Here is a 41,581-nt window from a genome sequence, read left to right on the forward strand (position 1 = left end):
TCCGGGATCCTGCACCCCGGCGTGGAATGCCTGATCGGCAACGGGGTGGTTCTCGAGCCCGAGGCTTTCCTGGAGGAAGTGGACCGTCTGGAGCAGGCCGGGCAGTCGGTCAAGGGGCGCCTGTTCATCTCCAACGCCTGCCCGCTAATCCTTCCCCACCACCACCTGCTGGACCATGCCCGGGAACGGGCCCGAGGCAGCCAGAAGATCGGCACCACCGGCCGGGGTATCGGGCCCGCCTACGAGGACAAGGTGGCCCGGCGCGCCATCCGGGTGGCGGATCTGTTCCACCGCGAGGTTCTGGCCGCCAAGCTGGGCGAGGCCCTGGACTACTACAATTTCATCCTTGAGCACTATTTCCGCGCGCAGTCGGTGGATTTCCAGGAAACCCTCGACCGGCTGGTGGCGCTCGCCGAGCGCTTAGCACCCTTCGTCGATGATACTGTGGAACGGTTGAACGGCCACCGCGGCGCCGGAAAGCGGATCCTGTTCGAGGGCGCCCAGGGAACCTGGCTCGACGTCGACCATGGCACTTATCCTTACGTGACGTCGTCCAATACGGTGGCCGGCGGCGCCAGCCCCGGGGCGGGGGTGGGGCCGAGCGCGCTTGGGACCGTGGTGGGGGTGACCAAGGCCTATACCACGCGCGTGGGCTCCGGACCCTTCCCCACCGAGCTGGACGACGAGGACGCCGAGCACATGGCCTCCCGCGGCGGGGAGTTCGGCGCCACCACCGGCCGGGCGCGCCGTTGCGGCTGGTTCGACGCCGTGGCCCTGCGCCGTTCGGTCGTGGTCAATGGCGTCCATCAGCTGTGTGTGACCAAACTGGATGTACTGGACGGGCTGGACCGGATCCGCGTCTGCACCGGTTACCGGTGGAACGGCAAGGTGAGCTTGACCCCGCCGGTGGGCGCGGAGGCCCTGTCCGAATGCGAGCCGGTTTACGAGGACCTGCCTGGCTGGAGCGAATCCACCTCCGGGGTATGTTCCCGCGAGGCGCTTCCCCAGGCGGCTACCGACTACCTTGACCGCCTTGCCGAGCTGACCGGTGTGCCGATCGTGATGATCTCCACCGGTCCGGAGCGGGACGAGACCATCGTGCTGGAAGACCCATTCGGTGGCTGACCTGAAGGGCATGAACGAAAAAGCCCCGCGTTTCCGCGGGGCTTCATGCTTTCGGTCTGGTGCCGAGGGCCGGAGTCGAACCGGCACGGGGGAAAACCCCACTAGATCCTGAATCTAGCGCGTCTACCAGTTCCGCCACCTCGGCGAGAGGCGGCTAATTAAACAACACCGCACAAGGTTGGGTCAATGGCCAATTTCGAAGACGATCCCCAGCGAGATCGGGAAGCGGAGCGCTACGAGCGGCCGATCCCGAGCCGCGAATTCATACTCGATTTCCTCCGGGAGCATACTAATGCCCCGGTGGACGAGGAGTTCGTCGCCAACGGCCTGGAGATGGAGGACGAGGAGCAGCGGACCGCCTTGAACCGCCGTCTGCGGGCCATGGAGCGCGACGGGCAGCTAATCCGCACCCGCCGCAATCTGTACGGCCTCCCGGAGCGCATGGATCTGGTGCGCGGGAAGGTGACCGCCCATCCGGACGGCTTCGGCTTCCTGGTTCCCGAGGACCGGGACCAGAAGGATCTCTTTTTGTCCCCGCGGGAAATGCGCCAGGTCATGCACGGCGACCGGGTGGTGGCCCGCCTGGTGGGCTTCGACAAGCGCGGCCGGCCCGAGGGGGCCGTGGTACGCATCGTGGAGCGGGGCCAGGAGCGTGTTGTGGGGCGCCTCGACGAAGAGGACGGCATTCACTTCGTGGTGCCGGATGAGAAGCGCCTGACCCAGAATATCCTCGTTCCCCCCGGGGAGGACGGCGGCGCCAAGCTGGGCGAGATCGTCAGCCTGGAGATCATCCATTATCCCACCCCCAAGAAGCAGCCCACCGGAAGGGTGATCGAGATCGTCGGCGAGCACCTGACACCGGAGGTGGAGGTGGAGATCGTCATGCGCAAGCATGGCATTCCCCACACCTGGCCGGACGAGGTGCTGACCGAGGCGGAAAAGGTTCCCCAGAGTGTTTCCCCCGAGGATATCGGTGACCGGGAGGACCTGCGGGCCCTGCCCCTGGTGACCATCGACGGTGCCGATGCGCGGGACTTCGACGATGCCGTATTCGCCGAGCGTGCGGGGGACGGATTCCGCCTGATCGTGGCCATCGCCGACGTCTCCAGCTATGTGAAGCCGAACGCGTCGCTGGACAAGGAGGGCTACCACCGGGGCAACTCCACCTACTTCCCGCAGCGGGTGGTGCCCATGCTGCCCGAGGCGCTATCCAACGGCATCTGCTCCCTGAACCCCGGCGTCGACCGGCTGACGCTCGCCTGCGAGATGCACGTCACCAGCGACGGCGAGGTGGATCAGTACCGGTTCTTCGAGGCGGTCATGCACTCCCATGCGCGACTCACCTATTCCCAGGTGGCGGCCATGATGGAGGACGGCGACGAGGCGGTTCGCGAGGAGTATTCCCACCTGCTGCCGCAGCTTGAGACTCTCTACGAGCTCTACCGGACCCTGCACAAGGCGCGGGTCGAGCGCGGCGCCATCGAGTTCGAGGGCCTGGAGACGCAGATCGTCTTCGGCGAGAACAACCAGATCGAGATGATCGTCCCCTATGAGCGGCGCGATGCCCACCGGCTCATCGAGGAATGCATGCTGGCGGCCAACGAGAGCGCCGCGCGCCTGTTCGCCGACAAAAAGGAACCGGCGCTTTTCCGGGTCCACGAGCCGCCCGCCGAAGAGAAGCTGGAGAACCTGCGCGACTTTCTGAAGACCATCGGTCTGGACCTGGGGCCGGAGGACCCGCCAACGCCCAAGTCCTTCGGACGCGTGCTGGAGGAAGCCCGCGGCCGCAGGGACGGCCACCTGATCGAGACCGTCATGCTGCGCTCCATGCAGCAGGCCCAGTACCGGCCCGACAATCAGGGCCACTTCGGACTCTCCTATGATCATTACACCCACTTCACCTCGCCCATCCGCCGGTATCCCGATCTGGTGGTGCACCGGCGCATCAAGGACATCCTCGCCGGACGCCGGGTCAAGGAGGGCAAGAAGGAGGCCTTCAAGGCCAATCTGGCCGAGATCGGCGAGCACACCTCCGCCACCGAGCGTCGCTCCGAGCTGGCGGAGCGGGAGACCGTGGACTGGCTCAAGTGCCAGTACATGCAGGAGCACCTGGGCGAGGAGTACGACGCGGTGATCGCCGGCGTCACCGGCTTCGGCGTCTTCGCCGAGCTGACCGGGGTCTACGTGGAGGGGCTGGTACACATCACCAACCTCGAGGACGACTACTACCACTTCGACCCTGTCCATCATCTGCTGCGCGGTGAGCGCACCGGTCGCATCTACCAGCTCGGCGATCCCCTCCGGGTCAAGGTTGCCCGGGTGGACGTGGACGATCTGAAGATCGATCTGGGGCTGGTGAAGAGTCCCGCGGAGATGGGTGCCCACCAGGAGGAGGCCGAGCCCTCCACCGCGGACGACTAGCAGGCCGCCGAAAGGGTAGGGCCCATGTGGGATTGGATGGGCTACGGTTTCCGGGCCGAGCTGTATGCCATTGTCGGGCATGTGCTGACCGGAGTCTTCATCCTCCTCATCCTGTCCTCCCGGGAGGAGACCCAGTCCCCGTTCGGCTGGCTTCTGGCCGTGGTGTTCGTGCCCTGGGTGGCGGGCCCGGCCTATCTGATTTTCGGGGGCTACCGCGTCCGCCGGGTGGCCGGCCGGCGGGTGCAGCGGGACCGACAGTTCATGCGAACCCTGCCGCCCCAGCTCGGCGGGATGTCCGAAGAGGCGGCGGAATCCACTCTTGGCTCCGATTCCCGCCGCTCCGTGCTGCAGGACTATCCCAATTCCACTGGCAACGAGGTGGAGGTCTTCGGGCACGGCGAGGAGAAATACGCCCGCCTGGAGGCCGATATACGCGCCGCCCGCGACCACATCCATCTGGCCTATTACTTGTGGGCCAACGACAGCACCGGGATGTGGCTGCGGGACCTCCTGACGGAAAAGGTCGAGGAGGGCGTGGAGGTTCGGGTCCTATATGACGCCTGGGGGGCTCCCACGGCCGGCTGGCTGCTCCGTCCCCTGCGCCGCGCGGGCGGCTGGGTACGTGCTTTCGCGCCCTTGCTGTCGCCTTCCACCATCCTCGGCGCGAATCTCCGTAACCACCGGAAGATCGTGGTGCTGGACGGCAAGGTGGCCTACACCGGCGGCATCAATATCGGCGACGATTACCGGGGCCGGGAGGGACCGCGGCTGTGGAAGGATCTCCATCTGCGGGCCGATGGGCCCGTCACCCGGCAGATCGCTTCCATTTTCGCCAAGGACTGGCATTACGTGACGGGATCCGCGCTGGTGGCACCGCGCTTCTATCCCCGTATGCAGGCGGACGGGCCTAGCGTGGCGCGCGTTCTCCCGTCGGGACCGGGCCAGTACTGGCGGGCCTTTCACGAGACCATATTCAACGCCATCACCTCCGCCCAGGACTGGATTCAGGTGGTCACCCCTTACTACGTCCCCGACCAGAGCATGCAGATGGCGCTAGGCAGCGCCGCCCGACGGGGCGTCCGGGTGCGGATGCTGGTGCCGCGCCACAACAACCACCCCATGGTGGCCGCGGCCAGCAACTCCTTCTACGAGGAGCTGCTCGAAGCCGGCGTGGAGATCTACCGCAGCCAGCAGGGAATGGTGCACGGCAAGCAGGTGACCGTGGACGGCCGTTGGGCCACGGTGGGCTCCGCCAACCTGGACGCCCGTTCCTTCTATCTTAATTACGAGCTCAACGTGATCCTGAAGGATCAGGGCCCCATCAACCACCTCTCCATGCTCTTCGAGGACGAGCTGCACACGGCGGGGCGCGTCACCCTGGAGGACTATCGCCACCGGCCCGCCTGGAAGAGCAGTCTCGAGGGCCTGGCCCGCACCTTGAGCCCCATGCTATGAGCGATCCCGAGGACCATCTCTTCGGCATTCACAGTGTCATGGCGGCCCTGGAGGCGGGGACCGCCCTGGCTGAGGTGCGCATCGCAAGGGATTTCCACGGCAAGCGTCTTGCCCGGGTGGAGGGCGAGGCCAGGAAGCGGGGTATCCGGGTACGTCATGTCCCGCGCGAGGACCTGGACCGGCGCGCCGGGGGCGGGCGGCACCAGGGGGTGGTGGGGCGCGTGGAGCCGGTGGCCCTGTGGGGCGAGCGGGACCTGCACGACCACCTGGAGACGCTCACCGAAGCGCCTCTGCTCCTGCTCCTGGACGGGGTCACCGATCCCCGCAATCTTGGTGCCTGCCTGCGCACCGCCGATGCCGCCGGGGTTCATGCCGTGGTGGCGCCCCGGGACCGCTGCGCGCCGGTGAACGCTACCGCCCGCAAGGTGGCCACCGGCGCGGCGGAGACCGTGCCGGTGGCCGTGGTACCCAACCTGGCGCGCGCCATGGACGCCCTCAAGGAGCGGGGCATCTTCCTTCTCGGCACCTCGGATCGGGCCGCGGAGCCCTGGTACAGCGCGGAGTGTACCGGGGCCATCGGGTGGGTGCTGGGCGCGGAGGGGGAGGGCATGCGCGACCTCACCGCCAAGAAGTGCGACGCCCTCTACGCCATACCCATGGCCGGCCAGGTAACCAGCCTGAATGTCTCGGTGGCCACGGGAATCGTTTTGTTCGAGGCGGTACGACAGCGGGATTAAAGGGGCGCAAGCCCGGCGGGTCGAGCCGGGAAGCGCGCAATATCCCTTCCACGCAAATCGCCTTCGCGTTATAAGCCCTGGTCGGGTCGGAGATGGCTTCCAATACAAGGGGGGATAGCTCATGTCCCATAGGCCGGATTCCCGGCGGGCCTACGCGCGAACCTGTACCAACTGCGGAAAACGGCGCAAGGCCACCGACCCCAGTCCGCCCTGGATGTGTCCGGGCTGCGGCCGTGATCTGCCGCCGCGCGATGACGGCGGGGCGCTGCGCCTGCGGATCGCCGCCACGCTCCTGCCGGAGGAGGAAGCTCCCGATGGATTGATTCTCGCAGGCCGGGCGGCTGTCTGGATCGCCCTTGCAGTCTGGGGGCTCCATTTCATCACCCTGGACCCGGCGACGAACGCCATCGGCCGCTCCTTCATGCATCAGATCAACCTGCCTTTCCATGAGGCCGGCCATGTCCTGTTCCGGCCCTTGGGCCGCTTCATGACCATCCTCGGCGGCTCTTTGTTCCAGGTCCTGGTGCCGCTCATCGTCGCCGCCGCCTTCCTGGTGCGGCTGCATCCCTTCGGCGTGGCCGTGGGGCTTTGGTGGGCCGGGCAGAGCCTCATGGACGTTGGTCCCTATATCCACGATGCGCGCAGGATGTCCCTGCCCTTGATCGGCGGGGGAACCGGCCAGGACCGCCCCTGGCTCCACGATTGGCATAACCTCTTGAGCCGGTTGGATCTGCTTTCCTGGGACCAGGCACTGGCCGGGGTGGCCCATGCCCTCGGCGCTGCATTCCTGTTATCGGGCTTGGGGTGGGGGGCGATTGCCCTGTACAGGAGCTGGATGGCCATGCGGGAGGGGTCCGCAAGGGGCCCGGGGCGCTAGACCGGCGGGGCGCTCCGTCGTCGGCGCGGCGATTCCCGGGCCGTCCCATGGATCCGGGGAACGCCTAACCGGGATGATGATATGACGCCCGTGCCGAATCAGGAATGCGGCTTCAAGCGGCCAGGCAAGAACCCGGTTGTAGCCGGGACTTGGCGGATGCGCCGCTAGGGCCTACAATAACGCGTTTTCCATCCTTGCTCTGCCGGGGTCGGTAGGGCTTTATCCGTAAGGAGAGGAAGTCGTGACCCATTACGAGATCCTGTTCATCGTCCATCCTGACCAGAGCGATCAGGTCCCGCCCCTCGTCGAGAAGTACAAGGGCATGCTCACCCAGAACGGGGGGACCGTCCACCGCGAGGAGGACTGGGGCCGGCGCAAGCTCGCCTATCCCATCAACAAGGTGCACAAGGGCCACTACGTCCTGCTGAACGTCGAGTGCGACACGGCGGAAGTGGACGAGATGGCCGAGGCCTTCCGCTTCAACGACGCCATTCTCCGGCACATGGTGGTGCGCAAGGACCGGGCCGAGACCGAGTCCACCCCCATCTACAAGTCGCTGAAGGAGAAGGACAAGGGGTCCGGCGGCGGGGAGCGTGGCCAGTCCGAGCGTCCGCAGCCCAGTGAGGAGCAGCCCGAAGCGGAGCCCGAGTCTCCGGAATCCGCCGAGGTTTCCGAGTAATACCGGGGCGTGGCGGCGGGATGTCCGAGCCCGAAAACCGGATCTGCCTGGAGGGCACAGTGCTGCCCGGGGCGGAGACGCGCTGGACACCCGCGGGCCTGCCGCTGACCCGCTTCGAGCTGGAGCACAGCTCCCGGGTCGTCATCGCCGAGATGAAGCGGGTCGTGCAATGCCGGATAACCGTGGTTGCCCTCGGGGAGGCCCTGAGCGGCCAGGCCAAGGGGCTGGCCGCCGGAGGCGCCTGCCGCGTGGAAGGGGTTCTGGGACAGCGTGTCCGTCGGTGGCGTGGCGAGGAGCCCATGTACGGGCGCTTCGAGCTGCATGCCACGACCCTGAGCCCCCTGAACGGGCCTCCCAACGAACCCGAATGAATGATTGTCAGGAATAGGAGCATAGGAAATGCGCCCGAGCTTTCGTCGTCGTAAGGTCTGCCGGTTCTGCGTGGACGGTGTGAACGAGATCGACTACAAGGACGTTCGTACCCTGGAGAACAATATTACCGACCAGGGCAAGATCGTGCCGAGCCGTATTACGGGAACCTGCAGCCGCCATCAGCGCATGCTGGCCAAGGCCATCAAGCGCGCCCGCGCCATCGCTCTGATCCCGTTTACTGTCCGCTAAGGGCGTGACCAAGCTCGCCCAGCTCATCCTCGGGGGTCGGCTGCCGGCGGCGGTGATTACCGCCGGCCTTTTCCTGGTGGCGACCCTGCTCCCCCTGCTGGGGGGATTGATCGGGCTCGTGGCCGCGGTCCCGGCCGTGGTCATCGGCTGGCACGTGGGCGGGCGCGGCGTGCTGGAAGTGGGCCTGCTCGCCGGGGCCCTGGTGGGTCTGGCCACGCAGAGCCTGCTGCTGCCGCTTTTCTGGCTGGCCGCCTTCTGGCTCCCCGTGGGCATCGCCGCTGTGATGCTGCGTCGGGGCCCCGTGTTCGCCCAGGTGGGGCTTGTCCAGACGCTCCTGGTCCTTTCGGGGCTCGGCATCTGGGTCCTCGCCGTCGAGGGGAGCCCCCAGGCACTGGTGGCGGACTGGGTTACCGGGGTACTCGAGAACTGGGTCGATTCCCGCGGCCTGCCCGAGGATCAGGCCCAGCGAGTCATGGGTGAGCTGCACGCCAATGTGATCCCGGTCCTGGGGCGCTTCCTGCCGGGGGTGATCGGGGCCGGGGTCCTGATCACTTGGTGGGCGAATCTTCTGGGCGGTCTCGCCCTGGCCGCCCGCATCGGCGAGAACCCGGATGTGGCCGATAGCCTGCGCGCCTTCCGTCTTCCGGACGCCTCGGTCTGGCCGATGATCGCCCTGGGCGTTGTCGCCTGGCTGGGCGCGGGTGGCGCCATCGGCTACTGGGCGGCGAACGGTCTGCTCGCGGTGGCCATGCTGTTCCTCGGCCAGGGGCTGGCGGTGGTGCACAGCGCCCGCTTGGCTTTCGGCTGGGGGCAGGGCTGGCTGGTGGTGTTCTATATCTTGGTGGGCCTGTTCGTGCAATTGACGCTGGCCGTCGCCCTGCTTGGGCTGGCGGACGTATGGGCCGATTTCCGAAACAAGCTCAAGGGTGCCGGGTCCGCCTGACCCGGGATCCTGGACTTCCGAATAAGGAGGATATGATGGAGGTCATCCTGCTGGAGAAGGTGGAGAATCTGGGAGGCCTTGGCGAAGTGGTCAAGGTGGCTCCGGGCTATGCCCGGAACTATCTGGTCCCCAAGGAGAAGGCCCTGCCGGCCACCGAAGCGAACAAGAAGCGCTTCGAGGCCCAGCGCAAGGCATTCGAGGCACGTCAGGCGGAGCTGCTGCATCACTACCGAACCATGGGGAATCAGATCGAAGGCACCACCATCCAGCTGGATCGGCGGGTGGCCGAGGCCGGGCGGCTCTTCGGCTCCGTGTCCAATGCCGACATCGCCGATGCCCTCAAGGAGCAGGGGTTCGATGTGGAGCGAGGCATGATTCTGCTTCCGCAAGGGCCCATGAAGGAGGTCGGGGACCACGAGGTGCACGTGCGGCTGCATCCGGATGTTACTGTTACCATCACGGTCTCCATAGCCGGCATCTGAAGTCGGCGCATCCTCTCCCTCGCCAGGGGCCTTCAGGCTCCGGCAGGGAGCGCGGAAACGGGGTATTTCGGGTGTGCTGAATACCGATGAGCTGAAAGTCCCGCCCCATTCCGTGGAGGCGGAGCAGTCGGTCCTGGGCGGTTTGCTGCTCGACGAGAATGCCTGGGACCGGGTGGCGGACGTACTCAGCACCGATGCCTTCTATCGCCACGATCACCAGCTTATATTCGATGCCGTGGGCCAGCTGGTGGACCAGAACCGGCCCGCGGACATCGTCACCGTGGCGGAGGTTCTGGAGCGGCAGGGCAAGCTGGAGGAGTCCGGCGGTACCGCCTATCTGGCGACACTGGCCAACAACACCCCCACCACCGCCAACATCATCCATTACGCGAATGCCGTCCGCGAACGGGCGGTGCTTCGCTCCCTGATCCAGGTGGCGGGAGATATATCCGAGAGCGCCTTCCATCCCGGCGACCACTCCGTCGCCGAGATCCTGGATACCGCCGAACAGCGCATCTTCCGCATTGCGGACCAGTCCAATCAGCGCCGCGGGGGCTTCTCCCCCCTCCGGGAGCTGCTGCGCGAGAGCGTCGAGCGGCTGGACGAGCTGTTCCAGCGCGATGACCCCATAACCGGCCTCACCACCGGCTTCGACGATCTCGACGACAAGACCTCCGGACTCCAGGCTTCGGACCTCATCATCATCGCCGGCCGCCCCAGCATGGGGAAGACCTCCTTCGTCATGAACATGGCCGAATCCGTCTGCGTGCGCGGCGATGCCCCGGTGGCCATCTTCAGCCTGGAGATGCCGCGCGAGCAGCTCACCATGCGGCTGCTTTCCTCCCGAGCCCGCATCGATGCCCACAAGATGCGCAACGGCAACCTCCACGACGACGACTGGCCCAAGCTCACCAAGGCCGTGGGCGAGCTCTCCGAGGCCCCCCTGTTCATCGACGATACGCCCGGACTCGGCCCCATGGAGATGCGGGCCCGCTGCCGCCGGCTGAAGCGGGAGCACGGTCTCGGCCTGGTCATCGTCGATTACCTGCAGCTCATGCAGGGCTCCTCGGACGCCGAGAACCGAGCCACGGAGATCTCGCAGATCTCCCGGTCCCTCAAGGCCCTGGCCCGGGAGCTGGACGTCCCGGTGATCGCGCTCTCCCAGCTTAATCGCGGCCTGGAGCAGCGCCAGGACAAGCGGCCCATGATGTCCGACCTCCGCGAATCCGGCGCCATCGAGCAGGATGCGGATGTCATCATGTTCATCTACCGGGATGAGGTCTATCATCCCGACAATCCGGAAACAAAGGGGATTGCCGAGCTGATTATCGGCAAGCAGCGGAACGGGCCCACCGGCAAGGTCCGGCTCACCTTCCTTAATGAATACACCCGCTTCGAGAATTACGCGGGGCCTGAGCTCGCCGAGGACCTGTGACGTGGGCAGGCCTTCCCGGGTCCGGGTTTCCGCCCGCGCACTCGCCCACAACCTGAAGGTGGCCCAGCGGCAGGCGTCCGACTCCCGGATCATGACCATCGTCAAGGCGGACGCGTACGGACACGGCCTGGAATGGGCCGCCGGTGTCCTGGAGGAAAGCGGCGCCCACGCCTTCGGAGTGGCCTGTATCGAGGAGGGCATCCGGCTCCGGGAGGCGGGTATCCGGTGCCCGGTTTTCATTTTGGAGGGCTTCTTCCATCCCGATGAGCTGCGGGCGGTCCAGGCGCTCGACCTGGGCCTGGTGCTTCACCATCCGGAGCAGATCGAAGCGGTGCTGGAAGAGGGCACCGAGGCGGCGCCCATCCCCTGTTTCCTCAAGGTGGATAGCGGCATGCATCGGCTCGGCGTCTCACCGCGGGAGGCGCCCCTGCACGCCGAACGGCTCGCCCGCTCGCCCGGAGTGGCCTGGTACGGGCTGCTGAGCCACATGGCCCGCGCGGACACCCCCGATGATCCCTATAATGCTGGGCAGATCGACTGTCTGCGACGGGTGGCCGCGATGCTGCCGGATGGGTGCCCCCTTTCCCTGGCCAATTCCGCCGCCCTTCTGGCCCTGCCGCATTCCCACATGGACTGGGTACGTCCGGGGCTGATGCTGTTCGGCGCATCGCCGCTGGAAGGTCGGAGCGGTGCGGAGCTCGGCCTGGAGCCGGTTCTGCACCTGGAATCCCGTGTCATCGCCGTGCGCCATCTCGAGCCCGGGCAGTGGCTGGGGTACGGCACCGGGTTCCAGGCGGAGGAGCCCGTGCGGGTGGGCGTGGTGCCCCTCGGGTATGGCGATGGCTATCCGCGCCATCTGGAGACCGGCACTCCGGTGCGCGTGGGGGACAAGCCCACCCGGACCCTGGGGCGCGTCTGTATGGACATGACCTTCGTCGATCTCAGTTCCCTGCCGGAGGAAGGAGAGGATTCCCTCGTGGAGCTTCTGGGCCCCGGTGTACCGGCGGAAATCCTGGCCCGCGGGGCGGGCACCATTCCCTACGAGATCCTGTGCGGCCTGCGCAACCGGTTGCGGCGGGTTACCCAGTGATCTCGGCGGTCCTGGGCAAGATCGGTGGGTGGGCCCTGTTCTACCTGGGCCGCTGGGGGGAAGCGGTCCTGCTCTTCGTCCGCACCCTGCTGTTCACCTTCAGCCGGCCCCTGTATCTGCGCAATCTGATCTACCAGCTGGAGTTCATCGGCATCAACTCGCTGCCGGTGGTGCTACTAACCTCCGCCTTCACGGGCATGGTTCTGGCCCTGCAGATATTCAGCGGGTTCGCCCGCTTCGGTGCCGAGAGTATGACGGGAACGGTAGTGGGCTACTCCATCGTGCGTGAGCTGGGGCCGGTGCTGGTGGGCCTCATGGTGGCGGGGCGCGCCGGCGCGGCCATGGCCGCCGAGCTGGGCACCATGCGCGTCACGCAGCAGATCGACGCCCTGTACGCGCTGTCCGCCGACCCGGTCCGCTATCTGATCGTGCCCCGCTTCTGGGCCGGGGTGATCGCGCTGCCCCTTTTGGTGACCATCGGCGACTTCGTGGGCATGTGGGCGAGCTATGCCCTGAGCGTGGGCGTGCTCGGCGCCAATCCCGTGGTGTATTGGGACAGCATGTTCGATTTCATGGAGCTCTGGGACTTTTACTCGGGCCTTATCAAGGCCACGGTGTTCGGTGGGATCATCGCTTTCGTGGCCAGCTATGAAGGCTTCACCACCAAGGGCGGCGCGCGCGGCGTGGGCGGTGCCACCACGCGCGCCGTGGTCAGTGCCGCTACCCTGATCCTGGCCGCAAACTACTTCATCACCTATCTGGTGGTCTGAACATGACGGAGCCGATCCTCGAGATCCGCGGTATGCGCAAGGCCTTCGGCGACTTCGTGGTCTGGGAGGGCGGCGACCTCGTTCTGCAGGAGGGGGAGACCCATGCCGTCATCGGCGGCAGCGGCACCGGGAAGTCGGTGCTGCTGAAAACCGTGCTGGGTTTGCTGGAGCCGGATGCCGGCTCGGTGCGCTTCCGTGGTCGGGAGGTGGTGGGAGCGAACGGGGACGTGCGCTCCAAGATCGTCCGCGAGATCGGCATGCTGTTCCAGGACGCCGCCCTGTTCGACAGCATGAATGTGGGAGAGAACGTGGCCTTCGAGCTGGAGCAGCTCAAGCTCATGAAGCGCAAGGCGATCCGCGAACGGGTGGCGGAGGTGCTGGAGTGGGTGGGCCTTCCCGGCATCGAGAAGCGGGATCCGGCACAGCTGTCCGGGGGCATGCGCAAGCGGGTGGGATTGGCCCGCGCCCTGGCCAGCGGGCCCAAGCTCATGCTGTATGATGAGCCCACCACCGGGCTGGACCCCATCACCAGCGACGTCATCAACGAGCTGATCATCTACCTTCGCGAGAAGACGCACACTTCCGGGCTGGTCATTACCCATGACATGCCCAGCGCCTACAAGATCGCCGACCGCATCAGCATGCTCTACAAGGGGCGCCTGATCTTCACCGGAACCCCAGAGGAAGTCCGTACAACCGATCACCCCGTGGTGTCCCAATTCGTGCATGGCCGGGCCCACGGTCCCATCACCAACGGGGCGTAAGGAAAACGCATGTTCGGAACCGAGCAAAAGGTCGGTCTCTTCATCGTCGCCACCCTGGTCCTGTTGGGGCTCGGGACGTTTCTCATCGGCGATATGCAGCCAATCGGCGCTCCGGAACGGCAGCACTTCACGGCCACCTTCTCCGATGTGCAGGGCCTCAAGGAGCAGGCGCCGGTGCGCATGGCGGGTGTGGAGATCGGCGAGGTGGGGGAGATCCGCCTGGCCAACGGCAAGGCCAAGGTGGAGCTGCTGCTCCGCCCGGACGTCCGCCTGCCCAAGGGCACCCGGGCGCTTATCGGCGGTTCCGGACTGGTGGGGGACAAGTACGTGATCCTCACCTATCCCGAGGAAGAACGGGACGAATCCGGTCCCGGAAAAGAGGGGAAGGGCAAAGAGGGGGCCCGGTCCGGGAACGGGATGACCACGGTGGCGCAGAGTGGGGAGCGGGGCCGGGAGTATCTGCCCGAGGGCGCCGATATCCCCGAGGAGTCGCGGGCCCGGGACCTGGATGACCTGATGCGTACCTTCGGGGCCGTGGGCGAGGACGTGAAAGAGGTCACGGAAACCCTCCGGAATGTATTCGGCAACGACGAAGGCGAGCAGAAGCTGCAGGGAATCCTGGACAACGTCAATCAGCTCGCAGCCGATCTGCGCGGGATGGCCGCGGAGAACCGGGAGGACATCCGCAAGGTGGTGGCCAACGTACGCGGTATCACCAAGACCCTCAAGCAGGATCTGCCGCCCATGGTGGCCGATTTCCGGAGCACGGCGAAGAATGCCAACCGCATCCTGGAAAATAACAGGGAGGACCTGCGCAAGCTGGTGGCCAAGCTCAGCGAGAGCGCCGACAACCTGGCGGAGATAACGGGCAATATCCGTCAAGGAGAGGGAACCATCGGCAAGCTCTACAAGGAGGACAAGGTCTACGCCGACCTTTCGGAGATCAGCGGGAACCTCGAGGAGATCACCACCAAGATCAACGAGGGCGAAGGAGCGCTCGGCAAGCTTGTCAGCGACAAGGAGGTGGGCAGACAGCTGGAATCGGCGGTGGCCGGGCTCGGCGAATACAGCCAGCGGGTGCAGCGCCTCCAGACCTCCATCTCTCTGGACACCCGTTACCTCACCGAGCAGGAGACCTCCAAGTCCGATTTCAATGTGCGGCTGCAGACCCGGCCCACGCGCTACTACCTGGCCGGCGTAACCTCCGACGGCCTGGCGGCGGACGCCGATGACGCCGAACCCGGCGATCCTCTGTTCGGCCAGAAGAAAGAATTCGGCAGCGATTTCAAGTTTACCTTCATGTTCGGCAAGACCTGGCCCGAATACGGCCTCTCCGGCCGGATCGGGCTTTTCCAGTCCACCGGCGGTCTCGGCATGAGCTATTATCCGGCCCGGTCCCTGGAGCTTTCCGCCGATTTTTGGGACTTCGGCGGCGACAACAGCGGTACCGAGTTCGAGGGGCCCCAGTCGCGGTTCATGGCCCGTTACGCCTTCCTGGACGATCACCTCCTGCTGGAGGGCGGGATCCACAACGCTTTCTCCGAAGAGTACAGATCGCCCTTCATCGGCCTGGGCCTGCGCTTCTTCGATGAGGACCTCAAGTACCTCGCGGGCAGCGTCCCCACCGGCGGATTATAGGCCGGGGGCGAGGCCGCCGGCCCCGGAGGGTAATGCCCCGCTAACAAGGAGACGGCCAGTCCATGGCCAAGCGACCCAAGACCGTCTTCGCCTGCACGGAATGCGGTGCCCAGCACGCCAAGTGGTTCGGCAAGTGCCCGGAGTGCGGTGCCTGGGATGCCCTGACCGAGGAGGCCCCTGCGCTTCAGGGTGAGGAGAAACCGCTGGGAAGCGGCCTGCACGGCGGTCGGCCCACCCCGCTTCCGGAGGTACGGCCCGGCGGCGAGGCCCGTCTGCCCACCGGAATCGGCGAGCTGGACCGGGCGCTTGGCGGGGGGCTGGTGCCCGGCGCGGTGATCCTCATCGGTGGCGAGCCCGGGGTGGGTAAATCTACCCTGCAGCTCCAGATGGCTTCCGCCCTCGCGTCGGGACATCGCGTACTCTATGTCACCGGCGAGGAATCCTCCGCCCAGGTGGCGCAGCGGGCTGATCGCCTCGGGGTGATGGACAGTCCCTTGCAGCTGCTCGCGGAAACCGACCTGGACACCATCCTCGGGCGCCTCCAGGAACAGGAGGCCGAGCTGGCCATCGTTGATTCGGTGCAGACGGTGGCGGACGCGGGCCTTCAATCCGCACCCGGCTCCGTGGCCCAGGTGCGGGAGTGCGCGGCGCGCTTGGTGCGCTACGCCAAGCAAACCGGAACGATCCTCTGCCTGGTGGGCCACGTGACCAAGGAGGGCGCCCTGGCGGGGCCGCGGGTGCTGGAGCACATGGTCGACACGGTGCTTTACTTCGAGGGGGAGCAGGGCGGTCAGTACCGGCTGGTTCGGGCCATGAAGAACCGCTTCGGCTCGGTGAATGAGCTGGGGGTTTTCCGTATGACCGGCGGTGGACTGGAGCCGGTGACCAATCCTTCCGCGCTTTTCCTCTCCGAGCATGAGGAGCCGGTTCCCGGCGCCGCCGTGGTAGCGAGCCAGGAGGGCACACGGCCACTACTGGTGGAGCTCCAGGCGCTGGTGGCGGAAAGCCCGCTCACCCAGCCGCGGCGCGTGGCCATCGGCGTGGAGCGCGACCGGCTCTCGCTGCTGCTGGCGGTGCTCTACCGCCACGCGGGGGTGGCCCTGTTCGATCAGGACGTGTTCATCAACGTCGTCGGCGGAGTGGATCTGTCCGAGCCGGCCGCGGACCTGGCCGTTGCGGCGGCGCTGGTTTCCAGCTTGCGTTCCCGGGCCCTGCCGGAGCGGACCATCATCCTGGGGGAGGTGGGCTTGGCCGGCGAGGTGCGCGCGGTGGGGCGCATCGAAGACCGGTTGAAGGAAGCCGCCAAGCTCGGCTTCAAGCGGGCGGTGATCCCCGCCGGAAGCGCCGAGGACCTGGACAATCCGGGCCTGGAGCTGCAGCCAGTGCGCCGGATTGAGCAGGCCCTGGAGCTTCTGCTGGAGGGATAAGCGGGGGCCCTCAGGGAGTGATCGCCACCTTGAGCACGCCCTCCCGCTGGTGGCCGAACAGGTCGTAGGCGGTCTCGATTTCATCGAGGCTGTAGCGGTGGGTCACCAGGGGCTTCAGGTCCACGCGGTCGCCCTCGATGACATTCATCAGCCGGCGCATGCGCTCCTTGCCGCCGGGGCACAGGGAGGTGACGATCTTGTGGTCGCCGAGGCCCGCATGGAAGGCGTCCAGGGGCACCTTCAGGTCCCCGGAGTATACGCCGAGGCTTGACAGCGTACCTCCCGGCTTGAGCGCCCGGAGCGCCGCCTCGAAGGTCTCCTGAAGGCCCAATGCCTCGATGGCGGCATCCACGCCCCGGCCCTCGGTGATGCGATGGATCTCGTCGACGGGATCCACTTGGCTGAAGTCCACCACGTGGTCCGCCCCCATACGGAGGGCCATTTCCTTGCGCTCCGGAACGGTCTCCACCGCAATGATATTGGTCGCTCCCCGTAGCTTGGCGCCGGCGGTGGCGCACAGGCCGATAGGGCCCTGGGCGAACACCGCAACCGTGTCACCGATCCGGAGGTTGGCGCTCTCGGCCCCCGCGAAGCCCGTGGACATGATGTCCGGGCACATAAGAACCTGCTCGTCGGAAAGCCCCTCGGGGACCGGCGCCAGATTGGCCAGAGCGTCGGGGACCCGCACGTATTCGGCCTGGCAGCCGTCGATGGTGTTTCCGAAGCGCCATCCGCCCAGCGGTTTCAGGCCGTGGGCGCAGGTTCCGCCGTCCTGGGCGTGGAGCCCGTCCAGGGAGGCATAGGACCAGCCGGTAGGGCAGATGGCCCCGGCGATCACCCGCTGACCGGGCTCGTAGCCCGCCACGTTGCTCCCCACCGCCTCGATGATGCCCACCGGCTCGTGGCCGATGGTCAGGCCCTGATCGACCGGATATTCGCCCTTCAGGATGTGGATATCCGTGCCGCAGATGGTCGTGGTGGTGATGCGGAGGAGGGCATCATTGGGCCCGATCTCCGGGACCGGTTTCTCGTCGAGCACGATGCGTCCGGGCTCTACGAATACGGCGGCCTTCATTTTCTCCGGCATTAGGGTTCCTCCCGGGATGGAAGGCCCGCTAAACCCTGGGGGCCGTTAATGTGAATAACCGTTCATGCGCTTTTGCTTCCCGCCGGTCCAGTGGGGCTCGGGCGGGGATGCTTGCCTCGGAAGCGCCTGCCAGAAGCAGGTCGCCTACCATTTCAGGATAGGGTCGGCGCCTGGATATTTTCAATTCCCTTCATGCCTTTCCGAGCAGCCGCTCCAACACCCCCTCGTAGATCTCCGCTAGCCGTTCCAAATCTGCCATGGCCACCCGCTCGTCCACCTGGTGGATGGTGTCGTTGAGCGGGCCGAATTCCGCCACCTGCACACCGTGCGGGGCGATGAATCGGCCATCACTGGTGCCGCCGGCGGTGGAAAGGTGGGTATCGAGCCCCGTCACCGTGCGGATGCTCTCGGTGAGCGCGTTCACCAGCGGGCCGGGCTCGGTGAGAAAGGGATCGCCGTTCTCGTGCCAGTGCAGGTCGTAGCGCAGACCGTGGCGGTCCAGGATCTCCTGGATTTGGGCCTTGAGGTCATCCCTGGTGCGCTCCGTGGAATAACGGAAGTTGAACTGCACGTCCAGGGTTCCGGGAATGACGTTGTGGGCGCCGGTCCCGGCGCGGATATTGGGGATCTGGAAGCTGGTGGGCGGGAAATAGGCGTTGCCGGCGTCCCACTCCGTGTCAACAAGCTCCTGCAGGGCAGGGAGAGCGCGGTGCACGGGGTTCTCCGCCTTGTGCGGGTAAGCCACGTGGCCCTGGACGCCCAGAATCACCAGCTCTCCGGTCAGGGATCCACGGCGACCATTTTTCACCGTGTCGCCGAGCCGCTCATTGCAAGAGGGCTCTCCCACCAGACAATAATCGGGCATCTCTCCGCGCTCGGCCAAGCGGCGCACCATGACCGGGGTACCGTGGGTTGCGGGCCCTTCCTCGTCCCCGGTGATCAGCAGCGCGATGGAGCCATTGGGCTCCGGATGACGGTCCAGGAAACGCTCCACGGCCACGGTGAAGGCCGCCAGGGAGCCCTTCATGTCCGCGGCCCCGCGCCCGTATAAATAGGTTCCCGAGGCGGTGGGAGAGAAGGGAGCATGGCTCCAGGCCGTTTCGTCCCCTGTGGGGACCACGTCCGTGTGGCCGGCGAAGGCCACCACCGGCCCCTGGTCACCGAATCGGGCGTAGAGATTGGCGACATCGCCTTCACCCATGTTCTCCAGGCGGAAGCCGAGCGGCCGGAGCCGCTCCCGTAAGGGCGCCTGCCCGTCCCCTCCGTCCGGGGTGACGGAGGGGACGGCGATCAGCTCCCGGGTGAGCCGTGTAGCCGCTCCAGTCACCTCAGACGTCCCGCAGCAGCTCGTTTACGGAGGTCTTGGCCCGGGTGCCCGCATCCACCTGCTTGACGATCACTGCGCAGTACAGGCTGTGGGTACCGTCGGAAGCGGGCAGGGTTCCGGGGACCACCACGGAGTTGGCCGGAACGCGGCCCTTGATGACCTCGCCGGTCTCGCGGTTGAGGATGCGGGTGGACTGGCCGAGGTAGACGCCCATGGACAGCACGGAGCCCTCCTCTACGATGACGCCCTCGGCCACCTCGGAGCGGGCGCCGATGAATACCTCGTCCTCGATGATCACCGGATTGGCCTGCAGGGGCTCGAGGACGCCGCCGATGCCGGCGCCGCCGGAGATGTGCACGTTCTTGCCGATCTGCGCGCAGGAGCCCACCGTGGCCCAGGTGTCCACCATGGTGCCCTCGTCCACGTAGGCGCCGATGTTGCAATAAGAGGGCATGAGCACGGCGGAGGGTGCGATGAAGGTGCCCCGGCGCACGGCGGCGGGCGGCACCACGCGGGCGCCCTGGGACTCGAAGTCGCTCTGACCGTATTCGGCGTACTTCAGCGGCACCTTGTCGTAATAATGGGTCTCGCCGCCGCGCATGACGCGGTTGCCATGGATACGGAAGGACACCAGCACGGCCTTCTTGAGCCACTCATTGACCACCCATTCGCCGTCCCGCTTTTCGGCGACGCGGGCCTCACCGCTGTCGAGCAGGCCCAGGGCTTCCTCCACGGCCTTGAAGGTTTCGGGGTCCACGTTATCGGGGGTGATCTCCGCGCGGCGCTCGAATGCCCCCTCGATGGTCTGCTTCAGATTTTCCATGGTCGGCTCCTGAAAGAAGAAAAATAAAAGCGGGTTAACCGCCAGGGACGCCAAGAGCGCCAGGGGCGGAAAACCACGTAACGGGATAGAATGTGGCCATTTTCCGCCACAGGAATTTGCGCTTTTACCGCCGTTTTCACTTGCCGTGCTTGGCGCCCTTGGCGGTTAGAAATCCTATTATTGTAGGGCCTCCGCCACCCGCCGGATTCGCCACGCCGCATCCTCGCAGCGCTCCAGCCCGTCAACCAGGGCGATGCGTACATGGTCCGTCCCGGGGTTCTGCCCTTCCACCTCCCGACCCAGGTAGGCACCGGGGAGCACCGTGATACCTTCCCGGGCATAGAGCTCCTTGGCGAACTGTTCGCCCCCGCCCGGGACGCGCGGCCAAAGATAGAACCCGCCCGCCGGGGCTTCAACGTCCAGGGCTGGTCCCAGAATCTCCAGCACCCGGGCGAACCGTTCGCGGTAGGCCGCCCGGTTCTCACGAACATGCGCCTCGTCACTCCAGGCGGCAACGGCAGCCTCCTGCAAGGGGGGAGGCGTGGCATTGCCGAGGTAGGTACGGAGCTTGAGGAAGGCTTCGATGACCGCCGCGTCGCCGGCCACGAATCCCGAGCGCAGGCCGGGGAGGTTGGAGCGCTTCGACAGGCTGTGAAAGGCCAGGCACCGCCGGAAGTCCGAGCGTCCCTCGGCCGCCGCCACTTCCAGCAGCCCCACCGGGGGATCCGTCTCATCGGGGTAGATCTCGGAATAGCACTCGTCGGCGGCGATCAGGAAGTCGTGCTGATCGGCCAGTCGCAAGAGCTCCCGGTACTGGTCATGTCCTACCACCGCCCCGGTGGGATTGCCCGGGGAGCAGATGTAGAGCAGCTCCGTGCGATCGAGAACCGACGCCGGTAAGCCCGCGAAATCGGGAAGGCCACTGGAGGATCCGGCGGCCACGTAAACGGGCTCGGCCCCCGCGAACAGAGCGGCGCCTTCGTAAATCTGGTACAGCGGGTTGGGCATGGCCACCACGGGCCGCTCCTTGGCACCCACCACCGCCTGGGCGACCCCGAACAAGGCCTCCCGGGTACCGTTTACCGGTATCACGTTGCGGCCGGGCTCCAGCCCCCCTCCGGGCAGGTGGAAGCGCGCTTCCGCCCAGCGGGCGCATGCCTCTTGCAGGCCGCGCGTGCCCCCCGTGGTGGGGTACCGGGCGAATCCGGCCCGCTCCCTGTGAATGGTCTCCAGGACGAAGTCCGGCGGGGCCTGCTTCGGCTCGCCGATTCCCAGGTTGATCGGTTCCCGGTCCGAGGGGGGCCGGACATCCTCGAACAGGGCGCGAAGGCGCTCGAAAGGATAAGGGTTGAGGGCGGCCAGGCGCGGGTTCATGGGCTATTCGTCCTCGGCCTTGACGGCATGGCCCAGGTAATTCACCGCCACGTCCCTGCCGAGCCGGAAGGAATTATCCAAGGGGTTGAAGATCATGCCCTGGATTTCCCGGGGGATCATACCCGCGGCGCGGAGATGGGCCTCCATTTCGCCGGGGCGGATGAATTTCTCCCAGTGGTGGGTACCCCGCGGCAGCCAGCCGAGAATGTACTCCGCGCCGATGATGGCCATGAGGTAGGAGCGGGCGGTGCGGTTCAGGGTGGCGAAAAAGAGGGTACCGCCGGGCCTGAGCAGGCGCGCGCACTCGTCCACCAAGGCGGCCGGGTCCGGAACGTGCTCGAGCACTTCCATGCAGGTGATCACGTCGAAAGGGCCGGCCCCCTCCGCGAGCAGATCCGCGACCTCGCCCTGGCGGTAGCTCACGGAAAGCCCGCTCACCTGCAAGTGCGCGCGGGCGGCTCCGATGGCGGCCTCCCCGGGCTCCAACCCGGTTGTATCGGCACCGGACGCCGCCAGCCCCTCTGTCAGAAGGCCGCCGCCGCAGCCCACGTCCAGGACCCGTTTTCCCTCGAGGGCAACCACTTGGCGGATGTAGTCGAGACGCAGAGGCTGGATCCGATGCAGGGGCTTGAACTCCCCTTCCGGATCCCACCAACGTGCGGCGAGCTGCTCGAATTTGTTGATCTCCGCCTGGTCGACGGACGACATGGCGCTTCCTCCTGCTCGGGGAACGGGCTTTGGTGAAGGGGCTGTAATGGGGGCCATAAAATAGCCCCTCGGGCCGCAATAGAAAAGCCCGGCCGGGGCCGCGGCGGCCCCGGCCGTCGGGAGCCGTGGGATGGCCGTCAGGCCTGCTTCCGGCCCTGCCCCCCGCAGGTGCTGGTGCCTAACAGGGCGTAGGCGGGGCAGCGCCTGAAAACCCCGGTGACCAGGGGGACGAGCCCGATCCAGCCCCACCAGTTCCCCGCCGGGTCGGCTGCGGCGAACGCAAGCAGAGCCGCACCGATGACGATGCGCAGCACCATGTCGGCGATGCCAACATTTTCCTTCATGGCCCAACCTCCCTCTGGGTCGCGTGTGCTCGCAAGGAATTTTACGCCTGTTCGAAAGAGGCGCAAAATGTGGCTCCAGCCCCAGGACTGCGCGAAGGTTAGCATGGAAAAGTGCGGAAAATATCCGGGAATCGGATATTTTCTCCGGAAGCCCTAAAAAAAGTGACACCCACGGCGACAATTTGACCCTAGGATTTCCGGGGGTTATGCTATATTTTTTTAGACTACAGTATCGGGAGACCGGGAGCTCATGGCCGAATTCGCCAAGGAAATGATGCCCGTCAACCTCGAAGAGGAGATGCGTCAATCCTACCTCGATTATGCCATGAGCGTGATCGTCGGGCGGGCCCTCCCCGATGTGCGGGATGGACTCAAGCCGGTGCATCGGCGTGTTCTTTACGCCATGCACACCCTGAATAACGACTGGAACAAACCTTATAAGAAGTCCGCCCGCGTGGTGGGTGACGTGATCGGTAAGTACCATCCGCACGGGGATGCGGCTGTCTACGACACCATCGTCCGACTCGCCCAGGACTTCACCATGCGCTACCCCATGGTGGACGGGCAGGGCAATTTCGGCTCCATCGACGGCGACAACGCCGCGGCCATGCGCTACACCGAGGTGCGCATGGCGCGCCTCGCCCACGAGCTGCTTACCGACATCGACCGGGAAACGGTGGATTTCGTGCCGAACTACGACGGCGCGGAAACCGAGCCCGCCGTGCTCCCGTCCCGGGTACCCAACCTCCTGGTCAACGGCGCCGCGGGCATTGCCGTGGGCATGGCCACCAATATCCCCCCGCACAACCTGCGGGAGGTGATCGACGGCTGCGTGGCGCTCATCGACAATCCCGAGCACAGCGTCGACGACCTCATCGGCATCATCACCGGCCCCGACTTCCCCACAGCAGGCATCATCAACGGCCGTGAAGGCATCCTTTCCGCGTACCGCACCGGGCGGGGCTCCATCCGGATTCGTGGGCGGGTGCGCACGGAAGAGGACAAGAAGGGCCGCCAGCGGCTGGTGGTCCACGAGCTGCCCTACATGGTCAACAAGGCCCGGCTCGTGGAAAAGATCGCCGACCTGGTGAAGGACCGCAAGATCGAGGGTATCAGCGACCTCCGGGATGAATCGGACAAGGACGGCATCCGGGTGGTCATCGAGCTCAAGCGGGACGAAGAGCCCGAGATCATCCTCAACAACCTGTACAAGCAGACCCAGCTGGAATCCGTATTCGGAATCACCCTGCTGGCCCTGGACCAGGGGCAGCCCCGCACGCTGAACCTCAAGGAGGTGCTGGAGGCCTTCGTCCAGCACCGTCGCGAGGTAGTAACCCGGCGTACGCTCTACGACCTCCGCCAGGCCCGAAAGCGGGCCCACACCTTGGAAGGCTTGGCCGTCGCCCTGGCCAATCTGGATCCGGTAATCAATCTGATTCGGCAGTCCCCGGACCCGGCCACTGCCAAGGAACGGCTGACCACCGAGGTCTGGGAGCCGGGCGGGGTGGAGTATCTGGTGCAACGGGCCGCCCAGTCCGGCGGCATCCGCAACGAGGAGGGCCTCGGGCTGGTGGACGGCGGCTACAAGCTCTCTCCCGAGCAGGCCCAGGCCATCCTCGACATGCGCCTGCACCGCCTTACCGGCCTGGAGCGCGACAAGGTCATCGGCGAGTTCGAGGAGATTCTCGACAAGATCGATGATCTGCTGGATATCCTGCGCTCCGAGGCCCGTCTCATGGGCGTGATCCGCGACGAGCTTGTGGATATCAAGGAGCGCTTCGGCGATGAGCGGTGCACCGAGATTCAGGAGGCCGCCAGCGAGCTGACGCTGGAGGACCTGGTGGCCGAGGAGGACATGGTGGTGACCATGACCCGGGCGGGCTACATCAAGCGCCAGCCCCTCTCCGGCTACAGGGCCCAGCGCCGCGGCGGCAAGGGCAAGGCGGCCACCGCTACCCGGGATGCCGAGGATTTCGTGGAGCGATTGTTCGTGGCCTCCACCCACCAGTACATCCTGTGCTTTTCAAATTCCGGCAAAGTGTACTGGCTAAAGGTGTACGAGCTGCCAGAAGCGGGCCGTACTGCCCGGGGCAAGGCCATCGTCAATCTCCTGCCGCTGGAGAAGGACGAGCGGATCACCACCGTGCTGCCGGTGGACGCCTTCGAGGAAGGGCGGTACGTGGTAATGGCCACGTCGCGCGGGGTGGTGAAGCGCGTGGACCTCATGGAGTTTTCCCGGCCGCGCAAGGCGGGAATCATCGCCATAAAGCTCGGGGAGGGGGAATCCTTGGTGGGCGCCCGGATAACCTCGGGCGACGACGAGCTGCTCATGGCCACCAACCGCGGCAAGGCCATCCGCTTCCCGGAGCAGGAGGTCCGGGCCATGGGCCGGACCGCCCACGGGGTCCGCGGTATCGAGATGGGTGAGGAGGACCGTCTAATCGCCCTGCAGGTGGTACGGCCCGGCTGGGAGGTGCTGACGGTTACCGAGAACGGCTTCGGCAAGCGCACGGCCCTGGAGGAGTATCGAGTCCAGGGGCGCGGCGGGCAGGGTATCCTGACCATCAAGGAATCCGACAGGAACGGCGAAGCGGTGAGCGTGCGGCTCGTGCATCCGGATAATGAAGCGATGCTGGTTACCTCCCAGGGCACGCTCATCCGCACACCGCTGGACGGAATCTCCCGTCTTGGCCGCAATACGCAAGGCGTTCGCCTGATCGACCTGGGTGAAGGGGAGCATGTGGTGGGCGCGGAGCGCGTGGAAGAGTCGGCGGAACAGGAAGATGTTGAGCCGGATGACAACGGTATAGAGTAGTAAGCGGGGCCTCGATTTAATTAATAGCTATCACTGTGTTAGAATATAGAGTTCCATTCATTTTTCGGAGAGGTTCATGAGCCGAGTATTCAACTTCAGTGCAGGCCCGGCTGCGTTGCCGGAAGATGTTCTGCGCAAAGCGGGGAACGAGATCCTGGACTGGCATGGCTCCGGGATGTCCGTGATGGAGATGAGCCATCGCGGCAAGGAGTTCACCGCCATCATCGAGAAGGCGGAAGCCGATCTTCGCGAGCTTTTGCAAATTCCCGACGATTACTCGGTTCTTTTCCTCCAGGGCGGCGCCAGCAGCCAGTTCGCCATGGTTCCGCTCAACCTACTGCGCGGCAAAGGCAAGGCGGACTACATCAATACCGGGAGCTGGTCCAAGAAGGCAATCGCCGAAGGGAAGCGCTATTGCGAGGTGAACGTTCCCGCCTCCGCAGCCGACGAGAACTTCACCTGGATCCCCAAGCAGGATCAGCTGGATCTCGATCCCGGGGCCGCCTACTGCCACATCACCAGCAACAACACCATCTTCGGCACGGAATACCACTATTTCCCCGAAACGGGTGATGTCCCGCTGGTCGCCGATATGTCCTCGGATATCCTTTCCCGGCCCATCGACGTCAGCAAGTTCGGCCTGATCTACGCCGGCGCCCAGAAGAATATCGGTCCGAGCGGGCTGACCATCGCCATTGTCCGCAACGATCTGGTGGGACACGCCGTGGATTGGTGCCCGACCATGTTCGACTACAAGACGCATGTCGATGCCAAATCCCTCTACAACACCCCGCCTACCTATGGTGTCTACATCGCCGGCCTGGTCTTCGAATGGCTCAAGGAGCAGGGTGGCCTGAAGGCCATGGAAGAATTCAATCGCCGGAAGGCCGGAAAGCTCTATTCGGCCATCGACGGCAGCGATTTCTACGCCTCTCCGGTCGAGCCGGAAGACCGCAGCCTCATGAATGTTCCCTTTACTCTTTCCAATCCCGATCTCGATGCCTCGTTCCTCGAAGAAGCCGGCGAACGGGGTCTGGTGGCACTGAAGGGCCATCGCTCCGTGGGTGGCATGCGCGCTTCCATCTATAACGCCATGCCGGAGTCTGGCGTGGATGCACTCATAGATTTCATGCGCGATTTCGAGCAGCGCAACGCTTGAATTGCCCGGGCGGATCGCCGGGAGCGAAATCGCCGGTTCAGCGAGCCGGTAAAGCCTTGGCGGGGGTTCGTAGCGCATAAGCGGGGAGGCCTGATCGGAGCCCCTTTGACGGTTCCGGTCGGGCCGTTCCAGGTCGGACGCAGCATTGTCGCCTGTGGAGCATCCGACACCATCTAGCATTCATGCGACGGATGCAGCGCCGGGAACCGGGCAGCACCGTTTCTGCGGTCCGTCCACCCGGACCATCTCCCGCCCAAACCAGATACGAGGTTCTTTTTACATGCCCAAGGTTTTAATCAGCGACAAGATGTCGCCGAAGGCGGAGTCCGTGTTTGCCGAGCACGGCATCGAGGTGGACGTGCAGACCGGGCTGAGCCCCGAGGAGCTGGCCGGGGTGATCGGCGCCTACGACGGGCTGGCGATCCGCTCGGCGAGCAAGGTCACGGCGGAGATCCTGGACGCGGCGCCCAACCTCAAGGTGGTGGGTCGGGCGGGGATCGGGGTGGACAACGTGGACATCCCGGCGGCCTCGCAGAGGGGCATCATCGTCATGAACACGCCCTTCGGCAACACGGTGACCACCGCCGAGCACGCCATTGCGCTGATGGTCTCGGCGGCGCGCAACGTGCCGCAGGCCACGGCGTCCATGAAGGCGGAGCGCTGGGAGAAGAGCAAGTGGGGCGGGGTGGAGCTCTACCAGAAGACCCTGGGCGTGATCGGCACCGGCAACATCGGCTCCCTGGTGATCCAGCGGGCGCACGGGCTCAAGATGCGGGTCATCGCCTACGACCCCTACATCTCCCAGGAGCGCGCCGACGACCTCGGGGTGGAGCTTGTGGAGCTCGAAGAGCTCTACCGGCGGGCGGACTTTATGACCATCCACACGCCGCTCACCAGCGCCACCCGGCACCTGATCAGCGACGCCGCCTTTGACGCCATGAAGGACGGGGCGATCCTGGTGAACGCCGCGCGCGGCGGGGTGGTGGACGAGCAGGCGCTCGACCGGGCGCTCGAGGCGGGCAAGATCCGGGGCGCGGCGCTCGACGTGTTCGAGGAGGAGCCCGTGGAGGGCCATTCCCTGCTGCGCCACGACAACTTCATCTGCACCCCGCACCTGGGCGCCTCCACCGAGGAGGCGCAGGTGAACGTGGCGGTGCAGGTGGCGGAGCAGATCAGCGACTACCTGACGCGGGGCATCATCCAGAACGCGGTGAACATCCCCTCCGTGGAGGAGGAGGAGATGCCGCTGCTGCAGCCCTACCTGAACCTCGGCGAGCGGCTCGGCTCCATCCTCGGCCAGCTGGCGCAGGGCGGGCTGAAGCGGGTGGAGATCGAGTACGCCGGGGAGGTCTCGGCGCTCAACCAGCAGCCGATCACCACCACCATCCTGAAGGGGCTGCTCGACCCGATCCTGCCGGACTCGGTGAACCTGGTGAACGCGCCGCTGCTCGCCGAGGAGCGCGAGGTGAAGGTGAGCGAGACGCGCAAGAAGCAGGCGGACGAGTTCACCAGCCGCATCCGGGTGACGCTGGTCACCGAGAAGCGCACCTGGACCATCGACGGCACGCTGGTGCACGGCACGCCGCGGGTGGTGGAGCTCGACGGCGTGGAGCTGGAGCTGGTGCCGGACGGCCGCCTGCTGTACATGGCCAACCGCGACGAGCCGGGGCTCATCGGCCGCATCGGAACGGTGCTCGGCGAGTCGGGGGTCAACATCGCCGGCTTCATGCTGGGTCGCGAGGCGCCGCAGCAGCAGGCGATCTCCTTCATCAGCGTGGACCAGCCGGTGTCCGAGGAGGTCATGAAGCGGATCTCCTCCGAGGAGAATGTTCTGGAGGTGCGGGAGATCAACCTGTAGCTCCCCGGGTACCTTGAGCCCGATATAACGGGTAGGATTAGCGGGCCGGACCGGTAGGGTCCGGCCCCATTTTTTCAGTGCGTCCCATGGACGCGGCAAACCAGTTCCAGCAGGTCGAGGGCGGAAGGAACCGTGAGCCAAGAAGGTCCCCCCGAAAACGGCGGAACGGACGCGCGACAGGAATCGCTGCGCCAGGAAATCGATCGCATCGATGGCGAGGTCCAGCGGCTGGTGAACCAGCGTGCCGCGCATGTACTGGAAATCGCCCGGATCAAGGAAGCCAATGGCGGAGCCTTTTACCGTCCGGAGCGGGAGGCCCAGATTCTGGCCCGGGTGGCGGAGCGGAACGAGGGGCCTTTCCCGGATCAGGACATGGTGCGAATTTTCCGCGAGATCATGTCCTCCTGTCTGGCCCTGGAGCGCCGGCTCCGGATCGCCTTCCTGGGACCGGAAGCCTCCTTTACCCACGCCGCCGTGCAGGTGCATTTCGGGCATGCGGTTGAGGAGCACCCCGTGCGCACCATCGCCGAAGTATTCCGGGAGGTGGAAGCCGGAACCGCGGATTACGGCGTGGTGCCGGTGGAGAACTCCACCGAGGGGGCCGTGAATGCCAGCCTCGATCAGCTCATGGGGACCAATCTGCAGGTCTGCGGGGAGGTGGCACTTCGTATCGAGCACCACCTGATGAGTCACGCCCCGGACATGCAGTCCATCCGCCGCCTCTATCTCCACCCGCAGACGCAGGCCCAGTGCCGCGAATGGCTCCAGGATCACATGGGCGGGTTGGAATGGGTGGAAGTCACCAGCAACGCCGAGGCCGCGCGCCGCGCCACCGCGGAGCCCGACAGCGCGGCGGTTGCCGGCGCCTCGGCGGCAGAATTCTACGGGCTGCCCGTGCTCGCCGCGGGCGTGGAGGACGACCCGGAAAACACCACCCGCTTCGTGGTGGTGGGCGCCCAGTGGGTGGGTCCTTCCGGCAACGACAAGACCTCCATCCTGGTCTCGGCCCCCAACCGACCGGGGAGCCTGTTCCATGTGCTCCAGCCCTTTTCCCTGGCCGGGGTGAACTTGACCAAGATCGTCTCCCGACCCGCGCGCTCTTCTCTCTGGGACTATGTCTTTTTCCTGGATCTGGACGGCCACCAGGAGGATGCGGCGGTTCAGGAGGCCCTCGAGGGCGTGGAGGCGGGAGGGGCCGCCGTCAAAGTGCTTGGCTCCTACCCGCGGGCTCGGTAGCCATGCCTTTCCGGCGCATTACCATCATCGGGCTCGGCCTGATCGGAGGCTCCCTGGGTCTGGCCCTGCGTCGTTCCGGCGCAGTGGAGGAGGTGGTGGGCGTTGATCAGTCCGCCGCAGTCCTGGAGCGGGCACGGGAAAGAGGCTTGATCGATAGGGGGACCACCGATCCCGCCGCGGGAGTTCGGGACGCCGAACTGGTGGTGGCGGCCGTGCCCGTGGGGTGCTTCCGCGGGGTCCTCGAGGCAGCGCGGGGCGGCCTGGAAAGAGATACCGTGGTCACGGACGTGGGTAGCGTGAAGGGGCCCGTTCACGCCGAAGCCGAGGCCGTTCTGGGTGCGGATGCCCTATTCGTGGGCGGCCACCCCCTGGCGGGTACCGAGGATTCGGGAGTGGAAGCGGCCCTTGACCGGCTGTTCGACGGGGCCCTTTGTATTCTCACACCTGCTTCCGATACTCCGGCCCGGGACCGAGTCAAGGCCCTGTGGGAGCTCGTGGGCTGCCAGGTGGTCACCATGGATGCCGAAGCGCATGATCGGATCCTGGCGGCCACCAGTCATCTCCCCCATATGCTCGCCTTCAGCCTGATCCGCACCTTCGGCGAGCTGGATGATTCCGATCGGCTCGCGCAGTTCGCAGCCGGCGGGTTCCGCGATCTGACGCGCATCGCGGGCAGCGATCCGGTGATGTGGCGGGATATCGCCCTGGCCAATTCCGGGCCGCTTCTGGAGATGATCGACCGTTTCGAGGACCGGCTTTCCGAGCTACGCAGGGCCATAGCGGCCGGGGACGGCCCCGCCCTCCAGGCCTTTTTCGGCGAGGCCCGCACCCTCCGTCGCGGCCTGCCGCCCCGGGCCCATGAAGACGAGGACAACGATGACGACTGATAAGCGGGATGACCGCCTCACCGCCCGGGGCGGAAGCGTGCAGGGCACGGTGCAGGTGGCCGGGGACAAGTCCATTTCCCACCGGGCGATCATGATCGGGGCGCTTGCGGACGGTGTGACCCGGGTGGAAGGGTTCCTGGCGGGCGAGGATTGCCTGGCCACCCTTGCCGCTTTTCGCTCCATGGGCGTCCGCATCGAGGGACCGGACGCGGGCCGGGTAACCATTCACGGGGTGGGCAGAGAGGGTCTGAGGGCGCCCGAAGCGCCGCTCGACATGGGGAACTCCGGAACCTCCATGCGCCTGCTCGCTGGCTTGCTCGCCGCCCAGCCGTTCCCGTCCGAGCTGACCGGGGATGAAAGCCTCCGCAGGCGACCCATGGGACGGGTGGTATCCCCGCTGACCAGCATGGGGGGGCAGGTCGCCGCGCTCGGGGAGGAGGGCCGGCCGCCCCTGCGTATCTCCCCGGTCGGATCTCTGAAGGGGATCAACTACGAGCTGCCGGTGGCCTCCGCCCAGGTGAAATCGGCGATCCTGCTGGCGGGGCTCTATGCCGACGGGGAAACCTGCGTGACCGAACCGGCGCCCACCCGTGACCATACCGAGCGCATGCTCTCCGCCTTCGGTTACCCGGTTCGCCGGGAAGGATCCCGGGCATGTCTGCAGGGGGGCGCGCGCGTGCAAGCCGCGGACCTGAGCATTCCCGGGGACCTCTCCTCGGCCGCCTTTTTCCTGGTGGCGGCCGCGATGGTCCCCGGATCGGACCTTCTGCTGGAGGGGGTCGGCATCAACCCAACCCGACGCGGGGCCCTCGACATCCTCCTGGCCATGGGGGCCCACATCGAGCTCCAGAACGAGCGCACTCACGGCGGGGAACCGGTGGCGGACCTCCGGGTCCGAGGTGGAGAGCTGCGGGGCATAGAGATCCCTTCCCACCTTGTGCCGCTGGCCATCGACGAATTCCCGGCGATCTTCGTGGCCGCTGCCGCGGCCGAAGGGCGCACTGTCCTGCGGGACGCCGCCGAACTGCGCGTCAAGGAAAGCGACCGGATCCAGACCATGGCCGACGGTCTGCAAGCCTTGGGCATTGCCGCCGTGCCCCTGGAGGACGGGCTGGTGATCGACGGCGGGCCCATCAGCGGCGGCCGGGTGGATGCCCATGGGGATCACCGCGTGGCCATGGCCTTTGCCGTGGCCTCCATCGCCGCATCCGGACCCATTTCCATTTCCGGGGCCGCCGCCATCCGCACCTCCTTCCCGGACTTCCTCGAGGTTGCCCGAGCGGTGGGCCTGCGCATCGAAGCCGAAAACGAATGAGGGAGTCTATGGCAGCCCAATCGGAAGAACTCGCCCCGGTGGTGACCATCGACGGTCCGAGCGGCACGGGGAAGGGTACCCTGGCCAACCTGCTGGCCCGAAAGCTGGACTGGCACTACCTGGACAGCGGAGCCCTTTACCGGGCGGTAGCCTGGACCGCCCTGCGGGACGGACTGGCCCTGGAGGAGCGCGAGGAGGAATCCCTGGGCGAGCTGGCCCGGACCCTGAATATCCGGTTCGAGCCCGCCGCGGAAGGTCCCGTTCGGGTCTATATCGACGGCCAGGAGGTAACCCAGGAGCTGCGAAGCGGACCCATAAGCGAGGGCGCCTCGGTGGTTGCGGCCATGCAACCGGTTCGCGACGGGCTGCTGGAGCTCCAGCGGTCCTTTCGTCGCCCGCCGGGCCTCGTGGCCGACGGACGGGACATGGGTACGGTAGTATTCCCCGAGGCGCCGGCGAAGATCTTCCTGACCGCCACCGCCGAGGAGCGGGCCCGGAGGCGATATGAGCAGTTGAGGGCCCATGAAACTGATGTTACGCTGGAACGAATTACGCAGGAACTGCGTCAAAGGGACGAACGGGATGCCCATCGGAACGTTGCGCCGTTACGCGCTTCCGAGGGGGCATATATTATTGATACTACGAACATTTCCATTGATGCGGTGCTTGCCGAAGCCCTGGAGCGGGTTCGGCGCTGTATCCCCGGGAAGTTCGCGGATGGCTGAGGAGTCGGGACCCCGAGGGCCCCGGAAATTTTCACCAGGAGTGGCAACCTTTTATGCCTGAGACCAACACCCAAACCCCTACCACCCAGCACCCCCCCGCCGGCGAACCCGATTTCGCCACCCTCCTCGAGGAGAGTCTGAACGAGGAGGAGATCCAGTCCGGCGAGATCATCTCCGGAGAAGTCGTGGCCATGGATGATAAGGAAGTTATCGTCCATGCAGGCCTCAAGTCCGAAGGCCTCGTTTCCATCCAGGAGTTCATGGACGAGAACGGCGAGATGGCCGTGGGGGTTGGGGACCAGGTCGAGGTCTGCGTGGAGGCCGTGGATGACGGCTTCGGCGAGACCCGGCTTTCCCGGGTGAAGGCTCTTCGGGCGCGCGCCTGGGGCGAGCTGGAGCAGGCCTACAACAATGATGAGGTCGTCCAGGGCGTCCTTACCGGCAAGGTCAAGGGCGGTTTCGTCGTGGACATCAACGGCATCCGCACCTTCCTGCCGGGCTCGCTGGTGGATGTGCGCCCCGTGCGCGACGCCACCTACCTCGAGGGCAAGAAGCTCGACTTCAAGGTCATCAAGCTGGATCGCCGGCGCAACAACGCCGTGGTCTCCCGCCGGGCCGTGGTCGAGGAAGAGCGCAGCGCCGAGCGTAAGGCCCTCATGGATCGGCTCGAGGAAGGCCAGACCGTCAAGGGCATCGTCAAGAACCTCACCGACTACGGTGCCTTCATCGATCTCGGCGGCCTCGACGGCCTGCTGCACATCACCGATATGGCCTGGAAGCGGGTCAACCATCCCTCCGAGATGGTCAACGTCGGCGACGAGATCGAGGTGAAGATCCTCAAGTTCGACAAGGAGCGCGAGCGCATCAGCCTGGGCCTCAAGCAGCTCACCGAGGATCCCTGGGCCGACCTGCCGCGCCGCTATCCCGAGAACAGCCGGGTTTGGGGCAAGGTCACCAACATCACCGACTACGGCGCCTTCGTGGAGCTGGAGGAAGGCGTTGAGGGTCTGGTGCACGTCTCCGAGATGGACTGGACCAACAAGAACGTCCATCCGTCCAAGGTGGTGCAGCCCAGCGACGAGGTGGAGGTGATGATCCTCGACATCGACGAGGAGCGCCGCCGCATTTCCCTGGGCATGAAGCAGTGCCAGTCCAATCCCTGGGACGAGTTCGCCCAGACCCACGCCAAGGGCGACCGGGTGCAGGGCGTCATCAAGTCCATCACCGACTTCGGCATCTTCGTCGGGCTGCCCGGCGGCATCGACGGTCTCGTGCACCTCTCGGACCTGTCCTGGAGCGAGGCGGGCGAGGAAGCCGTGCGCCAGTACCAGAAGGGCGAGGAAGTGGAGGCCGTGGTGCTCTCCGTGGACCCCGAGCGGGAGCGGATCAGCCTGGGCATCAAACAGCTTTCCGATGATCCCTTCAGCAACTGGGTGGCCGAGCACGACAAGGGCACCCTGGTGGAAGGCGAGGTCATCGAGGTGGAGCCCAAGGGCGCCCGCGTTCATCTGGCTTCCGACGTGGAAGGCTTCATCCGCGTGGCCGACATCTCCCAGGACCATGTGGAAGACGCACGCTCCGCCCTCGTGGCCGGCCAGCAGGTGGAGGCTCAGGTGAGCGGCGTGGATCGCCGCAATCGCCTCATCAACCTCTCCATCAAGGACAAGGACAAGGTTGAGGAGAAGGAGGCCGTCCGGGACTACCAGTCCAAGGCCGCCGCTTCCGGTACCACGAGTCTCGGGGATCTTCTGAAAGAACAGATGATGAAGAAAGATGAGGAGAATGACGGCTGACCATCGTTCCCGTCGTCGCTCCAAGGACAGCAAGGCCGCCTGGTTAACAGGCGGCCTTCTGTTTCTTATCGCTAGCGGCTTGCTGGGTATCTTCTCGGGCGGTGACTCCATCTCCTCCCGGCCCCATCTTGCGCAGGTGGCCGTGGAAGGCCCCATCATGAACGCCGAGCCGACCGTGAGCTTGCTCGAAAAGGCACGCGAGGCATCCCATATCCGCGGCGTGCTCCTGCGTGTGAACAGTCCCGGGGGTAGCGTGGGGGCCTCGGAGGCCATCTACCAGGCGGTGGCCCGACTATCGGAGAAAAAGCCCGTTGCGGTCTCCATGGGCGGGCTCGCGGCCTCCGGCGGCTACATGGTGGCGCTTGGCGGGGACCGGATCTTCGCCCTGGATTCCACCCTCACCGGGTCCATCGGCGTGATCATGATGAGTACGGGCGTATTCCCGCTGCTGGACAAAATCGGTGTGGTGCCGCGTATTATAAAGTCAGGCAGGTTCAAAGACGCGGGATCTCCTCTGCGGGAAATGAGTGAGGCCGACCGCGCCTATCTGCAGTCCATGGTGGACGAATTGCACAAGCAATTCGTGCAATTGGTGGCGAAGGAGCGGGGGATGGATGTCCAGGAAGCTCGTCCCCTGGCCAACGGCCGGGTGTTTTCCGGACAGCAAGCCCAATCCGAGGGCCTGATCGACGCGCTCGGCGGCGAGCAGACCGCGGAAGCCTGGCTTCGCGCACAGGCCGAGCTGGGTCCGGACGCTCCACTCGAAGAGCTGCAGCCCCCGGAGGATTGGATTCAGGAATTGATGCCGGCCGGCCTTATCGGTTGGCTGCAGATGCGCTTATCCCCCGAGCCCCGTTATCTTTACATGGGAGGATGAGGGTAGAGATCTCTCATGAGCGCAAAAGCGGATACCAAGGTGGCCCCGATGACCAAATCTGAATTGATCGACCGTGTTTGTGAACAGCTGGACTACTTGACCCGGAAAGACGCCGAAGTGGCGGTGAACACGCTTTTTGACTATCTTGGGGAGCAAATCGCCAGCGGCCGCCGAATTGAATTGCGTGGCTTCGGCAGCTTCGGTACAAAGAGTCGGGCGGCCCGGCGGGGCCGGAATCCGAAGACCGGGGAGACCGTGGAGGTCCCTCCCAAGCAGGTACCGTTCTTCAGAGCGGGCAAGAGCCTACGAGAGCAAGTGGACCAGGGCTGAAAACCGACGTGGCAATCCGCGGGCGTCCCCCTCAGCTTCTTCGTGCGCCATGGCGTTCCTCTTACGTACGCGGGGAAACCACGGAGCGTCATGCGGAGACCTGCGGCCTTTGCGCCCTGGCTGGTGCGGACCCCTCGGAGTTCCGGGCTTACGGTCTGCTCGGAATCGGTGAGCACAGCCTGGTGGCTCTGAATCGCTATCCCTATCAGGCCGGACATCTGCTGATTCTGCCTCGGGGCCATATCGGACGCATCCAGGATCTGCCTGAGGCCTGCCGTAAGGAGATGGACGGCTGGATGGTGAAGGCCATGAATGCCCTCGAGGATGGTATGGGGAGTCAGGGCATCAATATCGGCCTCAACCAGGGGAAAGCAGCGGGGGCCGGCATCGCCGAGCATCTCCACTGGCATCTGGTGCCCAGATGGGAGGGAGATCACAATTTTATGCCCGTCCTCGGAGAGACCTTCGTTCTCCCCGAGGACCCCATGCATACCTTCGATTGCCTGATCCAGTGGTTCCTGCCGGAAGAGGAGGATTCGTGAAACGAACCTTGAGCGCCTTGCTTTTCCTGGTGGTTTTTCTGATCGGGGTGAGCTTTGCCCTGAAGAACCCCCAAGGGGTCCAGATTCACTACTATTTCGGAATCGATCTGGGGCCGTTCCCGGTTAGCTTGGTGGTGATCGTGGTCCTTTTGATGGGCGTCCTGCTGGGCGGGCTGGTGGCCAGCTTTCCCCTGATGAGCCGGCATCGCGAAGTTCGGCGGATCAGGCGCCGTATGGAGGATATGGAACAGGAGCTGGGCCGGCTGCGAAAGCTGCCGCTCAAGGACGAGCCCTAAGATGCCCGAATATTGGACCGGCGGCCTGCTGCTCCTGGCCGTCGGAATCGGTTATGTCTGGGGCCGGTGGCGGACGGTGGACCCCTCCCCGGAAGACCGTTCGGACGGAAGCTCCCCGTCCTATTTCCAGGGGCTGTACCACCTGCTCAACGAGCAGCCCGACCAAGCCATCGAGGCTTTCCTCGACGTAGCCCGGGTCGAGCCCGAGACGGTGGATGCCCATTTGGCGCTCGGCAACCTGTTCCGGCGGCGAGGCGAGGTGGATCGCGCTCTGCGGATTCACCAGAACCTGATCGCCCGGCCCAATCTCGGCCGGGATCAGCGCGATCACGCCATGTACCAGCTGGGTCTCGATTACCAGAAGGCGGGACTTCTGGATCGGGCGCGCCAGGTGTTCACCGAGCTTGTGGAGCGCAACCGACAATACGCGCCGGCCGTCCAGTCCATGGTGGAGATCACCGAGCAGGAGCGAGAATGGACGGAGGCCCTGGAATGGCGCAAGCAGCTGGCCCGGATCCATGGTCAGGGCGACCCCGTCGCCGAGAGCCTCATCCATTGCGAAATGGCGGCGGAGGCGCTGGCGCGCAACGATCTGTCCCGGGCCCAGCAGTCCATCCGGCGTGCCTATTCCGTGGACAATACCTGCGTGCGCGTCAGCACCCTTGCCGGGCAGCTTCACACGCTGAAGGGCAATGACCGCAAAGCGGTGCGCGAGTGGGAGCGTATCGTTCGTCAGCAGCCGCAGCACTTGGTGCTGGTGCTCGATGAGCTGGTTGCCGCCTATCACCGCCTCGGCGAGGCGGAAGCCCTGAAGGGATTCCTGCGCGAGACCCTCCAGGCCGCCGAACATCCCTCCCTGTTCGCGGCGCTGACCATCCATCTGGCCCGGGAGGTGGGCGCCGAAGAGGCCTTGCGCTACGTATCCGAGGGTCTCACGCGGCATCCCAATAGTGCCGAGCTGGTCAATTCCTTCGTGGGCATGTGGAAGGACCAGCACGAAGCGGAGGCCGAATGTGACGAGATCCTGGAAGTGATCCAGCCCTACCTGGAGCAGGCCCGTGCCCGGCAGTCCCGTTTCGTCTGCACCAACTGTGGCTTCAAGAGTGCCTATATGCAGTGGAAATGCCCGCAATGCCGCCAGTGGGGAACCCTGGAGCTGCAGGCCGCCTGAAAGGTGGATAGCGCGGCTTGATGCCCCATCCGGGGTGGAAGTACCAACAGGCTGACGTGGCGGGGCCCTGAAAGGGCCCCGTCTTCCGTCGGAGCCGGGCTTGATCGGCCCAGGCGAGAGACCATTTTTCCGGAGGGGTGGGGAAGGGAATGACGGAAGCGCGGAGCGAACGGGTAATCACGGCCCTGGATGCCGAGGATTGGGCCTCGGCCAGCACCCTGCTGGAACGTCTACCGATGGAGAATCATCGGGTCAAGGTGGGCAAACAGCTATTCACCCGCTCGGGCCCTTGCGTGGTGGAGGAGCTGCACGCCCGGGGCAGCGAGGTCTTCCTGGATCTGAAATTCCACGATATTCCGAATACGGTTGCGGGTGCCGTGCAGGCTGCCGCGGAGCTCGGCGTATGGATGGTCAATGTCCACGCCAGCGGCGGACCCCGGATGATGGAAGCGGCACGCCGGGCCGTGGAAGGCGGCGGCTCGCGGCCCTGGCTCATCGCGGTTACAGTGCTGACTAGCATGGATGCCCGGGAGCTGCATTCGGTGGGCGTGGCGGCGGAGCCGGAAGAGCAGGTTTTGCGGCTGGCCCGTCTGGCCAGGGAATCCGGAATGGATGGGGTCGTCGCCAGTCCAGCCGAGGTGCCGCTGCTGCGCAGGGAGCTCGGCCCGGATTTCCTGCTGGTTACTCCGGGAGTGCGTCCCGCCGGCTCCGGCACCGACGACCAGCGTCGTTCTGCCACACCCGGTCAGGCCGTCGCCGATGGCTCCGATTACCTGGTAATCGGGCGGCCCCTGACCCGGGCCGAAGACCCCCGGTCGGCCTGGGAAGCGATAATCCGGGAAATGTCCATGGCCGATGATTCCGCCTGACCAGAGAACCACCCCGAGGAGACCCAGACACACCATGGCCCCCGAATCGCAAGAAGCGTATCTGGATTTGTACCGCGACAGCGGCGCGCTGCTGGAAGGACACTTCCTGCTTTCCTCCGGACTGCACAGCAACCGGTATCTGCAGTCCGCGCTGGTGCTGCAGGATCCGGAGAAGGCCGAGCGCCTTTGCCGGGCCCTGGCGCAGCAATTGCCGGACGGGATCGAATATGTGGTGGGTCCCGCTCTGGGCGGTGTGGTGGTCGCCTATGAGCTAGCCCGAGCCCTGGGCGCCCTGGCGCAGTTCACCGAGCGCAAGGAGGAGGCCATGACCCTGCGCCGGGGGTTCCAGCTCCCCCAAGGAGCGCGGGTTTTCATCATGGACGACATCCTCACTACCGGCACCTCCATTCGGGAGTGCTACGAGGCCCTCCGCGACAAGGATATCGACCTGGTGGGCTGCGGCTGCCTGGTGGACCGCTCGGACGGCAAGGCCGACGTGGCGGGTCTGCCTCTGCATGCCCTGGTGGGTCTGGAGGTGCAGGCCTGGGAGCCAGCGGACTGCCCAATGTGCGCTGAGGGAATGCCCGTGGAAAAGCCCGGTAGTCGCGGCGCCTGAGCGCACTTTTCCCTCCGGCGGGGAGGTGCCGCGCCTCCCCCGCCTCATGGCTCTTCAATCAGGGCTGCCACCACTTCCGACCATGCCTCGCCGAGATTCTTTCGGTCGTATCCGCCGCCGCCGAGGGCAAGCAGTCCCCCTCGACAGTCCTTGCTACGCTCCAGGAGCCTGCTCGCCGCCCAGCGGTGCGTTTCCGGGGTGAATGCCAGGCCGGCCAGCGGATCGCCGGCCATGCTGTCCGCCCCGCACTGCAGGATGATGAATTCGGGCCGCGCCCGGTCCAGGTGTGCCTCCACGCGCTCCCAGGCCGAGTAGAAGGCCGTTGTATCGGCTCCGGGGGGCTGGGGCAGATTCAACTTGGTGCCCACGGCCTCTCCCTGGCCTTCTTCCGATGCATCCCCCGTCCCCGGAAACAGGCTTCGGCCGTCCTGATGAATATCCGCGATCCATACGGCGGGATCCGCCTCGAATGCGTAATACACCCCGTCCCCGTGGTGTGCATCGATGTCCACGTAGGCGATGCGCGTGCAGCCATGAACCGTTTTCAGGGTTTCAATGACCACCCCGCAGTCATTGAGGACGCAGAAACCGGACGCCCGGTGCCGTCGGGCGTGGTGGAGACCTCCGATGGGAACGAGGGCGGAGGGGCAGTCCCCGGCCAGGAGCCGTTCCGCCGCATCCACCGCCGTTCCCACCACCACTGAAGCGGCCTCGAAAATCCCGGGCTCCGCCGGGGTGTCCCCGAAATCCAAGGTACCCCGGCCCCTTTCCGAAAGGGCACGGACCTGATCCACATATTCGGCTGTGTGGAAGCGTTCAATAAGGGTCTGGTCACCCCGTACCGGCGTACATATACGGACCCGGGCATCGAGCCCCTTTTCATTCAATCGTTTTTGGAATGCCTCCATGCGGTCCGGCCCGAAGGGATGTCCGCCGCTGAAGCCATAGGCGCCCAGGGTGGGACCGAGGTACAGGCACGGGGCATGGGATTCGGCAGTGGGGCCCATCATGGGTGCTACCTCTAAAGTGCTAGGGGGTCTTCTGCATAGAGAGCAGCTCAGTGAGCCCCGTGGCACCGGGGCTACAAATCAGGAAAAGTAAAAATTTAAATCTATAAACAAATTTTAAAATAGTATTGTTGTAATATTGCCCCTCTTTTTCATTTGACAGGATTTGTTTTCAGTGGCGAACTGCCTTTATGGAATGACCTTGATCTCAGTCAAGGCTATGGGAAGGAGGCTCTGTCGTGAAGCTAAAACAAATCCTCAATGTTCCTGGGGTAGTAGGGGTTTTGACCTTTTCTCCGAAAGGGGAGCTGAATGATTACCGGGGGAACATTACGGCGGATCAGGCCCGAATGGCGGCTCACATGTGCTACTCCAACTCTTCGCTAATGCAGATGCAGGGTCGGTTGTTCTCGGATTACTCTCGCCAGCCCGAATGGAAGAATTTCGAGAGCTGGGCGATGTTCGGACCCGAGCTGGGAATCTATGTATCCGGGGATACCGCGTGCTTCCTGAACCGGAGCGAAGCCTCTTTCAATCAGGTCTCTCAGGTCGTGAACAGTCTGGCGCATCCTTTGGAGAAATAGGCTTGCCCGGCTTTGGACCAAGTTCGGTGTAAGAAAGGGATCACGAGATGGCAAATTTGGATCAATTGATGGAGCTGCCCGGCGCCATCGCCTCCATCGAATTCAATAGCGACGGTGAGCTGAAGGATTTTCGGGGGGACCTGACGGATGATCTGGCCGCCATGGCGGCCCAGATGTGCGCCGCCAACATGGGCATTTTCCGCATGCAGGCGGACGGCTGGGGGCGCTTGACAGGCCAGACAGGCTTCCTCCCGGAAAAGGGGTTTGCCTTCATGGGCCTCGACTACGCCGTCGCCTCCTATGAGAATCAGGCGGTCTTCCTCCGGAAAAACGATGCCGATTACGACCGGGCCTTCCAGGTAATGGCTGACTGATTTCCCGGACGGTGATGCCGAAACGGAAGGAGACCCGGCAATGGCACGACTCGATGATATCTTGCAGGTTCCGGGGACGGTCGCCGCTATCCGTTTCCTGGATGACGGCTCCCTCGCCGAGCAGGTCGGGGATATCTCCGCGGCCCACGCGGATCTGGCCTCGGATATGTGCGATGCCACAAACCACATGATGCAGCAGGAGGCCGACCTGTTCTCCGCCTATTCCGGCATGCGCGGCTGGACGCCCCCGGAAGGCTGGGTGATGTATGGCCAGGAATACAGTATCTGGGCCCTGGGCAAGATCGCCTGTATCGTGAGAACCACTGAAGTATCCCATAACGATCTTTACCGGGCACTGGCCCGTTTGGCCCATTTCTGATGCCGAATACCGGGCGGATACCCTGGACAGCGTCCTTAGAAGGAAGCGCTTTACCGATGGCATGGCGCTATTCGGTTCCGGTTGTTTCCGCCCGGTAACGTCCCGCGGAGAACAGATGGCCGATGCGCTCAGCCACGGGGTAGGTGGTAAGGTCCCAGGGCGGCAGCGGTATGTCCGTATGGGCCTGCTCGGTCCACTCCAGCCGACGCTCCAAGAGCATCTTCCCCCGCGAATCTTCTAGCCGTATGTCCAGGACCAGGGTGAGGTAGTAGGTAATATCGGGATCGGTGGGGCCCACGTCCCATTGGTGACTATCGAGCCGGCAATGCCGCACGATCACCTCCAGGGTGCCGGTCCCCGGCCGTTCCGTGCCATCCCGCGGAGGCAGGAGGCCGACGGCTCCGAGGCGTTCCTGTAGCACCTGCCGCAAATGCTCTTGGAGATCACCGGGCACCTCCCGGCAATAGGCGCGCGCGTCGCCCCCATCGGCCGCCGTTCCCTGGGAGAGGGACAGTAATCGGAGGCGGTCAAAGGGTAGGGTGGTCTGAAGTGGACCCCAAAAACTGGACAGGGGTAGAAGTAAACGGCTGAGGGGGTATGCTCAGGCTCAGAAAGGAGCCT

The 41,581-nt window shown here is 65.3% G+C and carries 42 protein-coding genes and 1 tRNA gene (1 of these 43 only partly in view); 34 read left to right on the plus strand and 9 right to left on the minus strand.

Annotated elements, in window-relative coordinates:
- Nucleotides 1–1,125, plus strand: the 3' portion of a protein-coding gene (locus tag ACERLL_RS15960; protein WP_373657101.1) for an adenylosuccinate synthase. The gene continues 171 nt to the left of window position 1, outside the view; 1,125 of the gene's 1,296 nt are visible here — the last part of the coding sequence; its start codon lies beyond the left edge, outside the window; its stop codon occupies nt 1,123–1,125.
- 57 nt (nt 1,126–1,182) lie between these two features.
- On the opposite strand, the gene ACERLL_RS15965 is transcribed toward ACERLL_RS15960, so the two are convergent.
- Nucleotides 1,183–1,270: transfer RNA gene (locus ACERLL_RS15965), tRNA-Leu, on the minus strand.
- Between the two features lie 41 nt (nt 1,271–1,311).
- Here ACERLL_RS15965 and rnr point away from each other — a divergent pair.
- The 15 genes from rnr to radA all read left to right on the plus strand — a co-directional run bounded on the left by rnr (nt 1,312) and on the right by radA (nt 16,464).
- On the plus strand, nt 1,312–3,546 hold the full coding sequence (gene rnr, locus ACERLL_RS15970; RefSeq protein ID WP_373657102.1) for a ribonuclease R: 2,235 nt from the start codon (nt 1,312–1,314) through the stop codon (nt 3,544–3,546).
- A 24-nt stretch (nt 3,547–3,570) separates the two neighbouring features.
- Nucleotides 3,571–5,001 carry a cardiolipin synthase gene (gene cls, locus ACERLL_RS15975; RefSeq protein WP_373657103.1) on the plus strand — a complete coding sequence of 477 codons (1,431 nt, stop codon included), beginning with the start codon at nt 3,571–3,573 and terminating at the stop codon, nt 4,999–5,001.
- Complete coding sequence (gene rlmB / locus ACERLL_RS15980; protein ID WP_373657104.1) at nt 4,998–5,738, plus strand: 23S rRNA (guanosine(2251)-2'-O)-methyltransferase RlmB; 741 nt, start codon at nt 4,998–5,000, stop codon at nt 5,736–5,738. The genes cls and rlmB overlap by 4 nt, the downstream gene beginning before the upstream one ends.
- 121 nt (nt 5,739–5,859) lie before the next feature.
- Nucleotides 5,860–6,615, plus strand: coding sequence for a zinc ribbon domain-containing protein (locus ACERLL_RS15985; protein ID WP_373657105.1), 756 nt, complete (start codon nt 5,860–5,862; stop codon nt 6,613–6,615).
- A gap of 241 nt (nt 6,616–6,856) precedes the next feature.
- Nucleotides 6,857–7,294, plus strand: a complete 438-nt coding sequence (rpsF, locus tag ACERLL_RS15990; protein ID WP_373657106.1) for a 30S ribosomal protein S6 — start codon at nt 6,857–6,859, stop codon at nt 7,292–7,294.
- A gap of 20 nt (nt 7,295–7,314) precedes the next feature.
- Nucleotides 7,315–7,665, plus strand: coding sequence for a single-stranded DNA-binding protein (locus tag ACERLL_RS15995; RefSeq protein WP_373657107.1), 351 nt, complete (start codon nt 7,315–7,317; stop codon nt 7,663–7,665).
- A gap of 28 nt (nt 7,666–7,693) precedes the next feature.
- Nucleotides 7,694–7,915: a 30S ribosomal protein S18 gene (gene rpsR / locus ACERLL_RS16000; RefSeq protein WP_373657108.1), complete on the plus strand. Its 222-nt coding sequence runs from the start codon at nt 7,694–7,696 to the stop codon at nt 7,913–7,915.
- 4 nt (nt 7,916–7,919) lie between these two features.
- On the plus strand, nt 7,920–8,858 hold the full coding sequence (locus ACERLL_RS16005) for a DUF2232 domain-containing protein (RefSeq protein ID WP_373657109.1): 939 nt from the start codon (nt 7,920–7,922) through the stop codon (nt 8,856–8,858).
- A 35-nt stretch (nt 8,859–8,893) separates the two neighbouring features.
- Nucleotides 8,894–9,340 (plus strand): 50S ribosomal protein L9, encoded by a 447-nt coding sequence (rplI, locus tag ACERLL_RS16010; protein ID WP_373657110.1) that lies wholly within the window; start codon nt 8,894–8,896, stop codon nt 9,338–9,340.
- Nucleotides 9,341–9,413: 73 nt separating this feature from the next.
- Nucleotides 9,414–10,775 (plus strand): replicative DNA helicase, encoded by a 1,362-nt coding sequence (gene dnaB / locus ACERLL_RS16015; protein ID WP_373657111.1) that lies wholly within the window; start codon nt 9,414–9,416, stop codon nt 10,773–10,775.
- Between the two features lies 1 nt (nt 10,776).
- Nucleotides 10,777–11,865 carry an alanine racemase gene (alr, locus tag ACERLL_RS16020; RefSeq protein WP_373657112.1) on the plus strand — a complete coding sequence of 363 codons (1,089 nt, stop codon included), beginning with the start codon at nt 10,777–10,779 and terminating at the stop codon, nt 11,863–11,865.
- Nucleotides 11,862–12,635: an MlaE family ABC transporter permease gene (locus ACERLL_RS16025; protein WP_373657113.1), complete on the plus strand. Its 774-nt coding sequence runs from the start codon at nt 11,862–11,864 to the stop codon at nt 12,633–12,635. The genes alr and ACERLL_RS16025 overlap by 4 nt, the downstream gene beginning before the upstream one ends.
- Before the next feature lie 2 nt (nt 12,636–12,637).
- Nucleotides 12,638–13,399 (plus strand): ABC transporter ATP-binding protein, encoded by a 762-nt coding sequence (locus ACERLL_RS16030; RefSeq protein ID WP_373657114.1) that lies wholly within the window; start codon nt 12,638–12,640, stop codon nt 13,397–13,399.
- Between the two features lie 9 nt (nt 13,400–13,408).
- Nucleotides 13,409–15,037 (plus strand): MlaD family protein, encoded by a 1,629-nt coding sequence (locus tag ACERLL_RS16035; RefSeq protein ID WP_373657115.1) that lies wholly within the window; start codon nt 13,409–13,411, stop codon nt 15,035–15,037.
- 62 nt (nt 15,038–15,099) lie between these two features.
- Nucleotides 15,100–16,464 (plus strand): DNA repair protein RadA, encoded by a 1,365-nt coding sequence (gene radA / locus ACERLL_RS16040; protein ID WP_373657116.1) that lies wholly within the window; start codon nt 15,100–15,102, stop codon nt 16,462–16,464.
- 10 nt (nt 16,465–16,474) lie between these two features.
- Here the strand turns inward: radA and ACERLL_RS16045 are convergent, their stop codons facing one another.
- The 6 genes from ACERLL_RS16045 to ACERLL_RS16070 all read right to left on the minus strand — a co-directional run bounded on the left by ACERLL_RS16045 (nt 16,475) and on the right by ACERLL_RS16070 (nt 22,127).
- The gene (locus ACERLL_RS16045) at nt 16,475–17,551 is read right to left on the minus strand and encodes an NAD(P)-dependent alcohol dehydrogenase (RefSeq protein ID WP_373657117.1); all 1,077 of its coding nucleotides are present in this window, start codon (nt 17,549–17,551) and stop codon (nt 16,475–16,477) included.
- Between the two features lie 190 nt (nt 17,552–17,741).
- Nucleotides 17,742–18,878: a succinyl-diaminopimelate desuccinylase gene (gene dapE / locus ACERLL_RS16050; RefSeq protein ID WP_373657118.1), complete on the minus strand. Its 1,137-nt coding sequence runs from the start codon at nt 18,876–18,878 to the stop codon at nt 17,742–17,744.
- A 1-nt stretch (nt 18,879) separates the two neighbouring features.
- A complete protein-coding gene (gene dapD, locus ACERLL_RS16055) occupies nt 18,880–19,701 on the minus strand; it encodes a 2,3,4,5-tetrahydropyridine-2,6-dicarboxylate N-succinyltransferase (protein WP_373657119.1) in 822 nt (273 codons plus the stop codon).
- 177 nt (nt 19,702–19,878) lie between these two features.
- On the minus strand, nt 19,879–21,075 hold the full coding sequence (gene dapC / locus ACERLL_RS16060) for a succinyldiaminopimelate transaminase (RefSeq protein WP_373657120.1): 1,197 nt from the start codon (nt 21,073–21,075) through the stop codon (nt 19,879–19,881).
- A 3-nt stretch (nt 21,076–21,078) separates the two neighbouring features.
- On the minus strand, nt 21,079–21,783 hold the full coding sequence (gene ubiG / locus ACERLL_RS16065) for a bifunctional 2-polyprenyl-6-hydroxyphenol methylase/3-demethylubiquinol 3-O-methyltransferase UbiG (RefSeq protein WP_373657121.1): 705 nt from the start codon (nt 21,781–21,783) through the stop codon (nt 21,079–21,081).
- 137 nt (nt 21,784–21,920) lie between these two features.
- Nucleotides 21,921–22,127: a YgaP family membrane protein gene (locus ACERLL_RS16070; protein ID WP_373657122.1), complete on the minus strand. Its 207-nt coding sequence runs from the start codon at nt 22,125–22,127 to the stop codon at nt 21,921–21,923.
- A 250-nt stretch (nt 22,128–22,377) separates the two neighbouring features.
- Between ACERLL_RS16070 and gyrA the strand changes: the two genes are divergently transcribed.
- The 15 genes from gyrA to pyrE all read left to right on the plus strand — a co-directional run bounded on the left by gyrA (nt 22,378) and on the right by pyrE (nt 38,616).
- Entirely contained in the window at nt 22,378–24,942 is a 2,565-nt protein-coding gene (gene gyrA / locus ACERLL_RS16075; protein WP_373657123.1) for a DNA gyrase subunit A, read from the plus strand.
- Between the two features lie 76 nt (nt 24,943–25,018).
- On the plus strand, nt 25,019–26,101 hold the full coding sequence (gene serC / locus ACERLL_RS16080; RefSeq protein ID WP_373657124.1) for a 3-phosphoserine/phosphohydroxythreonine transaminase: 1,083 nt from the start codon (nt 25,019–25,021) through the stop codon (nt 26,099–26,101).
- A 280-nt stretch (nt 26,102–26,381) separates the two neighbouring features.
- The gene (gene serA, locus ACERLL_RS16085; RefSeq protein ID WP_373657125.1) at nt 26,382–27,959 is read left to right on the plus strand and encodes a phosphoglycerate dehydrogenase; all 1,578 of its coding nucleotides are present in this window, start codon (nt 26,382–26,384) and stop codon (nt 27,957–27,959) included.
- 132 nt (nt 27,960–28,091) lie between these two features.
- Complete coding sequence (pheA, locus tag ACERLL_RS16090; RefSeq protein WP_373657126.1) at nt 28,092–29,195, plus strand: prephenate dehydratase; 1,104 nt, start codon at nt 28,092–28,094, stop codon at nt 29,193–29,195.
- 2 nt (nt 29,196–29,197) lie between these two features.
- Entirely contained in the window at nt 29,198–30,082 is an 885-nt protein-coding gene (locus tag ACERLL_RS16095; protein ID WP_373657127.1) for a prephenate dehydrogenase, read from the plus strand.
- Entirely contained in the window at nt 30,072–31,397 is a 1,326-nt protein-coding gene (gene aroA, locus ACERLL_RS16100; protein WP_373657128.1) for a 3-phosphoshikimate 1-carboxyvinyltransferase, read from the plus strand. The genes ACERLL_RS16095 and aroA overlap by 11 nt, the downstream gene beginning before the upstream one ends.
- Before the next feature lie 8 nt (nt 31,398–31,405).
- Nucleotides 31,406–32,122, plus strand: a complete 717-nt coding sequence (cmk, locus tag ACERLL_RS16105; RefSeq protein WP_373657129.1) for a (d)CMP kinase — start codon at nt 31,406–31,408, stop codon at nt 32,120–32,122.
- A 53-nt stretch (nt 32,123–32,175) separates the two neighbouring features.
- Nucleotides 32,176–33,915: a 30S ribosomal protein S1 gene (gene rpsA, locus ACERLL_RS16110; RefSeq protein WP_373657130.1), complete on the plus strand. Its 1,740-nt coding sequence runs from the start codon at nt 32,176–32,178 to the stop codon at nt 33,913–33,915.
- Nucleotides 33,905–34,792, plus strand: coding sequence for a signal peptide peptidase SppA (sppA, locus tag ACERLL_RS16115; RefSeq protein ID WP_373657131.1), 888 nt, complete (start codon nt 33,905–33,907; stop codon nt 34,790–34,792). Before rpsA ends, sppA begins: the two co-directional genes overlap by 11 nt.
- A 15-nt stretch (nt 34,793–34,807) precedes the next feature.
- Entirely contained in the window at nt 34,808–35,122 is a 315-nt protein-coding gene (locus ACERLL_RS16120; protein WP_373657132.1) for an integration host factor subunit beta, read from the plus strand.
- A gap of 182 nt (nt 35,123–35,304) precedes the next feature.
- Entirely contained in the window at nt 35,305–35,664 is a 360-nt protein-coding gene (locus tag ACERLL_RS16125; RefSeq protein ID WP_373657133.1) for an HIT domain-containing protein, read from the plus strand.
- Nucleotides 35,661–35,960: a lipopolysaccharide assembly protein LapA domain-containing protein gene (locus tag ACERLL_RS16130; RefSeq protein WP_373657134.1), complete on the plus strand. Its 300-nt coding sequence runs from the start codon at nt 35,661–35,663 to the stop codon at nt 35,958–35,960. The genes ACERLL_RS16125 and ACERLL_RS16130 overlap by 4 nt, the downstream gene beginning before the upstream one ends.
- Before the next feature lies 1 nt (nt 35,961).
- Nucleotides 35,962–37,131 (plus strand): lipopolysaccharide assembly protein LapB, encoded by a 1,170-nt coding sequence (gene lapB, locus ACERLL_RS16135; RefSeq protein WP_373657135.1) that lies wholly within the window; start codon nt 35,962–35,964, stop codon nt 37,129–37,131.
- Between the two features lie 149 nt (nt 37,132–37,280).
- Nucleotides 37,281–38,000, plus strand: coding sequence for an orotidine-5'-phosphate decarboxylase (gene pyrF, locus ACERLL_RS16140; RefSeq protein WP_373657136.1), 720 nt, complete (start codon nt 37,281–37,283; stop codon nt 37,998–38,000).
- Nucleotides 38,001–38,034: 34 nt separating this feature from the next.
- Nucleotides 38,035–38,616 (plus strand): orotate phosphoribosyltransferase, encoded by a 582-nt coding sequence (gene pyrE, locus ACERLL_RS16145; RefSeq protein WP_373657137.1) that lies wholly within the window; start codon nt 38,035–38,037, stop codon nt 38,614–38,616.
- A 44-nt stretch (nt 38,617–38,660) separates the two neighbouring features.
- Here the strand turns inward: pyrE and ACERLL_RS16150 are convergent, their stop codons facing one another.
- Nucleotides 38,661–39,626, minus strand: a complete 966-nt coding sequence (locus ACERLL_RS16150; protein ID WP_373657138.1) for an arginase family protein — start codon at nt 39,624–39,626, stop codon at nt 38,661–38,663.
- Between the two features lie 236 nt (nt 39,627–39,862).
- Here ACERLL_RS16150 and ACERLL_RS16155 point away from each other — a divergent pair, with 236 nt between their 5' ends.
- Genes ACERLL_RS16155 through ACERLL_RS16165 form a run of 3 tightly spaced genes read left to right on the plus strand, consistent with a single transcriptional unit; the run spans nt 39,863 to nt 40,960 of the window.
- Nucleotides 39,863–40,207: a DUF2173 family protein gene (locus ACERLL_RS16155; RefSeq protein ID WP_373657139.1), complete on the plus strand. Its 345-nt coding sequence runs from the start codon at nt 39,863–39,865 to the stop codon at nt 40,205–40,207.
- Nucleotides 40,208–40,254: 47 nt separating this feature from the next.
- A complete protein-coding gene (locus tag ACERLL_RS16160) occupies nt 40,255–40,581 on the plus strand; it encodes a DUF2173 family protein (protein WP_373657140.1) in 327 nt (108 codons plus the stop codon).
- A gap of 40 nt (nt 40,582–40,621) precedes the next feature.
- Nucleotides 40,622–40,960: a DUF2173 family protein gene (locus ACERLL_RS16165; RefSeq protein ID WP_373657141.1), complete on the plus strand. Its 339-nt coding sequence runs from the start codon at nt 40,622–40,624 to the stop codon at nt 40,958–40,960.
- 67 nt (nt 40,961–41,027) lie between these two features.
- On the opposite strand, the gene ACERLL_RS16170 is transcribed toward ACERLL_RS16165, so the two are convergent.
- A complete protein-coding gene (locus ACERLL_RS16170; protein WP_373657142.1) occupies nt 41,028–41,381 on the minus strand; it encodes a hypothetical protein in 354 nt (117 codons plus the stop codon).
- Between the last annotated feature and the right edge of the window lie 200 nt (nt 41,382–41,581).

It is taken from the genome of Thiohalorhabdus sp. Cl-TMA, from assembly GCF_041821045.1.
In the GTDB taxonomy this organism is placed as follows: domain Bacteria; phylum Pseudomonadota; class Gammaproteobacteria; order Thiohalorhabdales; family Thiohalorhabdaceae; genus Thiohalorhabdus; species Thiohalorhabdus methylotropha.

Bases quoted from the DNA above. Each gene is read 5' to 3' on its own strand.
- serA (WP_373657125.1), top strand. From the start codon at position 26,382: ATGCCCAAGGTTTTAATCAGCGACAAGATGTCGCCGAAGGCGGAGTCC.
- aroA (WP_373657128.1), top strand. From the start codon at position 30,072: ATGACGACTGATAAGCGGGATGACCGCCTCACCGCCCGGGGCGGAAGC.
- rnr (WP_373657102.1), top strand. From the start codon at position 1,312: ATGGCCAATTTCGAAGACGATCCCCAGCGAGATCGGGAAGCGGAGCGC.
- cls (WP_373657103.1), top strand. From the start codon at position 3,571: ATGTGGGATTGGATGGGCTACGGTTTCCGGGCCGAGCTGTATGCCATT.
- gyrA (WP_373657123.1), top strand. From the start codon at position 22,378: ATGGCCGAATTCGCCAAGGAAATGATGCCCGTCAACCTCGAAGAGGAG.
- ACERLL_RS16045 (WP_373657117.1), bottom strand. From the start codon at position 17,551: ATGCCGGAGAAAATGAAGGCCGCCGTATTCGTAGAGCCCGGACGCATC.
- radA (WP_373657116.1), top strand. From the start codon at position 15,100: ATGGCCAAGCGACCCAAGACCGTCTTCGCCTGCACGGAATGCGGTGCC.
- ACERLL_RS16150 (WP_373657138.1), bottom strand. From the start codon at position 39,626: ATGATGGGCCCCACTGCCGAATCCCATGCCCCGTGCCTGTACCTCGGT.
- rplI (WP_373657110.1), top strand. From the start codon at position 8,894: ATGGAGGTCATCCTGCTGGAGAAGGTGGAGAATCTGGGAGGCCTTGGC.
- ACERLL_RS16035 (WP_373657115.1), top strand. From the start codon at position 13,409: ATGTTCGGAACCGAGCAAAAGGTCGGTCTCTTCATCGTCGCCACCCTG.
- pyrF (WP_373657136.1), top strand. From the start codon at position 37,281: ATGACGGAAGCGCGGAGCGAACGGGTAATCACGGCCCTGGATGCCGAG.
- ACERLL_RS15995 (WP_373657107.1), top strand. From the start codon at position 7,315: ATGTCCGAGCCCGAAAACCGGATCTGCCTGGAGGGCACAGTGCTGCCC.
- ubiG (WP_373657121.1), bottom strand. From the start codon at position 21,783: ATGTCGTCCGTCGACCAGGCGGAGATCAACAAATTCGAGCAGCTCGCC.
- lapB (WP_373657135.1), top strand. From the start codon at position 35,962: ATGCCCGAATATTGGACCGGCGGCCTGCTGCTCCTGGCCGTCGGAATC.
- ACERLL_RS15985 (WP_373657105.1), top strand. From the start codon at position 5,860: ATGTCCCATAGGCCGGATTCCCGGCGGGCCTACGCGCGAACCTGTACC.
- dapC (WP_373657120.1), bottom strand. From the start codon at position 21,075: ATGAACCCGCGCCTGGCCGCCCTCAACCCTTATCCTTTCGAGCGCCTT.
- ACERLL_RS16160 (WP_373657140.1), top strand. From the start codon at position 40,255: ATGGCAAATTTGGATCAATTGATGGAGCTGCCCGGCGCCATCGCCTCC.
- ACERLL_RS16070 (WP_373657122.1), bottom strand. From the start codon at position 22,127: ATGAAGGAAAATGTTGGCATCGCCGACATGGTGCTGCGCATCGTCATC.
- ACERLL_RS16030 (WP_373657114.1), top strand. From the start codon at position 12,638: ATGACGGAGCCGATCCTCGAGATCCGCGGTATGCGCAAGGCCTTCGGC.
- cmk (WP_373657129.1), top strand. From the start codon at position 31,406: ATGGCAGCCCAATCGGAAGAACTCGCCCCGGTGGTGACCATCGACGGT.
- rlmB (WP_373657104.1), top strand. From the start codon at position 4,998: ATGAGCGATCCCGAGGACCATCTCTTCGGCATTCACAGTGTCATGGCG.
- dapD (WP_373657119.1), bottom strand. From the start codon at position 19,701: ATGGAAAATCTGAAGCAGACCATCGAGGGGGCATTCGAGCGCCGCGCG.
- ACERLL_RS16095 (WP_373657127.1), top strand. From the start codon at position 29,198: ATGCCTTTCCGGCGCATTACCATCATCGGGCTCGGCCTGATCGGAGGC.
- ACERLL_RS16165 (WP_373657141.1), top strand. From the start codon at position 40,622: ATGGCACGACTCGATGATATCTTGCAGGTTCCGGGGACGGTCGCCGCT.
- pyrE (WP_373657137.1), top strand. From the start codon at position 38,035: ATGGCCCCCGAATCGCAAGAAGCGTATCTGGATTTGTACCGCGACAGC.
- ACERLL_RS16120 (WP_373657132.1), top strand. From the start codon at position 34,808: ATGAGCGCAAAAGCGGATACCAAGGTGGCCCCGATGACCAAATCTGAA.
- rpsR (WP_373657108.1), top strand. From the start codon at position 7,694: ATGCGCCCGAGCTTTCGTCGTCGTAAGGTCTGCCGGTTCTGCGTGGAC.
- sppA (WP_373657131.1), top strand. From the start codon at position 33,905: ATGACGGCTGACCATCGTTCCCGTCGTCGCTCCAAGGACAGCAAGGCC.
- rpsA (WP_373657130.1), top strand. From the start codon at position 32,176: ATGCCTGAGACCAACACCCAAACCCCTACCACCCAGCACCCCCCCGCC.
- serC (WP_373657124.1), top strand. From the start codon at position 25,019: ATGAGCCGAGTATTCAACTTCAGTGCAGGCCCGGCTGCGTTGCCGGAA.